This window comes from Thalassovita mediterranea (assembly GCF_001458435.1).
Taxonomy (GTDB): Bacteria; Pseudomonadota; Alphaproteobacteria; order Rhodobacterales; family Rhodobacteraceae; genus Thalassobius; species Thalassobius mediterraneus.
In genome coordinates, this window is the sequence record NZ_CYSF01000018.1 from 112,570 (window position 1) to 168,466 (window position 55,897).

The 55,897-nt window shown below is 58.8% G+C and carries 56 protein-coding genes (2 of these 56 running past the window's edge); 35 read left to right on the forward strand and 21 right to left on the reverse strand.

Annotated features, from left to right (window positions below):
• From TM5383_RS15575 to TM5383_RS15610, 8 genes are all read left to right on the forward strand, one after another.
• A protein-coding gene (locus tag TM5383_RS15575; protein ID WP_058319965.1) for an NAD(P)/FAD-dependent oxidoreductase crosses the window boundary here: on the forward strand, positions 1-998 show its 3' portion. It extends 322 nt beyond the left edge of the window; the window shows 998 of its 1,320 coding nt (coding positions 323-1,320); its start codon lies off the left edge, out of view; its stop codon occupies positions 996-998.
• Complete coding sequence (locus TM5383_RS15580) at positions 995-1,750, forward strand: DUF1365 domain-containing protein (protein WP_058319966.1); 756 nt, start codon at positions 995-997, stop codon at positions 1,748-1,750. The genes TM5383_RS15575 and TM5383_RS15580 overlap by 4 nt, the downstream gene beginning before the upstream one ends.
• The gene (locus TM5383_RS15585; RefSeq protein WP_058319967.1) at positions 1,750-2,907 is read left to right on the forward strand and encodes an SAM-dependent methyltransferase; all 1,158 of its coding nucleotides are present in this window, start codon (positions 1,750-1,752) and stop codon (positions 2,905-2,907) included. The genes TM5383_RS15580 and TM5383_RS15585 overlap by 1 nt, the downstream gene beginning before the upstream one ends.
• Positions 2,900-3,649 carry an SDR family NAD(P)-dependent oxidoreductase gene (locus TM5383_RS15590; protein WP_058319968.1) on the forward strand — a complete coding sequence of 250 codons (750 nt, stop codon included), beginning with the start codon at positions 2,900-2,902 and terminating at the stop codon, positions 3,647-3,649. Before TM5383_RS15585 ends, TM5383_RS15590 begins: the two co-directional genes overlap by 8 nt.
• A 43-nt stretch (positions 3,650-3,692) precedes the next feature.
• Entirely contained in the window at positions 3,693-4,091 is a 399-nt protein-coding gene (locus TM5383_RS15595; RefSeq protein WP_058319969.1) for a DUF2177 family protein, read from the forward strand.
• A 391-nt stretch (positions 4,092-4,482) separates the two neighbouring features.
• Positions 4,483-5,490, forward strand: a complete 1,008-nt coding sequence (locus tag TM5383_RS15600; protein ID WP_058319970.1) for a glycine betaine ABC transporter substrate-binding protein — start codon at positions 4,483-4,485, stop codon at positions 5,488-5,490.
• A gap of 142 nt (positions 5,491-5,632) precedes the next feature.
• Complete coding sequence (locus TM5383_RS15605; protein WP_058319971.1) at positions 5,633-6,523, forward strand: ABC transporter permease; 891 nt, start codon at positions 5,633-5,635, stop codon at positions 6,521-6,523.
• Positions 6,516-7,559 (forward strand): quaternary amine ABC transporter ATP-binding protein, encoded by a 1,044-nt coding sequence (locus TM5383_RS15610; RefSeq protein ID WP_231725185.1) that lies wholly within the window; start codon positions 6,516-6,518, stop codon positions 7,557-7,559. Before TM5383_RS15605 ends, TM5383_RS15610 begins: the two co-directional genes overlap by 8 nt.
• 89 nt (positions 7,560-7,648) lie before the next feature.
• Here TM5383_RS15610 and TM5383_RS15615 read toward each other — a convergent pair whose 3' ends face one another.
• A complete protein-coding gene (locus TM5383_RS15615) occupies positions 7,649-8,557 on the reverse strand; it encodes a GlxA family transcriptional regulator (protein WP_058319972.1) in 909 nt (302 codons plus the stop codon).
• A gap of 169 nt (positions 8,558-8,726) precedes the next feature.
• Here TM5383_RS15615 and TM5383_RS15620 point away from each other — a divergent pair, with 169 nt between their 5' ends.
• From TM5383_RS15620 to TM5383_RS15675, 12 genes are all read left to right on the forward strand, one after another.
• Entirely contained in the window at positions 8,727-9,887 is a 1,161-nt protein-coding gene (locus TM5383_RS15620; protein ID WP_058320036.1) for an acyl-CoA dehydrogenase family protein, read from the forward strand.
• Positions 9,888-11,936 (forward strand): acetate--CoA ligase family protein, encoded by a 2,049-nt coding sequence (locus TM5383_RS15625; protein WP_058319973.1) that lies wholly within the window; start codon positions 9,888-9,890, stop codon positions 11,934-11,936.
• Entirely contained in the window at positions 11,917-12,720 is an 804-nt protein-coding gene (locus TM5383_RS15630) for a carnitinyl-CoA dehydratase (protein WP_058319974.1), read from the forward strand. Before TM5383_RS15625 ends, TM5383_RS15630 begins: the two co-directional genes overlap by 20 nt.
• A 2-nt stretch (positions 12,721-12,722) precedes the next feature.
• Positions 12,723-13,640 (forward strand): 3-dehydrocarnitine:acetyl-CoA trimethylamine transferase BcoG, encoded by a 918-nt coding sequence (gene bcoG, locus TM5383_RS15635; protein WP_058319975.1) that lies wholly within the window; start codon positions 12,723-12,725, stop codon positions 13,638-13,640.
• Positions 13,641-13,768: 128 nt separating this feature from the next.
• Positions 13,769-14,179 carry a hypothetical protein gene (locus TM5383_RS15640; RefSeq protein WP_058319976.1) on the forward strand — a complete coding sequence of 137 codons (411 nt, stop codon included), beginning with the start codon at positions 13,769-13,771 and terminating at the stop codon, positions 14,177-14,179.
• Between the two features lie 17 nt (positions 14,180-14,196).
• Positions 14,197-15,618, forward strand: a complete 1,422-nt coding sequence (locus TM5383_RS15645) for a carnitine 3-dehydrogenase (protein ID WP_058319977.1) — start codon at positions 14,197-14,199, stop codon at positions 15,616-15,618.
• A gap of 92 nt (positions 15,619-15,710) precedes the next feature.
• Positions 15,711-16,955, forward strand: a complete 1,245-nt coding sequence (gene pepT, locus TM5383_RS15650) for a peptidase T (RefSeq protein WP_058319978.1) — start codon at positions 15,711-15,713, stop codon at positions 16,953-16,955.
• A 201-nt stretch (positions 16,956-17,156) separates the two neighbouring features.
• Positions 17,157-18,113, forward strand: a complete 957-nt coding sequence (locus TM5383_RS15655; protein ID WP_082645512.1) for a MotA/TolQ/ExbB proton channel family protein — start codon at positions 17,157-17,159, stop codon at positions 18,111-18,113.
• A gap of 5 nt (positions 18,114-18,118) precedes the next feature.
• A complete protein-coding gene (locus TM5383_RS15660) occupies positions 18,119-18,496 on the forward strand; it encodes an ExbD/TolR family protein (RefSeq protein WP_058319979.1) in 378 nt (125 codons plus the stop codon).
• Between the two features lie 6 nt (positions 18,497-18,502).
• The gene (locus TM5383_RS15665; protein ID WP_058319980.1) at positions 18,503-18,898 is read left to right on the forward strand and encodes an ExbD/TolR family protein; all 396 of its coding nucleotides are present in this window, start codon (positions 18,503-18,505) and stop codon (positions 18,896-18,898) included.
• Positions 18,895-19,746, forward strand: coding sequence for an energy transducer TonB (locus TM5383_RS15670; protein ID WP_058319981.1), 852 nt, complete (start codon positions 18,895-18,897; stop codon positions 19,744-19,746). Before TM5383_RS15665 ends, TM5383_RS15670 begins: the two co-directional genes overlap by 4 nt.
• 75 nt (positions 19,747-19,821) lie before the next feature.
• A complete protein-coding gene (locus TM5383_RS15675; protein WP_058319982.1) occupies positions 19,822-21,003 on the forward strand; it encodes an amidohydrolase in 1,182 nt (393 codons plus the stop codon).
• Here TM5383_RS15675 and TM5383_RS15680 read toward each other — a convergent pair.
• The 3 genes from TM5383_RS15680 to TM5383_RS15690 all read right to left on the reverse strand — a co-directional run bounded on the left by TM5383_RS15680 (position 20,982) and on the right by TM5383_RS15690 (position 25,110).
• Positions 20,982-21,917, reverse strand: coding sequence for a LysR substrate-binding domain-containing protein (locus TM5383_RS15680; protein ID WP_058319983.1), 936 nt, complete (start codon positions 21,915-21,917; stop codon positions 20,982-20,984). The genes TM5383_RS15675 and TM5383_RS15680 overlap by 22 nt on opposite strands.
• A 217-nt stretch (positions 21,918-22,134) precedes the next feature.
• Positions 22,135-23,388 carry a CoA transferase gene (locus tag TM5383_RS15685; RefSeq protein ID WP_231725187.1) on the reverse strand — a complete coding sequence of 418 codons (1,254 nt, stop codon included), beginning with the start codon at positions 23,386-23,388 and terminating at the stop codon, positions 22,135-22,137.
• A gap of 54 nt (positions 23,389-23,442) precedes the next feature.
• Positions 23,443-25,110, reverse strand: coding sequence for a GMC family oxidoreductase (locus TM5383_RS15690; protein ID WP_058319984.1), 1,668 nt, complete (start codon positions 25,108-25,110; stop codon positions 23,443-23,445).
• Between the two features lie 95 nt (positions 25,111-25,205).
• Between TM5383_RS15690 and TM5383_RS15695 the strand changes: the two genes are divergently transcribed.
• From TM5383_RS15695 to TM5383_RS15720, 6 genes are all read left to right on the forward strand, one after another.
• A complete protein-coding gene (locus TM5383_RS15695; RefSeq protein WP_058320037.1) occupies positions 25,206-26,117 on the forward strand; it encodes a LysR family transcriptional regulator in 912 nt (303 codons plus the stop codon).
• Between the two features lie 591 nt (positions 26,118-26,708).
• Positions 26,709-26,933: a glutaredoxin-like protein NrdH gene (gene nrdH / locus TM5383_RS15700; RefSeq protein ID WP_058319985.1), complete on the forward strand. Its 225-nt coding sequence runs from the start codon at positions 26,709-26,711 to the stop codon at positions 26,931-26,933.
• Between the two features lie 22 nt (positions 26,934-26,955).
• Positions 26,956-27,366, forward strand: coding sequence for a class Ib ribonucleoside-diphosphate reductase assembly flavoprotein NrdI (gene nrdI, locus TM5383_RS15705; protein ID WP_058319986.1), 411 nt, complete (start codon positions 26,956-26,958; stop codon positions 27,364-27,366).
• On the forward strand, positions 27,348-29,471 hold the full coding sequence (gene nrdE, locus TM5383_RS15710) for a class 1b ribonucleoside-diphosphate reductase subunit alpha (RefSeq protein ID WP_058319987.1): 2,124 nt from the start codon (positions 27,348-27,350) through the stop codon (positions 29,469-29,471). The genes nrdI and nrdE overlap by 19 nt, the downstream gene beginning before the upstream one ends.
• 15 nt (positions 29,472-29,486) lie before the next feature.
• Positions 29,487-30,458 (forward strand): class 1b ribonucleoside-diphosphate reductase subunit beta, encoded by a 972-nt coding sequence (nrdF, locus tag TM5383_RS15715; RefSeq protein ID WP_058319988.1) that lies wholly within the window; start codon positions 29,487-29,489, stop codon positions 30,456-30,458.
• 126 nt (positions 30,459-30,584) lie between these two features.
• Positions 30,585-31,067 (forward strand): DUF1284 domain-containing protein, encoded by a 483-nt coding sequence (locus tag TM5383_RS15720; protein WP_082645516.1) that lies wholly within the window; start codon positions 30,585-30,587, stop codon positions 31,065-31,067.
• A 72-nt stretch (positions 31,068-31,139) separates the two neighbouring features.
• Here TM5383_RS15720 and TM5383_RS15725 read toward each other — a convergent pair whose 3' ends face one another.
• Positions 31,140-31,814, reverse strand: coding sequence for a hypothetical protein (locus TM5383_RS15725; RefSeq protein ID WP_058319989.1), 675 nt, complete (start codon positions 31,812-31,814; stop codon positions 31,140-31,142).
• On the reverse strand, positions 31,811-33,766 hold the full coding sequence (parE, locus tag TM5383_RS15730) for a DNA topoisomerase IV subunit B (RefSeq protein WP_058319990.1): 1,956 nt from the start codon (positions 33,764-33,766) through the stop codon (positions 31,811-31,813). The genes TM5383_RS15725 and parE overlap by 4 nt, the downstream gene beginning before the upstream one ends.
• A 200-nt stretch (positions 33,767-33,966) precedes the next feature.
• On the opposite strand from parE, the gene ppk2 reads away from it, so the two are divergent.
• Positions 33,967-34,932 carry a polyphosphate kinase 2 gene (gene ppk2 / locus TM5383_RS15735; protein WP_058319991.1) on the forward strand — a complete coding sequence of 322 codons (966 nt, stop codon included), beginning with the start codon at positions 33,967-33,969 and terminating at the stop codon, positions 34,930-34,932.
• Positions 34,933-34,985: 53 nt separating this feature from the next.
• Here the strand turns inward: ppk2 and TM5383_RS15740 are convergent, their stop codons facing one another.
• Together TM5383_RS15740 and TM5383_RS15745 are read right to left on the reverse strand one after the other, a co-directional pair.
• Positions 34,986-35,891, reverse strand: a complete 906-nt coding sequence (locus TM5383_RS15740) for a hypothetical protein (RefSeq protein WP_058319992.1) — start codon at positions 35,889-35,891, stop codon at positions 34,986-34,988.
• 145 nt (positions 35,892-36,036) lie between these two features.
• The gene (locus tag TM5383_RS15745; RefSeq protein WP_082645513.1) at positions 36,037-38,619 is read right to left on the reverse strand and encodes an ATP-binding response regulator; all 2,583 of its coding nucleotides are present in this window, start codon (positions 38,617-38,619) and stop codon (positions 36,037-36,039) included.
• Positions 38,620-39,008: 389 nt separating this feature from the next.
• On the opposite strand from TM5383_RS15745, the gene TM5383_RS15750 reads away from it, so the two are divergent.
• On the forward strand, positions 39,009-40,388 hold the full coding sequence (locus TM5383_RS15750) for an MATE family efflux transporter (protein ID WP_058319994.1): 1,380 nt from the start codon (positions 39,009-39,011) through the stop codon (positions 40,386-40,388).
• A gap of 36 nt (positions 40,389-40,424) precedes the next feature.
• Here TM5383_RS15750 and TM5383_RS15755 read toward each other — a convergent pair whose 3' ends face one another.
• Positions 40,425-40,835, reverse strand: a complete 411-nt coding sequence (locus tag TM5383_RS15755; protein WP_058319995.1) for a hypothetical protein — start codon at positions 40,833-40,835, stop codon at positions 40,425-40,427.
• A 73-nt stretch (positions 40,836-40,908) separates the two neighbouring features.
• Positions 40,909-42,111, reverse strand: coding sequence for a pyridoxal phosphate-dependent aminotransferase (locus TM5383_RS15760; protein WP_058319996.1), 1,203 nt, complete (start codon positions 42,109-42,111; stop codon positions 40,909-40,911).
• Positions 42,112-42,283: 172 nt separating this feature from the next.
• Between TM5383_RS15760 and TM5383_RS15765 the strand changes: the two genes are divergently transcribed.
• The 3 genes from TM5383_RS15765 to TM5383_RS15775 all read left to right on the forward strand — a co-directional run bounded on the left by TM5383_RS15765 (position 42,284) and on the right by TM5383_RS15775 (position 43,575).
• Positions 42,284-42,676 carry a helix-turn-helix domain-containing protein gene (locus TM5383_RS15765; RefSeq protein ID WP_058320039.1) on the forward strand — a complete coding sequence of 131 codons (393 nt, stop codon included), beginning with the start codon at positions 42,284-42,286 and terminating at the stop codon, positions 42,674-42,676.
• Between the two features lie 5 nt (positions 42,677-42,681).
• Positions 42,682-42,942 carry a succinate dehydrogenase assembly factor 2 gene (locus TM5383_RS15770; RefSeq protein ID WP_058319997.1) on the forward strand — a complete coding sequence of 87 codons (261 nt, stop codon included), beginning with the start codon at positions 42,682-42,684 and terminating at the stop codon, positions 42,940-42,942.
• A 120-nt stretch (positions 42,943-43,062) separates the two neighbouring features.
• The gene (locus TM5383_RS15775; protein WP_058319998.1) at positions 43,063-43,575 is read left to right on the forward strand and encodes a MarR family winged helix-turn-helix transcriptional regulator; all 513 of its coding nucleotides are present in this window, start codon (positions 43,063-43,065) and stop codon (positions 43,573-43,575) included.
• Between the two features lie 62 nt (positions 43,576-43,637).
• Here the strand turns inward: TM5383_RS15775 and TM5383_RS15780 are convergent, their stop codons facing one another.
• The 3 genes from TM5383_RS15780 to TM5383_RS15790 all read right to left on the reverse strand — a co-directional run bounded on the left by TM5383_RS15780 (position 43,638) and on the right by TM5383_RS15790 (position 46,485).
• Positions 43,638-44,066, reverse strand: a complete 429-nt coding sequence (locus tag TM5383_RS15780) for a VOC family protein (protein WP_058319999.1) — start codon at positions 44,064-44,066, stop codon at positions 43,638-43,640.
• 78 nt (positions 44,067-44,144) lie between these two features.
• Entirely contained in the window at positions 44,145-45,488 is a 1,344-nt protein-coding gene (locus tag TM5383_RS15785) for a surface lipoprotein assembly modifier (protein WP_058320000.1), read from the reverse strand.
• Positions 45,489-45,549: 61 nt separating this feature from the next.
• Positions 45,550-46,485 carry a hypothetical protein gene (locus TM5383_RS15790; RefSeq protein ID WP_058320001.1) on the reverse strand — a complete coding sequence of 312 codons (936 nt, stop codon included), beginning with the start codon at positions 46,483-46,485 and terminating at the stop codon, positions 45,550-45,552.
• A gap of 225 nt (positions 46,486-46,710) precedes the next feature.
• Here TM5383_RS15790 and thyX point away from each other — a divergent pair, with 225 nt between their 5' ends.
• Positions 46,711-47,619 (forward strand): FAD-dependent thymidylate synthase, encoded by a 909-nt coding sequence (thyX, locus tag TM5383_RS15795; protein ID WP_058320002.1) that lies wholly within the window; start codon positions 46,711-46,713, stop codon positions 47,617-47,619.
• Between the two features lie 117 nt (positions 47,620-47,736).
• Here the strand turns inward: thyX and TM5383_RS15800 are convergent, their stop codons facing one another.
• On the reverse strand, positions 47,737-48,009 hold the full coding sequence (locus TM5383_RS15800; protein ID WP_058320003.1) for a hypothetical protein: 273 nt from the start codon (positions 48,007-48,009) through the stop codon (positions 47,737-47,739).
• Between the two features lie 179 nt (positions 48,010-48,188).
• On the opposite strand from TM5383_RS15800, the gene TM5383_RS15805 reads away from it, so the two are divergent.
• Both TM5383_RS15805 and TM5383_RS15810 read left to right on the forward strand, forming a co-directional pair.
• Positions 48,189-48,527, forward strand: coding sequence for an HPF/RaiA family ribosome-associated protein (locus TM5383_RS15805; RefSeq protein ID WP_231725189.1), 339 nt, complete (start codon positions 48,189-48,191; stop codon positions 48,525-48,527).
• Between the two features lie 220 nt (positions 48,528-48,747).
• Positions 48,748-49,077, forward strand: coding sequence for a hypothetical protein (locus TM5383_RS15810; protein WP_143570278.1), 330 nt, complete (start codon positions 48,748-48,750; stop codon positions 49,075-49,077).
• A gap of 222 nt (positions 49,078-49,299) precedes the next feature.
• Here TM5383_RS15810 and TM5383_RS15815 read toward each other — a convergent pair whose 3' ends face one another.
• Positions 49,300-49,506 (reverse strand): cold-shock protein, encoded by a 207-nt coding sequence (locus tag TM5383_RS15815; protein WP_058320006.1) that lies wholly within the window; start codon positions 49,504-49,506, stop codon positions 49,300-49,302.
• A gap of 231 nt (positions 49,507-49,737) precedes the next feature.
• On the opposite strand from TM5383_RS15815, the gene TM5383_RS15820 reads away from it, so the two are divergent.
• Positions 49,738-50,058, forward strand: a complete 321-nt coding sequence (locus tag TM5383_RS15820) for an arsenate reductase family protein (protein ID WP_058320007.1) — start codon at positions 49,738-49,740, stop codon at positions 50,056-50,058.
• An 80-nt stretch (positions 50,059-50,138) separates the two neighbouring features.
• Here the strand turns inward: TM5383_RS15820 and TM5383_RS15825 are convergent, their stop codons facing one another.
• The 6 genes from TM5383_RS15825 to TM5383_RS15850 all read right to left on the reverse strand — a co-directional run.
• On the reverse strand, positions 50,139-50,708 hold the full coding sequence (locus tag TM5383_RS15825; protein WP_058320008.1) for a DoxX family membrane protein: 570 nt from the start codon (positions 50,706-50,708) through the stop codon (positions 50,139-50,141).
• Positions 50,708-51,448 (reverse strand): HvfC/BufC N-terminal domain-containing protein, encoded by a 741-nt coding sequence (locus TM5383_RS15830; protein WP_058320009.1) that lies wholly within the window; start codon positions 51,446-51,448, stop codon positions 50,708-50,710. Before TM5383_RS15830 ends, TM5383_RS15825 begins: the two co-directional genes overlap by 1 nt.
• Complete coding sequence (gene bufB, locus TM5383_RS15835) at positions 51,445-52,305, reverse strand: MNIO family bufferin maturase (protein WP_058320010.1); 861 nt, start codon at positions 52,303-52,305, stop codon at positions 51,445-51,447. Before bufB ends, TM5383_RS15830 begins: the two co-directional genes overlap by 4 nt.
• Positions 52,306-52,556: 251 nt before the next feature.
• On the reverse strand, positions 52,557-52,865 hold the full coding sequence (locus TM5383_RS15840) for a BufA1 family periplasmic bufferin-type metallophore (RefSeq protein WP_058320011.1): 309 nt from the start codon (positions 52,863-52,865) through the stop codon (positions 52,557-52,559).
• A 218-nt stretch (positions 52,866-53,083) separates the two neighbouring features.
• Entirely contained in the window at positions 53,084-55,030 is a 1,947-nt protein-coding gene (thrS, locus tag TM5383_RS15845) for a threonine--tRNA ligase (RefSeq protein WP_058320012.1), read from the reverse strand.
• Between the two features lie 185 nt (positions 55,031-55,215).
• Positions 55,216-55,897: the 3' portion of a branched-chain amino acid aminotransferase gene (locus TM5383_RS15850; RefSeq protein WP_306345463.1), read on the reverse strand. It continues 260 nt past the right edge of the window; 682 of the gene's 942 nt are visible here — the last part of the coding sequence; its start codon lies beyond the right edge, outside the window; the stop codon is at positions 55,216-55,218.

Here is a 55,897-nt window from a genome sequence, read left to right on the forward strand (position 1 = left end):
GCAACCTGACCGCGCTGACGGCGCAGAAATCGAACCTCTTGCGCCCCGGTTTTCTGCGCATGATCCGCGACGTGTTGCGCTTCAATGCACGGGCCGAGGCGCTGGCCGATAATGACGACAGCACCATCGCCGATCTGATGGATGACCTCAATCTGGGCGAGTGGTTCCAGACCTACTACCTGTTGCCGCTTTGTGGGGCGATCTGGTCTACCCCGCCGCAGGAAATCCGCAGCTTCCCCGCCCGCGCGCTGGTGCAGTTTTTCCGCAACCACGCGCTTCTCTCTGCCAGCGGTCAGCACCAGTGGTGGACTGTCGATGGCGGTAGCATCGAATATGTGACCCGTCTGGCGGGCTATCTGCAAAGCCAAGGTGCTGATCTGCGTACCAATGCACCGGTGCAGTCGGTTGCTCGCGATGCGCTGGGCGTCACTGTGACCGCGAAGGGGGGCGAGCCGGAGCGCTATGATCAGGTGATCTTTGCCTGCCATTCGGATGATGCGTTGGCGATGATTGCTGATCCGTCTGCGCAGGAACAATCGGTTCTGGGCGACATGCGGTTTCAGGATAATGAGATGTTCCTGCACTGTGACGAAACCCAGATGCCGCAGCGCCGGTCGGTCTGGTCGTCCTGGGTTTACAAGGCCGACACCCGCCGTCCTGAACCCGCCATTGGCGTCACCTATTGGATGAACCGCCTGCAGGGCATCCCGGAGAGTGATCCGCTGTTTGTGTCGCTCAATCCCTCCGTTCCAGTGCGGGAAGAGGCGATTTATGATCAAACCTCCTTCCGCCATCCGGTGTTTGACCGCGCGGCGCTGCGGGCGCAGGTGGCGATGCGGACCATGCAGGGCGAAAACCGCAGCTGGTTTGCTGGTGCCTACACGCGGCACGGCTTCCACGAGGATGGATTTGCCAGCGCCGTGCGTATCGTGCGTGAGCTGGAGGCGCGGAGCGTGCTCGAATTGACCATGCCTGAGTTGGCGCGGCGCAGCGCATGAGCGACCGGGTGACATATATCCCCGGTGTGACCACCCATACCCGACGCGGCGCAATCAAAAACGCGTTTCGCTACAGTGTGGACTACGTGCTGCTGGATCCAGAGGCGCAGCTGCGCACGCCCACGCTGTTCGGGCGCAACCGTCGTGCCTTGGCTGCAGTGCATGATCGTGACCACGGTGGGGTGATCGGGCAGGGGCAGGGCGCGCCGTGGGCGCGTCAGGTTCTGGCGGATCATGGCTTACCTGCGGATGGTATCACCCTGCGCCTGCTGACCCAGCCGCGCTGGCTGCACTACGGGTTCAATCCGGTGAGTTTCTGGTTCGCTTACCGCGATGCGGATCTGGTGGCCGTGATCGCCGAGGTGTCGACGCCCTTCAATGACCGTCATTCCTATATCTGCCACGCAGAGGGATTTCTGCCGATCACGCGGGAAACGAAACTGAACAAAGCCAAGCAGTTACATGTTTCCCCGTTCCAAGAGATCGCCGGAGGCTATGATTTCCGCTATGATATCCGCGAAGATCAGATTGCCATCCAGATCCTGCATCGCAACGGCGAAGAGGGGCTGATGGCCACATTGTCAGGGCCCTGCCAGCCGCTGACCAACACCGCACTGATCCGCGCCAGCCTGCGTCGTCCCCTTGGCGGTCTGCGGACAATGGCGCTGATCCACTGGCAGGCCTTGGTGCTAAAACTAAAAGGGGCGCGCTATCGTACGCGGCCTACCCCACCCAAACAGGAGGTGTCGTAATGCTGTTCCTTAGCAAACGTGTGAAACAAGATTTTCTGGCCACATGTGAGCGCATGCGCCACGGCACGCTGCATCTGTCAACGCCCGAGGGTGAGCGTTACACCTTCGGCGCGGGGGACCCCGTCGCGGAAATGCGGCTGCACGATTGGTCGGTTGTGACCACGCTGGCCAGCCGTGGCGATATCGGTCTGGGCGAGGCTTATGTGGCCGGCCTGTGGGACACCCCGTCGATTGAGGCGCTGTCGCAGGTGGCGCTGTTGAACCTGGAAGAGTTCGCAGGCTACGCCTATGCCGGTTTCTGGGCGACGCTGAAATTCCGCGTGGTGGATCGGCTGATGCGCTCCAACTCCCGCCGTGGGGCGGCGCGCAACATCCGTGCGCATTATGATGTGGGCAACGAGTTTTACCAGCTGTGGCTGGATGACACGATGACCTATTCATCGGCCATCTATGCGGCGGGGGACAATGATCTGACCCGCGCGCAGAACCGCAAATATGACCGTATTCTGGACCGCCTCAGCGATGGTGAACAGGTGCTGGAAATTGGCTGCGGCTGGGGTGGCTTTGCCGAACGCGCCGCAGACCATGGGCGTCATGTCACCGGCGTCACCATTTCGCCTAGCCAAAAGGGCTACGCTGACGCCCGCCTTGATGGTCGTGCTGAAATCCGACTGCAAGATTACCGCGCCATCAAGGGTCAATTCGACAATATTGTCTCGATTGAGATGATCGAAGCGGTGGGCGAACGCTATTGGCCGATCTATTTCAATACCCTGAAACAGCGCCTGTCCCAAGGTGGTCGCGCGGTCATTCAGGCGATCACTGTGCCGGATGATTACTTCCCTATCTATCGCAAAGGGTCCGACTATATCCGCCAGTACACCTTCCCAGGTGGCATGCTGTTGAGCAGTCAGGTGATCCGCGATCAGGCGGCACAGGCGGGGCTGAAGGTGGTGGGTAGTCACGGGTTCGGCCCTGACTATGGCCGCACCTGCGCCACCTGGGATCTGCGGCTGGAGGAGCAATCCGACCGCGTGCGCAAACTGGGCTATGGCGAAGAGTTCATTCGCAACTGGCGCTTCTACCTCGGGATCTGCGCGGCCTCCTTCAATGTGGGTCAGACCGATGTGGTGCAGGTGGAGCTGGCCCATGCCTGACCCCCGCACCACTGAGCGTGTCTGGATTATCGGCGCCTCTGACGGGATCGGCGCGGCACTGGCTCGCGCTTATGCTGCGCGCGGGGATCGGGTGATCCTGTCCGCACGCTCGACCGACCGGCTTCAGGCTCTCGCCGGCGAGATGCCGAAGGGCGCGGCAGAGGTGGTGGGAATTGATATTGCGGACGCCGCCGACGTGGCGGACGCGGCCCTTCGGGTCAAAGCAGGCGGGCCAGTGGACCGTGTGATCAACATGGCCGCGCTGTATGATCCCGGTCAGGTCGAAGAGATTGACCTGACCCAAGCCGCCAACATTGTGCAGGTCAACCTGACCGGCAGCCTGCTGGTGGCGCGTGCCGCGCTGGACGTTCTGCGCCCACAGGGACAGATCGCGCTGTGCGGCAGTGTCGCGGGCTACTTTGGTCTGCCGCAGGGGCAGATCTATTCCGCGACCAAGGCGGGGGTCGCCAATCTGGCCGAAACGCTGCGAAATGAGGTGGCAGGCCGGTTTGACGTGCGGCTGATTTCGCCGGGGTTTGTCGATACACGGCTGACCCAGAAAAACGACTTCACTATGCCGGGCCTGCTGACCGCGGACCGCGCGGCGGCAGAGATCCTGCAAGGGCTGGATGCGCGCCGGTTCGAGGTGCATTTCCCCCGCCGCCTGACCATGCCGCTGAAGCTGCTCAGACGATTGCCATATGCGCTGTCGCTGCCCTTGACCCGCCGATTGGTGCGCTAGATCTCTTGCTGTCACCCCAATACGTACCCAGAAAGAAGACCCCATGAGTGTTGTTTACCTTTACCTCACCACCGCCGCCATCTTCCTGATCGTGGATATGATCGGGCTGCGGTTGCTGATTAAACCGGTGTTTGAACAACACGTAGGCCATCTCTTCGCAGAAGAGTTTCGCATGGGGGCGGCAGGTCTGTTTTACCTTGGCTATGTGGCGGGGATCCTGTGGTTTGTGTCGCTGCCTGCGCTGCGTGATGATGATGCGATGCAGGCGTTAGTGGGTGGTGTGGTGTTGGGCCTGATGGCTTATGGCACCTATGAGTTCACCAATTACGCCACATTGCGCGATTGGACGATGCAGCAGGTGGTGCTGGATACGCTGTGGGGTGGCGCGCTGACGGGCCTTTCTGCATGGGGTGGTGTGTCGGTGATGCGCAGTTTCGGCTGATCGCGCGGGTCGCTGAAAACCTGCTATTCTGGCTCAAAAACGACATTTGAAAAACACCCTGCGTCACTGCGGGGTGTTTTTGTTTTTGCAACTAAATTCAACGCGAAACGGTATTGTGTGAAATTTTTGCAACAAAATTGGGGTTGTGTAGATAATTAAAATTTCCCCAATGCCGTATTATTCCGGGAATGACTGTTTACATTGAATTTTTCCTGTGGTCTGTTTGCGACATGGGCTTGGCGAAAATAGACTTTCCCGACTGGCAAGACGCCATTGTGGCACGACCGGTAACGGGAGCGGGCGCTGGGCAAATCGCCTGTTACAGGCGGTGCCGGACCGCGCAATGCGCGTGGCGGACCACACTGAACAAGTCTTTGGGAGACTTCTTATCATGAAAAAACAAAATGCCTTCGGCGCGATCACTGTCGGTGCATCGCTGATGATTGGTACGGCTGCGATGGCCGATTGCGGTGATGTGACAATCGCTGAAATGAACTGGGCGTCTGCGGAACTGATGGCCAATGTAGACGCCATCATTCTGGAAGAGGGTTACGGCTGCAACGTGGAACTGGTGCCCGGCGCGACCACTACGACCTTTGCTTCGATGAACGAAAAGTCCGAACCTGATATTGCCGGTGAATTGTGGATCAACGCGGTGCGTGATCCGCTGGCGAAAGCCACCGCCGAAGGCCGCCTGCATTCTGTCATCGAAGGCCCGATTACCGGTCTGGGCGAAGGCTGGTGGGTGTCCCCCGCCTTTGTTGAAGCGCATCCTGAGCTGGACACCGTCGAAAAGGTTCTGGCGCGTCCTGATCTGTTCCCCGATGCCGAAGATCCCAGCAAGGGCGCCTTCCTCGGTTGTCCGGCGGGCTGGGGCTGTCAGCTGTCGAACGCCAACCTATTCCGCGCCTTTGACATGGAGGCGAAAGGCTGGACGCTGGTTGATCCCGGTTCAGCCGCAGGTCTGGACGGCTCTATCGCCAAAGCGGTGGAACGTGGCGAGAACTGGTTTGGCTACTACTGGGCCCCGACCGCGATTATCGGCAAGTATGAGCTGACCATGCTGGAATGGGAAACCCCGTGGGCTGGATCGGAAAACTGGGACGGCTGCATCGTGAAACCGGAACAGGAATGTCTGGACCCGCAGAAAAGTTCCTACACCGAGTCCGAGGTGCATTCCGTTGTCACTGACCGTTTCCTGAAAGAGGGCGGCGTTGCTGTGGACTACCTGAAAACCCGCGTCTTCCCTGGTGAGGTGATGAACGCCATGCTGGTTTACATGAACGACAATCAGGCAACCGGCGGCGATGCAGCATGGCATTTCCTGGAAACCTACCCGCAGATCTGGGAAGCCTGGGTCAACGAAGATGCGGCAACCGCAATCAAAAAAGAGCTGTAAGCAGCTGATGCACCATGAACAGGGGGCTGCGGCCCCCTGTTTTATGCGCACGACCATGTGCCCAGTTAGGCGTCCCGATGGGGTTTGATCCCGCCCCGCATCCGGCGCAACAAGAATACGGGACAGCAATGAAGGAGGAACCATGTGGGAGTTCCTGACCGAGTTTCCGTCGCTGGGGCGACGCGATCTCGCTGATTTCAAGAACACGATCGACGGTGCCTTTCGCAGCTTTTCGCGTGCCTATGGCGAGTCGTTGGAGATTTTCTTTTCACCGCTGCTGAAGTTTCTGGTGTGGTTCGAAAAACTGTTGCAGGCGACACCATGGCCGTTGATCATCGCGATTATTGCCGGGCTGGCATGGCTGGGCGCGCGCAGTTGGAAAATCACTGTTGGCACCATCGCGGCCTTCCTGCTGATCGGGTTTCTAGGCATGTGGGAAGATACGATGGCGACCTTGGCCATCATCTCTGTGGCGACCTTGATGTGTATCCTGATCGGCATTCCCATTGGCATTTTGATGGCGCGATCTGATCGAACACAGGCGGTGATCACGCCCATTCTGGATGTGATGCAGACGATCCCGTCGTTTGTGTATCTGATCCCGGTGGTGATGCTGTTGGGCATCGGCAAGGTGCCGGGGCTCTTGGCCGTGTTGATCTATGCAATCCCACCAATCGTGCGTCTGACCAACCTTGGCATTCGTCTGGTGGATAAGGATGTGCTGGAGGCGGCGGATGCCTTTGGCGCCTCACCTCGGCAGAAACTTTGGGGTGTGCAGGTTCCGCTGGCGCTGCCCAACATCTTTGCTGGTGTGAACCAGACGATCATGATGGCGCTGTCGATGGTGGTTATCGCCTCGATGATCGGGGTGAAGGGGCTGGGCGTGCCGGTATTGCGCGCGATTTCCAACCAGTACCTTGCGCTGGGTTTGATGAACGGTCTGGCCATCGTGGCGCTGGCGATCATTTTTGACCGTATTTCACAAAGCTACGGCCAACGTCTGCAGGCACATCGGGGGCAGGGACATGAGTGATCACAGCATGACCACAGAACCCAAGATCAAGATTGAAAACCTCTACAAGATCTTTGGCGCAAACCCGAAAAAACACCTGCCCAAGGTGCAGCATGGCATGTCCAAGGATGAGCTGCTGGAACAGCACAATCATGTTCTGGGGGTGCATAATGTGTCGCTCGACATCATGCCGCGCCAGATACAGGTGGTGATGGGGCTGTCGGGGTCGGGCAAATCCACCCTGATCCGCCACATCAACCGGCTGATCGAACCTACGGGCGGAGAGATTTTCATCGATGGCGAAGATGTGCTGGCGATGAATGACGATCAGCTGCGGGATTTGCGACGGCATAAAATGTCGATGGTGTTTCAGAAGTTTGGCCTGCTGCCACACCGTACCGTGCGTGAAAACGTAGCCTATGGTCTGGAAGTGCAGGGCGTCGATGAGGCCGAGAGGAACAAGCGCAGCGCCCATTGGATCGACCGCGTTGGCCTGTCGGGCTATGAGGATCGCTATCCCGGGCAACTCTCAGGCGGTATGCAGCAGCGCGTGGGGCTGGCCCGTGGTCTTGCGACAGATGCGGATATCCTGCTGATGGACGAAGCGTTTTCCGCGCTGGACCCGCTGATCCGTTATGACATGCAGTCGATCCTGCTGGAACTGCAGGAAGAGTTGCATAAAACCATCGTCTTTATCACCCACGACCTTGATGAGGCCCTGCGTCTTGGCGACAAAATCGCCATCCTGCGTGACGGCGCTATGGTGCAGGAGGGCGACGCGCAGCAGATCGTGTTGAACCCTGCTGATGACTACATCCGCGACTTTATCAAGGACATCAACCGCGGTCGGGTGATCCAACTGCGTGCGATTGCATCGGCCGACGCGCTGGCCGCAGCACCAGCTGATGCGCCCCAGCTGGCGGGCAACACAGTGTTGGAGGATGCGCTGTCCACCATGGCAGAGGCGGAAGGTCAGACCATCAAGGTCACAGGCCCTGACGGCAGCATTGCTGGTGCGGTGTCGTTGACCAGTGCCATTCAGGCGCTGCACAGCTAAGACCAAGTGGGGATTTGAACAGCCAAGAGGCCGCCTGTTTTGGGCGGCCTTTTTCGTGTGTTTTATCATTGTTGCTTTGGTTGGGGGGCTTAGGTCGCGTTAATCATCTGGCGGACCTGTCTGGGGGTGACCCCAAATTCCGCGCGAAAGGCGCGTGTCAGGGCTGTCGGGTCATGATAACCGCAGCGCAGCGCCACCTCTGTGACGCTGGCTTGGGTCTGTTCCAGACGACGGCGGGCTTCGGCCAGCCGGATCTTGCGATAGATCTGGGCTGGGGTCTGACCGGTTTCCGCCCGTGCGATCTGTTCCAAACGTCGGGCACTGATGCCGATGCGCTGCGCCAGTGCGGGGATGGGCAGTGGCGCCTCGATGTGGCGGCGCATCAGGGCGGCAGCAGCGCGCAGCAGTTGATCTTCGGGCCAGCGCCGAAGCGGGTTCATTTGCGGATCGCGTTCCCCGAACATGAACAGCGATGAAACCTCAAGGGCCAGCGTGGCACCGTGATGGCGTTCTATCATTTCAAGTAGCAGTTCCAGCGTTGTCGTCGCGCCGCCGCAACTGGCGCGGTTGCCGTCGATGACCCAGCGGGTATCAACCACATCAATGGTTGGAAAGGCCTCGGCCAGATCGCCCAGCACATCCCAATGTGCGGTGGCGCGGTGCCCGTCCAGCAGCCCCGCCGATGCCAGCAGCCACGCGCCAGTATCCAATCCCGCCAGCACATCAAACCGCCCCGCCGCCGCCCGCAGGCTGCGGCGCAATTCCGGGGTGTCCAGTGTTTCGTAGCCGTAGCTGGGCATGACCAGCAATGCGGCGCCGCCGGTGTCGGCGCTCAACGCTTTGGGGTGTACGGGCAGCGCAGAAGAGGACAGAAGAACCTCACCCCGCTGGCTATAATACCCCCAGTCATAAAGCCTGCGCCGAGACAGCGAATTTGCAGCGCGTAGCGGTTCCACCGCGTTGGCAAGGCAGAGGTTTGAAAAACCGTCAAACAGCATCAACCCGATATGTCGGGGTGTATCTGATTGCGCTTTATGCACGTTTTTTATCCAATTCTGCAAGGTCAGGTGGCTAACCCTGCGTTAGCGTCCGGCAAAAGGCAATCTTAAACCACTGTCGTGAGGGGAGGGCATCATGCCACAAGACGCAGATACAGCCGCTTCGGGTCTGAACTTTGGCCTGAGCGCGGAGCAGGAGATGATCGCCTCCACCGTGCGCAGTTTTGTCGAACAAGAGATCTACCCGCACGAGGCCGAGGTTGAGCGCACCGGTCATGTGCCGCCTGAACTGGGCAACGCGATCAAGCAGAAGTGCATCGATCTGGGATTTTACGCCTGCAACTTCCCCGAAGAGGTCGGCGGCGCGGGGCTGAGCCACATGGATTTCACTCTGGTGGAACGGGAACTGGGCCGTGGCAGTATGGCCTTGACCCATTTCTTTGGCCGGCCGCAAAACATCCTGATGGCCTGCGAAGGGGATCAGCGCGACAAATACCTGTTGCCTGCAGTGCGCGGGGACAAGATGGATGCGCTGGCGATGACCGAACCGGATGCCGGATCTGACGTGCGCGGCATGAAATGTCAGGCGCGTCGCGACGGAGGGGATTGGGTGATCAACGGCTCCAAGCATTTCATTTCAGGGGCAGAGCATGCGGATTTCTTCATCGTGTTTGTCGCCACAGGCGAAGATGACACACCGCGCGGGCCGAAGAAGCGGATTACCTGTTTTCTGGTCGATCGTGGTCATCCCGGTTTTGAGGTCCGCGAGGGATACAATTCGGTCAGTCACAAGGGATACAAAAACTACATCCTTACCTTCGATGATTGCCGCCTGCCGGATGCGCAGGTTTTGGGCGCCGTTGATGGCGGATTTGATGTGATGAACGAATGGCTTTACGCCACACGTCTGACCGTGGCGGCGTTTTGTGTCGGACGGGCGCGGCGCTGTTTTGACCATGCGCTGCACTACGCGGCGGAACGCAAACAGTTCGGCCAACAGATTGCCAAGTTTCAGGGGATCAGTTTCCAGATCGCTGATATGATTACCGAAATTGACGCCGCCGACTGGATGACTCTGTCTGGCGCCTGGCGGCTGGATCAGGGGCTGCCTGCCAACCGCGAAATTGCCAGCGCCAAGCTGTACGCCAGTGAAATGCTGGCTCGGGTGACGGACACCACGTTGCAGATTTTTGGTGGTATGGGGCTGATGGATGATTTCCCCATCGAACGGTTCTGGCGCGATGCGCGGGTGGAACGGATCTGGGACGGAACCAGCGAAATTCAGCGCCACATCATCAGCCGGGATCTGTTCCGGCCCTTGGGTGCCTAAGTGGGCGCTCGCGATCTTACCCGCCTGCTGACACCACGGTCCATTGCGGTGATCGGCGGCGGCACATGGGCGGGCAATGTCATTGCTGAATGCCGCAAAATCGGGTTTTCCGGTCCTCTTTACGCTGTGCATCCCAGTCGCGATGAGGTGGCAGGCGTGCGTGCCGTCCCCTCCGTCAATGATCTGCCAGAGGCGGTGGATGCGGCCTTTGTCGGGGTGAACCGCAATGCCACGGTGGATGTGGTGCGCGATCTGGCTGCGCGCGGTGCGGGCGGCGCGGTGTGCTTTGCCTCTGGTTTTCTGGAGGCGGACGCCGAAACAGGTGATGGCGCGGATCTGCAGGCGGCACTTCTGTCTGCGGCGGGGGATATGCCTATTCTGGGGCCCAATTGCTATGGGTTCATCAACTATTTGGATGGGGTTGCGCTGTGGCCGGATCAGCACGGTGGTCGCCCAGTTGATCGGGGTGTCGCCATCCTGACCCAAAGTTCCAATATCGCGATCAACCTGTCGATGCAGCGTCGTGGCCTGCCATTGGCCTATCTGGTGACGCTGGGCAATCAGGCGCAGACGGGCCTTTCGGAGGTGGCGCAGGCGCTGCTGGCCGATCCGCGCGTCACCGCGCTGGGCCTGCATATTGAGGGGATCGATGATCTGCGCGGCTTCGAGGCGCTGGCGCATGCCGCATATGACGCGGGCAAAGCGATCGTCGCGCTAAAGGTTGGCGCATCGGAACAGGCGCAGGCCGCCACGATTTCCCACACCGCGTCATTGGCGGGATCTGCTGCGGGGGCGACCGCGTTGTTGCGGCGTTTGGGCATCGCGCAGGTCGGCAGTCTGGACACCATGCTGGAGGCGTTGAAAATCCTGCACGTGGCGGGACCTTTGCCGCATGCTGGGATAGTCTCGGCCTCTTGCTCGGGCGGCGAAGCCAGCCTGATGGCCGATATCGGCGCCGCCGCTGGCGTGACCTATCCGCCGCTGTCAGAGGCGCAGCAAACAGGGTTGCGTGCCGCGCTTGGCCCCCATGTGGCATTGGCCAATCCGCTGGATTATCATACCTACATTTGGGGGGATGAGGCGGCGATGCAGGCTTGCTTTGGCGCCATGATGACAGCGGATGTTGCACTGGGCGTGTTGGTTCTGGATCTGCCGCGTGCGGATCGGTGTGCGCCCGATGACTGGATGCCGACCGTGCGCGCCCTTTGTGCCGCGCGCGCTGCGCAATCCCGTCCGATGGCGGTTTTAACCTCGCTGCCCGAAGGATTGCCAGAGGAGGTATCGCAGGATCTATTGGCGGCGGGGATTATTCCAATGCACGGAATGGACCCCGCGTTACAGGCCATTGCCGCTGTGGCAGACATGCGCACGCCTGATCCCCAGCAATTGTTGTTGCCGCCGGGCGACTTAGAGGAGGGCGTGGTTCTGCATGAGGCCGAGGCCAAGGCCGCATTAGTGCACTATGGCCTAACCGTTCCCCGCCGGTTGGAGGTGACGCGCGATCAGCTGGCCCAAGCTGCGCAAGAGTTGGGGTATCCGCTGGTGCTGAAAACCGCTGGGCTGGCCCATAAATCCGAGGCAGGTGGTGTCGCCTTGAACCTGACAACCGTGGAAGCGGTTGAGCAAGCGGCGCAGGCGATGGGCGGGCAGGCGTTTTTGCTGGAACAGATGGTGACAGGCGCGGTGGCCGAACTGTTGATCGGCGTCACCTGTGACGCGGCGCATGGCTACGTTCTGACGCTGGCCGCAGGTGGGGTGACCACCGAGCTGTTGCAGGACAGCACGCAGTTGCTGATCCCCGCCGCCCGTGCCGATGTGGCGACCGCGCTCGACCGGCTGAGGATTGCGCCGCTATTGTATGGGTTCCGTGGCAAACCCGCTGCTGACTTAAACAGCATTCTGGACGCGGTGATGGCGGTGCAGGACTATGTCATCGCAAAACGCCCCAGTGAGATTGACATCAACCCATTGATCTGCGCGCCGCATATGGCTGTGGCCGCAGATGCCTTGATCAAGACAGGAGGTCACGATGACAGAAGTGACAGCTGAGACCCTAAACCCGATTGAAACCCGCCGAGACGGTCATGTGTTGGAGGTGACACTGAACCGTGGCAAGGCCAATGCCATTGATCTGGCTACCAGCCGTATCATGGGCAAGGTGTTCCAGGATTTCCGCGATGATCCAGAATTGCGCGTTGCGATCATCACCGCCGCGGGAGAGAAGTTTTTCTGCCCCGGCTGGGATCTGAAGGCTGCCGCCGATGGCGATGCAGTGGATGGAGACTATGGCGTCGGCGGCTTTGGCGGCCTGCAGGAATTGCGCGGGCTCAACAAACCGGTGATCGCGGCGGTGAATGGCATCTGCTGCGGTGGCGGTCTGGAACTGGCGCTGTCTGCCGATATCATCATGGCGGCGGATCACGCGACCTTTGCCCTGCCGGAAATCCGATCCGGCACAGTGGCCGATGCGGCATCAATCAAGCTGCCCAAACGTATCCCGTATCATATCGCGATGGAGATGCTGTTCACGGGCCGTTGGCTGGATGCGGAAGAGGCGGCGCGTTGGGGGATGATCAATCAGGTGCATCCTGCGGATCAGCTGCTGGCGCGAGCACGGGAGATGGCGCAGCTCATCGCCTCTGGTCCGCCGCTGGTCAATGCCGCGATCAAAGAGATCGTGCGCGAGGCTGAGGATATGAAATTTCAGGACGCGATGAATCGCATCACCAAAAGCCAGTTCGCGACTGTCGAAACACTCTACACATCTGAGGATCAGCTAGAAGGCGCGCGCGCCTTTGCGGAAAAACGCGATCCCGTCTGGAAAGGAAAATAATCATGCCACTGACTATGAACCGCGATGTTTTCATCACCTGCGCTGTCACCGGATCAGGCGGTACACAGGATCGCAGCCCGCATGTGCCACGCAGTCCCGAACAGATCGCCAATTCCGCCATTGATGCGGCCAAGGCTGGCGCCGCCGTGGTGCATTGCCATGTGCGCGATCCTGAAACCGGTGCGCCCAGCCGTGACCTTGGGCTGTACCGTGAGGTGACAGATCGTGTGCGCGATGCTGATGTGGATGTTGTTTTGAACCTGACCGCAGGCATGGGCGGCGATATGGTCTTTGGCTCGACCGAGGCGCCGCTGCCGGTGAACGCGGCGGGAACGGACATGGTGGGCGCCACCGAACGGATGGCGCACATCGCCGAATGCCTGCCCGAGATTTGCACGCTGGATTGCGGCACCATGAACTTTGCCGAAGCCGACTATGTGATGACCAACACCCCCGGCATGTTGCGCGCGATGGGGCAGATGATGACGGATCTGGGCGTAAAGCCCGAGATCGAGGCCTTTGATACCGGTCATCTTTGGTTCGCCAAGGAATTGGTGAAAGAGGGTATCTTGGAACCCAACGCGCTGGTGCAGCTGTGTATGGGCGTGCCGTGGGGCGCACCGAATGATCTGAACACCTTTATGGCGATGGTGAATAACGTGCCCGATGACTGGAACTGGTCTGCGTTCTCATTGGGGCGCGATCAGATGGCCTATGTGGCGGCGGCTGTTCTGGCAGGCGGCAACGTGCGCGTCGGGCTAGAGGATAACCTGTGGCTCGATAAGGGCGTGCTGGCGACCAACGCACAATTGGTCGAACGCGCGGTCACCATCATTGAAAACATGGGCGCGCGGGTTATTGGCCCAGAGGCTGTGCGCGAACGGTTGGGATTGGTCAAACGGGCGCCTGTGTCATCGTGATGACGGCTGGTGTCTGCGCACTGCGGCGGCTGTTATCCGCCGTCGCGGGCGCGGGGGCCGGATCACCGGCCTGACCTCAGGCCGCGCACTATGATAGCGTGAGGGAAAGAGCATAACGGAGTGGTGATATGCCCAGATTCAGCGCCCTTTCCCGATCGTTGACCATCGCAGCAGCACTGGCGGTTTCCGCCTGCCAGACAGAGGCCGACGCCCCAAAACAAACATCGGCTGAAAAACAGCCCGCACCACAGGTGCAAAGTGCCCGCCCGCTGATTGACCTGTCCGTCCCTGCCAAACCTGATCCGGCAGCACGGGCGACGTGTCAGGCGCAGGGCGGCACATATCAAATCGGCGGTTTGGCGCGCCAATATGTCTGTTTCCGGCCCCAGCCGGATGCAGGGCAGGCGTGCCGCACTGAAAACGACTGCACAGGCTTTTGTCTGGCAGAAACCAAGCAATGCAGCGCACAGACGCCGATCTTTGGGTGTTTTGACCTCTTGGACGCGGATGGACGCCAGCAAACCATTTGTATCGACTAAGGAAATACGGGGAACGCATGACAAAAAAGGCAGCAATCATTGGCGGCGGCGTAATTGGTGGCGGTTGGGCCGCACGGTTTTTGCTCAATGGCTGGGATGTGGCGGTCTTTGACCCCGATCCAGAGGCCGAGCGCAAAATTGGTGAGGTACTGGACAACGCCCGCCGCGCGCTGCCTGCGCTTTATGACAAACCCCTGCCGTCTGAAGGGACACTGACCTTTCATGATGATCTGGGTGCGGCGCTGGAGGGTGCGGCATGGGTTCAGGAAAGCGTACCGGAACGGTTGGATCTGAAACACCGTATCCATGCGGACCTGACCCGACTGGCGCCAGCGGATGCCATCATCGGGTCGTCAACTTCGGGCTTCAAACCGTCTGAATTGAATGAACAAGGCGCACGCGCCATCGTCGCCCATCCATTCAATCCGGTCTATCTGCTGCCGCTGATCGAACTGGTGGGCGACAGCGAAACCTGTGCCCGTGCCGCCGAGGTGTTGCGCAGTGTGGGGCTTTACCCGTTGACAGTGCGCAAAGAGATCGACGCCCATATCGCAGACCGTTTCCTCGAAGCGGTTTGGCGCGAGGCGCTGTGGCTGGTCAAAGATGGTATTGCCACAACAGAAGAGATTGATGAGGCGATCCGCATGGGCTTTGGCCTGCGCTGGGCGCAGATGGGGCTGTTCGAAACCTACCGCATCGCTGGCGGTGAGGCAGGCATGAAACACTTTATGGCGCAGTTCGGCCCCGCGTTGCAGTGGCCTTGGACCAAGCTGATGGATGTGCCGGAGTTTACCGATGAACTGGTCGATCTGATCGCCGGCCAGTCCGATGAACAATCGGGGCATCTGTCGATCCGACAGCTGGAACGTCTGCGCGATGACAACCTGGTGGGTATGATGCGCAGCCTGAAGCAATCCGGTAGCGGGGCAGGCGGGGTGATCCGCGCCCACGAGGCACTGTTGGCGATCCCACAGGTCGGCGATCTGCCGGTGACGTTGGACATTCAGGTGCCGCAAACCTGGACCGATTACAACGGCCATATGAACGAAACCCACTACCTAGAGGCAGGCGCCAAAGCCAGCGACTGCTTTATGGAAATGATCGGCGCAGATGCTGATTACATCGCGGGCGGCCTGAGCTATTTCACCGCCGAAAGTCATGTGCGCTATCTGGATGAAACCCATCAAGGCGCGCGTTTGCAGGTGCAGACGCAGGTGTTGTCGGGGCAGGGGAAGAAACTGCATCTGTTCCATACGCTGCTGTCTGGTGAGCGCACGGTGGCGACGGTGGAAACACTACTGTTGCATGTTGACCTTGGCACCCGCCGGTCCTGTCCGCCTGCCGATCACGTGGCCGCCGCGCTAGAGAGTTACGCCAGCCGCCACGCCGCCCTGCCACAGCCCGAAGGAGTCGGGCGTGCGGTGGGTCAGCGGCCTTAACCATCTTCGATAACCTTGTGCGGGGCACTGCGCTTGACATTGCCCCGCACCAGCGCTTCCCTGCGGCCAACATTTGACCAAGTGAGGCTGAGATGAGCGACAGATTTACCGATGAACTGGAGGACCGACTGGTCCGCTACGCCGCGATCGACAGCCAGAGCGACGCCGCCAGCCCCAGCGCCCCCAGCACGGACATCCAATACGACATGCTGCGCCTGTTGCAGCAGGAACTGACCGACATGGGCGCCGCCGATGTGGAACTGACCGACTACGGCGTGGTGCTGGCCACCGTTCCGGGGACGGTCGCGGGGCCGACTGTTGGTTTTCTGGCGCATGTGGACACCGCACCGCAGTTTAACGCAACGGATGTGAAACCGCGGGTGATCAAGGGGTATAACGGCGGTGATATCACCTTCCCTGATGATCCCGCGCTGGTGCTGTCGCCCAGTGATTACCCCTATCTCGCCGGTAAACGGGGCGAAGATATTATCACCGCCTCTGGTCTGACGCTTTTGGGTGCGGATGACAAAGCCGGGGTGTCGATCATCATGACCATGGCGCGTCACCTGCTGCAAAACCCAGAGATTGAACGCCCGACGCTGCGGATCGCCTTCACCCCCGATGAAGAGATCGGGCGCGGCGTTGGTACTGAGCTGCCCCAAGATATGAAGGCGGATTTTGCTTACACGCTGGATGGTGGTGCTGTGGGTGAGATCGAGTATGAAAGTTTCTCTGCCGATGGCGCGGTGGTGCGGGTGCGCGGGGTGTCCATCCACCCCGGTCTGGCCAAGGATCAATTGGTGAACGCGACCCATCTGGCATCAAAAATTGTGCAAACCCTGCCACAGGCGACGATGACGCCGGAAGCCACCGATGACCGCGACGGGTTCATTATGGTTACGGATATGGCGGGGGACGCCTATGAAATGGTGCTGCACCTGATCCTGCGCGATTTTGAACTGGACGGTCTGGCCGCCAAAGGCGAGCTGCTGCAAAAGGTCTGCGAGGCCGTACAGCTCAGCGAGCCACGGGCGGAAATCACCTGCGAGATCAAACCGCAGTACCGCAACATGCGCTACTGGCTGGAAAACGATATGACGCCGGTGGAACTGGCCCGCGATGCCAGCCGTGCGCATGGGATTGAACCGGTGTCGGTGCCCATTCGCGGCGGCACGGACGGGTCGCGCCTGACGGAATTTGGGGTGCCGACGCCCAACATCTTTACCGGCATGCAGAACATTCACGGCCCGTTGGAATGGGTGTCGGTTCAGGACATGGCAAAAGCGACCGAAGTTTGCCTGACGCTGGCGCAAAAGGCGGCCGCGCCCAAGGTCTAAACACGCGGCGACAGGGCGGTAGGATTGCTTATTCTTGACAGAAAGAATAGGTTAATGCTACCCAGCCCTTAGCCGCCCATGTCCTGTTTGTTGATATTGGGGTAAGCCAACAACTCAGCCGCGACGCCTAACGCCCGCCTGTTTGTTGGTCAAAGGGGCATTCCGGCGCCGTGAAAATGGGGGCCGGGCCTCATGTCTACTATGTCTATTCGATTGGGTCTGGCGGTTGCTGGTGTGTTCATGCTGGCCGCGTCTGCCTTTGCGCAGGATGTTGCACAGCCTCAAATGCCACCGCTGCCGCAGATGCAGGCGCCGCAGGTTGAGGCGGCCCCAGCCGACCCTGTATCGGTAGCGTTGCCGCAGGGCGTAACACCGCAACCTGATGAATTGACCGCACCGGATGTTGCCACCAGTGCATCTGATGCGGCAATGACGTTTCTGCGCGATGGTGGTCCGTCGATCTGGGCGATTGCGGCGCTGTCGGTGCTGACGCTGGCGTTGATCCTGTGGAAATTGTGGCGTTTCGTGATCCTTGGCGCTTGGGGGCGCGGGCGCGCCTACAAGGCAGTCGCTGCGTTCGAGCAGGGCGATATCGCGAGCGCACAGCAGATCGTGCGGGACCGCAGTGGTCTGCGCAGCCGTATGGTTGCGGTGGCGATAGACGCAAGGCTGTCCCGCGACGATGCCGCCGCACGCGAAGAAACCGCGCGGGTTGCCAAACAGCGTCTGGTCGAGGCGGCCAGCGGCCTACGGGCGCTGGAACTGATCGCGACGATCGCCCCGTTGTTGGGTCTGTTGGGTACTGTGATGGGGATGATCGCCGCTTTTCAGGCCTTGCAGGAAAGCGGCAGCCGCGCTGATCCGTCAATGCTGGCGGGCGGCATCTGGGAGGCATTGCTGACCACCGCCGCCGGTATGGCCGTGGCGATTCCGGCCTCTGCTGCCCTGACGTGGTTTGAGGCCATTGTTGATCGTCTGCGCTGCGACAGCGAAGACATGTGCGCGCGCATTTTTGTTGTTCCGTTGACCGAAATCACGCCAACCACCGCGCAGACAAAGCTACAGGCCGATCGCAGCAGGAAAACAACGGTCGCGGCGTCAAAAGCTGCGGTTGCTCAGGGGATGGTTCCGGCCGATCTGGCATTGGCGGCGGAGTGATCACAATGGATCTGGGGATCATGCAGCGGCCACGGCGCAAACCTTCGCTGACGCCGATGATTGATGTGGTGTTCTTGCTGCTGGTCTTTTTCATGCTGGCGTCACGCTTTGGTCTGGATCAGGTTGTGGAAATGCCTATGGCCTCTGGCGGTGGGGAATTGGGAGGCGCATCAAAACTGGTGGACATCCTGCCGGATGCAATACGCCTGAATGGGGTGTCCATGACATTGGAACAGGTGGTCAGCGGGTTGGCTGACTTGGTCCAATCGCCGCAGGATGTGATCGTTTTGCGTGCGCAACAGGCTGCAAATATCCAGCGGGTTGTTTTCGTGTCCGACGCGCTGATTGCGGCGGGATTTCAAGCGCTGGTTCTGGTGGAGTAATCATCTATGCAGTTTGATGCGCCCATCAGGCCGCCCAAAGCGGAATCCATTGTTCCGATGATCAATGTGGTGTTCTTGTTGCTGATCTTCTTCCTGATGACCGCACAGATCGCGCCACCCGATCCGTTTGAGGTCACCCCGCCAGAAGCCACCGCTGCGGCAGAACCTCAGGCGGAACTGATGTTGTATCTGAATGCTGATGGCGTGCTGGCGTTTGAGGACCATCGCGGCGCCGCCGTTTTGGCGGCCCTCTCCACACAGGTTATGGCTGCAGACGGGCATGCGCCGCACGTTGTGCTGCGGGCGGACGCGGCAGGGCAGGGTGCGCGTCTGGCCGAAGTGATGGCGCAATTGCGCGGTATTGGCGTGGGGGCGGTAGAATTGGTGGTGACCGCACCATGAAACGCTGGGCTGAGTTTACGGGTTTCTTGGCGCTGGCAGCGGGCGCGCATCTGCTGATCTTTGCCGAGTTTCCAGCGGTCGAGGATGGGCAGGACGCGGGCGGAATCGGTGGGCAGGCGGTGGTCACACTGCGTGGCGCACCTGCCAGTATGGCAGAGGTGATCGAGGACTGGACGCGCCCCCCAGAAGTTACGCTGATCGACCAGATGGTTCCTCTGCATGTGGCAGAAGCGCCCAATGCGAAATTCCGTGTTGCAGCGACGATCACTGTGCCCCCCAAGGTGGAGCAGCCGCCTCGGATGCACGATCCACTGGCCGAAGCTACCCCTCAGGTCGAAACCGCGCCACCGCCCAAACCGGTGCCCAAACCGGTCGTCAAAAAGCCCCCAGAGCCGAAGCCAAAGCCGAAACCCAAAGCAAAGCCGAAACCACAGGAGAAGGCCAAACCGTCCACCCGCAACACAGCGGCCAGTTCGGGGCAGGATGTGCAAAAGGCCGCGGGTGCGGGCGGTAGCGCTCAGGCTGGTGCCAGCGGTAAGGTGGATGTAAAAACGCTGAGCAAAGGCAAAGAAGCCAAGCTGCGCAGTATCTGGGGCGCCAAGATACGCACTCGTGTTGAACGGCGGAAACGATCTGTGAGTGGCAAGGCCAAAGGGCGCGTGGCCAAAGTGAGCATCACGGTGTCAAACTCAGGGCAGCTGTTGGGGGTTTCGCTGGCAAAATCCTCAGGTATGGACAAGGTCGATCAAGAGGCGTTGGCAGCGGTCAAACGTGCGGGCACATTTCCAAAGGCGCCCAAGGGTATGAATCGTCCCAGCTACACATTGCAATTGCCGATCCGTTTCTGACGGTTTTTCCGGTCTTGTCTCTGGGGTCGATTTGCGGCCTTCTGCGGTGATGTTTTGTGCCTTGGAAAGATGATCATGCCTGACACCCGCCTTCCTGTTGTCTCCTTGCCCGATGATCTGATCGCTGCGCTGACCGACCTGCGCCATGCGTTACACCGTGCCCCGGAAATCTCGGGGCAAGAGGAACGTACAGCTGCACGGATCGCATCGGAGTTGCGGGATTTGGGGGCGGATCAGTTGTGGACCGGTCTGGGGGGCCACGGTGTCGCCGCAGCGTTCGACGGCGCTGGGGCTGGTCCTACCATCATGATCCGCTGCGAACTGGATGGGCTGCCAATTCCAGAAGTGTCAAATTTGCCGTATCGTTCCGAGGTTCCTGAAAACAGTCATGTGTGTGGTCATGATGGCCACATGAGTATGGTGATTGGCGTGGCCCATGCGCTGTCACAGCGACGCCCTGTGCGCGGGCGCGTGGTGCTGCTGTTTCAACCGGCTGAGGAAACAGGCATGGTGGCACCTGCGGTGGTGGCTGATCCCCGCTGGGCAGAGATGCGGCCTGATTTCGCTTTTGCCATCCACAACCTGCCGGGGCTGGAACTGGGCGCGATTGAGCTGTGCCAGCGCACGGCCTGTTGTGCGTCGCGCGGGATGCAGGTGCAACTTACTGGCAAGAGCTCTCATGCGGCGCAGCCACAAGATGGGCTGTCCCCTGCGGTAGCGATGGCGCAACTGATGCAAAGCCTGCCCGCACTGAGCGAAGGGGATGCGCTGGATGATGATTTCAAATTGGCGACGCTGACCCATTGCCGTCTGGGCGAGGCGACGTTCGGTATCGCGCCGGGGCATGGTGAGGTGCGGGCCACCCTACGCGCGGTCACCGACGCGGGCATGCACAGCCTGATCGAAGCTGCGGTCGGCGAGGTGCAGGCGGTGGCTGCCGCGCAGGGCCTTGATGTGGATATCAGCTGGCATGATGTGTTTTCGGCAACGGTCAACACCGCCGCAGCCAATGAGCATGTCATCCGCGCGGCCAATCGTCAGGGGATCCCATTGGCGGAGGTGGCAACGCCACAGCGCTTTTCCGAGGATTTCGCCTGCTACGGCCTAGACGGGGCCGAGGCAGCGATGATTTTTGTTGGCTCCGGCGTGGACCAGCCGCAGTTGCACAATCCTGATTTCGATTTCCCTGATGCGTTGTTGCCGGTGGGCACGGGGCTGTTTCTGGCGTTGGTTGATCAGCTGCTGAATGGAAACTGAATGCCGCTAGGACGGGGAACCACCCGCGCCAGCAGATAATCGCGCAGCAAGGCACCGGTGGGGTGGCTTTTGCGGCCAGAGGGGGCGGTCAGATAGAAGGCTTCTTTCAGCGGGACAGGCGGCAGATCTGCACGCCCCTCAAAGGCGCGAACCAGGCGGCCCGCTGCCAGAATGGGGGATGACATGGACGACCGACCCAAAACCACTCCGCCGCCATTGGCCGCAAATTCAAACGCGGTCAGGGAATTGTCAAACTGCATGCCAAGGCCCGGATTGACCTCTTCGACGCCAAGGTGCTGGCACCATGTAGACCAACCCTCTTCATAGCCCAGAACATGCAGCAAACGGTGATCCGTCAGATCCTTTGCATCAGCCAGCGGTGTGTCAGAGGCCAATAGCGAGGGTGCACACAGGGGTTCAAACACCTCCCACGTCAGGCGGTCGGCAGTGTGGCCCGGCCAGATGCCGCGCCCATAGCGGATTTCCATATCAACGCGCGCTGCGTTGCTGCTGTCATCCCAGACGCTGCTGATCAGATGCACGGGGCGATCAGGGTAGGCGTCGGTAAAGGCGTTCAGATGCGGCATCAGCCACGTGGCAGCGAACCCGACCGGCGCGCGCAGCGTCAGGGCGTCGGTCAGGCGTCCGCCAAACACCTCTTCGGTTCCGGCCATAATGCGAGCAAAGCCATCGCGCACCTTGGGCAGATAGGCGGCACCGGTCTTGGTCAGCACCAGCGACCGCGCCCGGCGTTCAAACAGAGGTTCGCCCAGATGGTGTTCCAGAAGCTTCACCTGTTTGCTGATCGCAGCCTGCGTCAGGTTCAGCTCGCTCGCTGCCTGCGTAAAGCTGAGATGTCGCGCCGCGGCCTCAAAGGCGCGCAGCCACAACAGGTGTGGCAGACGTTGACCCATGCTCTCCTCCATTTGGGGCAGACCCTATCCTGAGGGCGCGCGCGGTTAAGGAAAGGTTCAAAAGCGGCAAAATGTGACGCAAAAAGAGTGTGATAGTCACATTCATGGCATTTTGCATAACTCCTGTAGGGGCTGACCCCATAGATTCGTCATTTGAATGCGACCGCGTGGCTGCCGAAAGTTTAGGCAGAAAAAGAACAGGATCGCTCAGATGTTTTCAATCACTCCGACTGCACGGTTGCGCACGACGCCCTTCCTCGAAATGGCCCGCAAAGAAGGGCTGACCAATGCCATGGTGTATAACCGCATGGTGTTGCCGACCTTCTATGGCAACCCAGAGGAAGAGTATTGGCGACTGATCAACGGCGTGTCGATGTGGGACGTATCGGTGGAGCGTCAGGTGCAGGTCACCGGCAAGGATGCCGCCACGGCCGAACATCTTCTTCCACTCGTGCGAGGTGCGGGTCATGAACACCTCTTTCATGCGGGCGGCGATGCGATCGGCCCAGTCTTTGGGCATCGGATAAACGCCCAGCGAGGTTTCGTGTTCCCATTCCGACCAGGGTTTATAGGTGTTCTCTTCTGAGGTCAGGCCTTCTTCGACCAGTTCGTCGTAGATGCCCAGCACCTCAAGGCAGCGGCGGGCGTGGTTTTTGTGGCTGGGGCAGACCACATAGAACATGCGGCCATCTTTACACATGTAGCTGCGGAAAAACGGATCCAGCAGTTCCTGCAGATCTTCGTAGGCCACGTTCATCGGCAGGCCTTCGACGCGGCGCCGTTCGATTTCGACCTCGCGCTGGGTCAGATACCGTTCGGGCATGTCTGCCACGTGGATCGAGTTATAGCACAGGCCCTCCATCACAGCGGCGGCCAACGGTACTTCGATCTGATCGCCTTCGCCGGTGACCTGACGCGATTGCAATGCCAGCACCGTCGCGGATGCCGCAATTTGCGAAGCATAGGCCGACGACAACGGCAGAGGTGAGAAGGACGGGTTCAGACCCATCAGAACACGGTTCAGCCCCATGTCGGTGAACACGCCGGAGCTGGCGGCGACGATGCTTTCAAACGCTCGCATTTCACGGCGTTCCTCATCGTCAGAGGCAAAACCGGGAATGCTGAGGGTGATCAGCTCTGGGCGTGCAGCACGCAGCGCAGTGAAGTCCACACCCAGTGCAGCCAGTTTGCCGGGGCGGAAGTTTTCGATGATGACATCCGCCTCGGCGCAGAGCGCCAGCGCCTGTTCCAGACCTTCGTCGGTTTTGAGGTCAAGGTTCACGATGACCTTGTTGCGGTTCAGCATGGCATTGGCCGGGTTGTCCCACATCGCGCCCTCGGGTGGGTCAATATGAACCACCGTCGCGCCCAGATCACCCAGCAGCATCGCCACTGCAGGTCCAGCGATATACTGGCCGAAATCGACCACTTTGACGCCCGTGAGGGGCAGCTTGGAAAACGGTTCACGCATCTTATTTGTCCGTTGCTAAGTGCGAATACTGAATGCAGAGGGGAAACGGCAGGATCAGTTGTCCTGCAGAATCCAACCCGCAGCCTTTTCGGCGATCATGATGGTCGGCGAGTTGGTGTTGCCGCTGGTGATTTCCGGCATGACCGACGCATCGACCACACGCAGGCCAGATACACCGCGCATCCGCAGTTGCGGATCCAGAACCGCAGTCGGATCATCATCGCGACCCATTTTGACCGTACCAACAGGGTGGAAGATCGTGCTGGCAATGTCGCCGGCCAAACGGGCCAGTTCATCGTCGGTTTGATACTGCAGGCCGGGTTTGTATTCTTCGGGCTCGTATTTCGCCATCGAAGACTGGGCCATGATTTCACGGACCTGGCGCAGACTGTCGGCGGCAACCTTACGGTCGTCTTCGGTGTCCAGATAGTTGGGCGTGATTTCCGGCGCATCGCGGAAATCGGCGCTGGCGATACGGACGTGGCCACGGCTGGTCGGGTTCAAGTTACAGACACTCACCGTCATCGCCGGAAACTCGTGCAGATCCTCACCAAAGGCTTCGAGGCTAAGCGGCTGCACATGGTATTCTAGGTTCGCATGGGTGCGGCTGGCGTCAGAGCGGGTAAAGGCGCCCAGCTGGCTGGGGGACATGCTCATCGGGCCGGAGCGTTTGAAGAAGTATTCCAGACCAATCTTGGCTTTGCCGACCAGCGAATTCGCCAGTGTGTTCAGTGTGCTGGTGCCTTTGACCTTGAATACGGCGCGAATTTGCAGGTGATCCTGCAGGTTTTCGCCCACATAGGGTTGGTCCATCACCACGTCGATTCCATGCTTTTGCAGCAGCTCCGCCGGGCCGATGCCCGACAGTTGCAGGATCTGCGGCGAGTTGATGGCGCCTGCGGACAGAACCACCTCTTTGTTGGCCTGCACTTCGACGGTTTGGCCCGCGCGGTGGACGCGCACACCGCTACACTGCAGTTCGCCCATCAGTGCTTCGCTGAACAGCAGCTTTTCTGCCTGTGCTTCGGTCCAGATGGTCAGGTTCGGACGCGATTTTGCCGGACGCAGGAAGGCCTTGGAGGTGTTCCAACGCCAGCCAGAACGCTGGTTCACGTCAAAATAGCCAACGCCAGCGTTGTCACCGCTGTTGAAGTCGTCGGTTTTTTCCACGCCGGTTTCGACCGCGGCGTCGGCAAAGCTGTCCAACACTTCCCAGTTCAGACGCTGCTTTTCGATACGCCACTCACCGCCCGAACCGTGCAGATCAGAGAAACGGCTGTTGTCGCCGGTTTTGGGGTCTGCGCCGCCGTCCAGTTTGTAGTGGTCTTCATGCGCCATGAAGTCCTTGAGCGAGTTTTCCCAGTTCCACGCTGCTTCGCCCGTCAGTTCAGCCCAGTTGTCATAATCGCGCGCTTGGCCACGCATGTAGATCATGCCGTTGATCGAGGAACATCCGCCCAATGTCTTGCCGCGCGGGTACAGCAGGCTGCGTCCGTTCAGGCCTTTGTCGGGTTGGGTTTTGTACATCCAGTCAGCGCGCGGGTTGCCGATGCAATAGAGGTAGCCGACCGGGATGTGGATCCAGGGGTAGGTGTCGGGCTTGCCCGCTTCCAGCAGCAGTACTTTGTTTTTGGGGTCCGCGCTCAGGCGATTGGCCAATAGACAGCCCGCCGATCCGGCACCCACAACGATATAATCAAATTTTTCTACGCTGCCAGTCATCGGTATCCTCCCACAGAATGATTTCGCCTTTGGTAAATGTGAAACTGTCTGGGGGCTAATGACAAATCCCACAGGTCTGTATTATGAAATTTTATATGGACAGGTTTTCTAATCTCAACAATCTCTTGGCCTTTGTCACAGTGGCCCGCGAAGGCAGCGTTTCACGCGCCGCCGAAGTGCTGAGTCTGACGCAGCCGGCAATCAGTCACCAGATCAAGCGTTTGGCTGACGATACGGGCCTCATCCTGTTTGAGCGCAGCCCCAGTGGTTTGCAGATTGCCGCGGACGGCACTGCGGTATTGGCCAAGGCCGAACGGGTGCTGGATGCAATGGCTGAATTTCAGCGCAGCGCGCGCCGTCAGGCGGGGCAGGTGGGGGGCCTGTTGCGGTTGGGAACGATTGTGGATCCGGAATTTATCCGTCTGGGTCGGCTCTTGGCCGGATTGCGGCGGGAACATCCGCTGGTGGAAACGCGCCTGCGTCACGGTGTTAGCGGTGATATCATGACGTGGCTGAAACGCGGGCAGATTGATGCGGGCTTTTACCTTAGCGCACCGGATGAGTTGCCCCTGCGCACACCGGACGGCGAACATGAATTGCATACCGTGTCATTGGCGCAATTCAGTTACCGCGTGATTGCGCCAGCCGGGTGGCAGGATCAGGTTGACGGAGCCGATTGGCCCGCGCTGGCCTGCCTGCCGTGGATTGGCACGCCGAATCTATCGGTGCATCACCGTTTGCTGTCGCGCATTTTTGCGCAACACGGCTGTCAGCCTGATGTCGTTGCGCAGGTGGACCAAGAGGCGTCGATGTTGGAAATGGTACGATCTGGCATCGGGTTGAGCTTGTGCCGAGAATCCGTGGCGCTGCATCACCAGCACGCATCAGGTCTGGCGGTGTGTCCCTCTGTCGCGGTTCCGGCGAGTTTGAGTTTCACAATGTTGGCGCGGGAACAAAAACGTCCGATCCTTATCGAAACGCTGCGCGTGTTGTCCCAGTGCTGGTAGAATGCGGCAAGGCACGGCCGTGTGGCGGATTGGCGTATGGTGAACACAAAATGCCTGTTTTTTTGGCGCGTTGCGTCACGCGCACAACGGCTATGACCGCGGCGCTTTTTCTGTGAACAGCGGACCCTGTTATCGAATCTGTGGACAATTGGTGGGTATTTTCCCTTGCCGTTTTGATTTTTCATCACATTTTCGAGGGTAGGGCGCGGCGAACTCTCGCGTGCAAATCACCAAGGCGAAGGGCGCTTACACGGATGCGGCTCTGATGCAAGTAAACTCTGTATGTTGACAGAAAGCAGGGTTCAGACCCAATATGATGTTGTGACGCGCGCGTCGATTCAGGGTGATCGTAGGTAAATTTTTGGGCCTTTTCTGTGACGGCCCCTCGATTTTAGGTGGTGCTTCAGGGGCTTAATCGCCTCTAAGTGTATGTCCGGTAACAGCAATGTTAGATCGACCACCCTGTTACAGCGTCAGTCGCACATCGCGGGTTTCCCGCATCAAAGATTACGAACCAAAGAGTTCGGGGTGGTTCATACGGTAAGTTGCCGCTGTGTTGAGGCCCCGAATAGAGACAGAGAAAGAGAACAGATGAGCAGCATCATCGTGTATTCCAAACCCGCATGTGTTCAATGCACCGCCACCACTCGTGCGCTGGATGCCAAAGGTATTTCTTACGATGTCATCGACCTGACCCAGGATGATGCAGCAATGTCGCGCGTCTTCGACCTGGGCTACCGTCAGGCCCCCGTTGTCGTGGCTGGCAGCGATCACTGGTCGGGTTTCCGTCCCGACATGATCGCGCGCCTGTCCTGATAAGGTGACAGCGCAGTCACTAATGCTGGTGTATTATTCATCGGCGTCGGGTAACACGCAGCGCTTTGTGGAACGACTGGGAGGGGAGGCACTGCGCATCCCTATTTCCCCTTCGGACCCCTTGCCAGAGGTCACCGGGCCCTATGTACTGGTCTGCCCGACCTATGCCGATGGCGAAGGACGCGGCGCGGTGCCAAAACAGGTGATCCGCTTCCTCAATGATCCTGACCGTCGTGCCCAGATCCAAGGCGTGATTGGCACAGGCAATAGAAACTTTGGTGCGACCTACGCTCTGTCGGGTCGCATTATCGCTGAAAAATGTAACGTGCCGCTGCTATACTCGTTCGAGCTGGCAGGTACGGAAACCGATATTTCCCGCGTGCGCGCGGGGCTTACCACCCTGGGGGGAACACTATGCTCGACAGCGACCTGACGACGCTGGATTATCACGCGCTCAACGCGATGCTGAACCTGTATGACAGCGACGGCAACATTCGCTTTGACGCCGACCGTATGGCAGCGCGCCAGTATTTCTTGCAGCATGTGAACCAGAACACAGTGTTCTTTCACTCGCTCGACGAAAAGCTGCGGTATCTGGTCGAACAGGGCTATTACGAAGAAGCGGTTCTGGACCAATACTCCAAGAACTTCATGCGCGAGATCTGGGATGCGGCCTATGCGCATAAGTTCCGTTTCCCGACCTTTCTTGGCGCCTTCAAATACTATACCTCCTACACGCTGAAGACCCGTGACGGTCAGCGCTATCTGGAACGCTATGAGGACCGCGTGGTGATGACCGCCCTGTGTCTGGCGCGTGGCGATGAAAAGCTGGCGATGTCCTTCATGGACGAAATTCTGGGTGGCCGTTTCCAACCTGCAACCCCGACCTTCCTGAACGCGGGCAAGGCGTCGCGTGGTGAGTTGATTTCCTGCTTCCTGCTGCGTCTGGAAGACAACATGGAAAGCATCGGTCGCGGTATCAACTCGGCCCTGCAACTGTCCAAGCGTGGCGGTGGTGTTGCGCTGTTGTTGACCAACATCCGTGAGCATGGCGCGCCGATCAAAGGGATTGAAAACCAGTCGTCTGGTGTCATTCCGGTGATGAAACTGCTCGAAGACAGCTTCTCCTACGCCAACCAGCTGGGCGCACGTCAGGGCGCTGGCGCGGTCTATCTGAACGCCCACCACCCCGACATTATGCGGTTCCTGGATACCAAACGCGAAAACGCGGATGAGAAAATTCGTATCAAAACCCTGTCGCTTGGCGTGGTGATCCCTGACATCACCTTTGAACTGGCCAAGCGTAATGCGGATATGTACCTCTTCTCGCCGCATGACGTGGAGAAGGTCTATGGCGTGCCGTTCTCGGAAATCTCGGTCACCGAGAAATACGACGAAATGGTCGAGGATAAGCGCATTCGCAAATCCAAAGTGAACGCGCGCGAGTTCTTCCAGACCATCGCAGAGATTCAGTTTGAATCGGGCTATCCTTACGTGATGTTCGAAGACACGGTAAACCGGATGAACCCGATCGAGGGCCGGATCAACATGTCGAACCTGTGTTCCGAGATCCTGCAGGTGAATACCGCCTCCAGCTTCAACGATGACCTCAGCTATGACCACATGGGCACCGATATTTCGTGTAACCTTGGTTCGCTGAACATCGCCAAGACGATGGACGGCAAGGATCTGGGCGCCACCGTTGGCGCGGCGATCCGTGCGCTGACCGCTGTTTCGGAAATGTCTGCGATCGACTCGGTTCCTTCGGTACGTCTGGGCAACGACGAAAGCCACGCCATTGGTCTGGGGCAGATGAACCTGCACGGCTTCCTCGCGCGTGAACGCATTCACTACGGCAGTGAGGATGGGGTGGAATTCACCTCCGTCTACTTCGCCGCAGTGGCCTATCACGCGATCCGCACCTCCTGCGAATTGGCGAAAGAGCGCGGTGAGGCCTTCAAAGGCTTTGAAGCGTCTGATTACGCATCCGGCGTGTTCTTTGATAAATATACCGACCGGGATTGGCTGCCCGAAAGCGATGCCGTCAAGGCACTGTTTGCCGATATCGAGGTGCCGACCCGCGACGACTGGGCCGCGCTGAAGGCGGATGTGATGAAGCACGGCTTGTATAACCGCAACCTGCAGGCGGTGCCGCCGACCGGGTCGATCAGCTACATCAACAACTCGACCTCGTCGATCCACCCGATCGTGTCCAAGATCGAGATCCGCAAAGAAGGCAAAATCGGGCGTGTCTATTACCCCGCCGCCTTCATGGATAACGATAATCTGGAATATTACCGCGACGCCTATGAAATCGGCCCCGAAGCGCTAATTGATACCTACGCCGCCGCGACCGAACACGTGGATCAGGGCCTGTCGCTGACCCTGTTCTTCCCGGCTGAGGCAACGACCCGTGACATCAACCGCGCGCAGATCTACGCGTGGAAGAAGGGCATCAAAACCATCTACTACGTGCGCCTGCGCCAAGAGGCACTGGAAGGCACCGAGGTTCAGGGCTGCGTGTCCTGTAGCCTGTGATCGGAGAGTAAAGTGATGAAAGATACCGCACCCACCGTGATCCCGCGCGCGATCAACTGGAACCGTCTGGACGATGAAAAGGACCTGGAGGTCTGGAACCGTCTGACCGTCAACTTCTGGCTGCCGGAAAAGGTGCCGCTCAGCAACGATATTCCCAGCTGGGCGACCCTGACGGACCACGAAAAACAGCTGACCATCCGCGTGTTCACCGGCCTGACCCTGCTGGACACCATCCAGAACACCGTCGGCGCGCCTGCGCTGATGCCCGATGCGATCACCCCGCATGAAGAGGCCGTGCTGACCAACGTCGCCTTTATGGAGGCGGTGCATGCACGCAGCTATTCGTCGATCTTCTCGACCCTGTGTTCGACCAAAGAGATTGACGAGGCCTTCCGCTGGTCCGAAGAAAACCCGCATTTGCAGGCCAAGGCCAAGGCAATTCTGGATACCTACGCACCGGGCAATGACCCGTTGAAACGCAAAATCGCGTCGGTGTTCCTGGAAAGCTTCCTGTTCTATTCGGGCTTCTATCTGCCGATGTACTGGTCCTCGCGCGCCAAGCTGACCAACACCGCCGACCTGATCCGCCTGATCATCCGTGATGAAGCGGTGCATGGCTATTACGTAGGCTACAAATTCCAGCGCGGTTATGAGCAGTTGGACGAAGAGCGTCAGCAGGAACTGAAAGACTACGCCTTCAGCCTGATGTTCGAGCTGTACGGTATTGAAAACCAATACACCGAAGAGCTCTATGACGAGATTGGCCTGACCGAGGATGTGAAGGTCTTCCTGCACTACAACGCCAACAAGGCGCTGCAGAACCTCGGGTTTGAGGCGCTGTTCCCACCAGAGGTGTCCGAGGTGAACCCTGCGATCCTCGCAGCCCTCAGCCCCGACAGTGAAAACCACGACTTCTTCTCCGGCTCCGGTTCGTCCTATGTGATCGGCAAGGCCGTCGCGACCGAGGATGACGACTGGGACTTCTGATCTGGTCAGATGTAAGTAAGAAAGGCCGCCCCAGTTGGGGCGGCCTTTTTGTTTGGCGGTCTTTCTTGTGCGGTCTGCGTATTTTCTGGGATCGTCAGCGCGGGGCAGGGCGGTTATGGTGCGGCCATGAAGACGCGCGCGCCAGACCTTACCCTAGCCGACAGTGCAGAACCCGCTTTGGACAAAGCGGATGTTGTCCGCTTTCGTCCGCATCATTTCCTCTGTGCCATCGGGTTCGAGGGGAAGGGGTATTCCGGTGAGTTCACCGAAAACATGACCGCCATCGTGCTGGACCGCCTGCGTGCCGAGGGGGGAGAGGCGACGCAAATGCGCGTTGTTGGTCAGACCGACGACATCTGCGCCCCCTGTCCCAAACGACGGGGGCGGCTGTGTACGCACCAACAGGGCATTTCCCGCCTAGACCGCGCCCATGCACTGGCGCTGAAGTTTGAACCGCATGAAGAGCTGACATGGGGCGACGCGCTGGAGAGGATCCGCGAAAACGTCATGCCGGGGGATTTGTCAAAGCTATGTGGTAGCTGCCGTTGGCTGGACTACGGCATGTGCGAAGCCGCGCTGCAGCGGCTGCATGATGGGGTATTGGACTAAAGACCCAATGTCAGAAGCAAAGCTTCTGACCGCGCCCGATCTGTAGCCTTATTTTGATGGCTAGTGCTATAATTAAACCAGCGCTCTGAGTACTGCCTGCAGAATATCGAGGGTAGGCAATACAAGCATTGCGAAGCCTGACACTGCAAAACTTAGACAAGTATATCTGAGAGCTCGAGAGTTATGCATTTGGCCAGCCCACCATTCGCGAGAAATAGACCGGATGTAGTCCGACGGGTTAGACCGCATATTTGGCCTCCCGATGAGAAATTCCTTCTTAAACCGGTAGCCTAGCGTGAGTCCGTTTTTGGCGTTCCTTCTTTCTACGTAGTAGTCATCATGTAAGGCGTTGGGGGTGCGCTGGACCCATGCTTCGGACATAACGACTCGATCTATTTCTTGGATTTCGCTAAGTGAATAACTTTCAATTACTTGTTCGGCGAATTGAATATCCGAACTGGCAGTATTCAGTACTTTAGGTGCGCCTATGATTGAGCCTAAATTCGCAATGAGCAAGGCGCAGGAACCGACAAAGGACAACCGTAGTTTCTGACTGCTGGAGAGCATGAAGGTGTCTACACCTCCAGCAAGGGCAGAAAACTCCAGAGCGTCAGCGATTTGATCGTTATAAAGCAACAAGTAGCCGATCACTGGGATCATCGCGGCTACCCGACTGACGTGGTTATTCGATAGTGCGGAAACGGATTGCCATTGTAGAAAGGTTGGTTCTGAGATGGCCTCACTCAAACATCCAACTCCTCCACAAACCGCGCGTTCTCTTGGATGTATTGGAAGCGCAGCTCGGGCTTTTTACCCATCAGACGTTCCACCAGATCGCCGGTTTCGCCCGGTTCGTCCTCGTCAATCGTGACGCGGATCAGGGTGCGTGAAGCGGGGTCCATGGTGGTTTCTTTCAGGTCTTTGGCGTCCATTTCACCCAGACCCTTGAAGCGGCTGACGTCAATCTTGCCTTTGCCGCCCAGACCTTTCTTCAGCCATTCGTCACGCTCTGCCTCATCAACGCAGTAAACGCGTTTCGCGCCTTGGCTCAGACGGTAAAGCGGCGGGCAGGCCAGGTAGAGGTGGCCCGCGTCAATCATCGGCCGCATCTGGGTGAAGAAGAACGTCATCAACAGCGCCGCGATGTGGGCGCCGTCGACGTCCGCATCGGTCATGATGATGATCTTGTCATAGCGCAGGTCATCAACGTTGAACTTGGTGCCCAGACCCACACCCAGCGCTTGGGTCAGGTCATTAATCTCTTGGTTCGAGCCGAGTTTCGAGGACGCCGCGCCCAGCACGTTCAGGATCTTACCGCGCAGGGGCAGCAGCGCCTGTGTTTTACGGTTCCGCGCCATCTTGGCCGATCCACCGGCCGAGTCGCCTTCGACGATGAACAGTTCAGTGCCTTCGCGGTTGGTGGCCGAACAATCGGTCAGCTTGCCGGGCAGACGCAGGCGTTTGGTGGCCGATTTCCGCTGTGTCTCTTTTTCCTGCCGACGGCGCAGCCGCTCTTCGGCGCGCAGGACAAGGAAATCAAGGATCGCGCCCGCGGATTTGGTATCTGCCGCCAGCCAGTTGTCAAAGTGGTCGCGCACCGCGTTTTCCACCAGACGCTGCGCTTCAACCGTGGCAAGGCGGTCTTTGGTCTGGCCGACAAATTCCGGTTCGCGGATGAAACAGCTGACCAGTGCGCAGCCGCCAGTGATCAGGTCATCGCGAGTGATTTGCGCGGCCTTTTTGTTATGGACCAACTCGCCGTAGGCCTTGATGCCTTTCAGCACCGCGGCCCAGAACCCGGCAACGTGTGTGCCGCCTTCGGGGGTGGGGACGGTGTTACAGTAGGATTGGATGAAGCCATCGCGCGACGGTGTCCAGTTGATTGCCCATTCCACCTTGCCCGGCACGTTGAAGCGTTCCTGAAAATCCACCGTGCCTGCAAACGGCTGATCCGCGTAGGTGGAGGCAGAGGCCATCGTTTCCTTCAGATAATCGGCCAGACCACCCGGGAAGTGGAACGTCGCCTCCGTCGGGGTTTCGCCATCATCAATGTGGGTTTTCCAGCGGATTTCGACGCCGGAGAACAGATAGGCCTTGGAGCGGATGGATTTGAACAGGCGGGCCGGTTTGAACCGGTGCTTGCCAAAGATCTCTTCATCCGCGTGGAAGGTCACAGTGGTGCCGCGCCGATTGGGGGCTGCGCCGACCTTTTCCACCCCGCCCAGCGGGATGCCACGGGAAAATCGCTGTTCAAACAGTTCCTTGTTGCGCGCCACCTGCACCACCATCGAATCCGACAGGGCGTTAACCACCGACGCACCAACGCCGTGCAGACCGCCAGAGGTCTGGTAAGCCTTGCCCGAAAATTTGCCGCCCGCGTGCAGGGTACACAGGATCACCTCTAGTGCGGATTTGTCGGGGAACTTGGGGTGGGGATCGATTGGAATGCCGCGTCCGTTGTCGCGCACGGTCAGCGAATAATCGGCGTTCAGTTCCACCTCGATCCGGTTGGCGTGGCCTGCCACCGCTTCATCCATCGAGTTGTCGAGGATTTCCGCCACCATATGGTGCAGCGCCCGTTCATCGGTGCCACCGATATACATGCCGGGGCGTTTGCGCACCGGTTCCAGCCCTTCGAGCACCTCAATAGAGGAGGCGTTATAGTCATCTTGCTGCGCGGACAGGAGGTCGTTGGCCATAATGTGGGCTGCTCTTATTCTGCTTGGTTTGGGGCATTATGGCAGGGGAACGGGGCAGGGGGAAGGGCTGTCTGCTGCTGCACTCCGCAGGGCGGAAAAGATGCACGTGTTACAGAATTGTCGTTTTTTTTGACGTGCATCAAGGCGGGGTGGTGCGACCAAGGGTAAGGTGCCCGCGAACACATAAAAAGGAGACGCCGATGACCGCACCTGCTGCGCCCAAACCCGCTGTGACTGCTGCACAGGACACCCCCCAAGCTGCCAATGGGCTGGCAAATGGTGCCACCCCGCCGCAGGCTGAGGTGACCAAAAATCCTTCTGTGGAAGAGGTGCGTCAAGCGTTCGAGTCGGGTGAATATCCTTACAAGAAAAAGATGTCGCGTTCCGCCTATGAGGCGCAGAAAGCGCATCTGCAGGCCGAATTGCTGAAGGTGCAGCACTGGGCGCAGGAAACTGGCCAGAAGTTTGTGCTGTTGTTTGAAGGCCGCGATGCAGCCGGTAAGGGCGGCACGATCAAACGTTTCACCGAACACCTGAACCCGCGTCAGGCCCGTGTTGTGGCGCTGAACAAACCCACTGATGAGGAGCGCGGCCAATGGTACTTCCAACGCTATATCGATCACCTGCCGACCTCTGGCGAAATGGTTTTGTATGACCGCAGCTGGTACAACCGCGCCGGTGTTGAGCGGGTCATGGGCTTCTGCGAGCCGGGTGAATATCTGGAGTTCATGCGCCAGACCCCCGATCTGGAACAGATGCTGGTGCGTTCGGGCATCCGTCTTTACAAATACTGGTTCTCGGTCACCCAAGAGGAACAGCGCCGCCGTTTCAAATCCCGCGAAACCGATCCACTGAAACAGTGGAAGCTGTCGCCCATTGATAAGGCATCGCTGGACAAGTGGGATGACTACACCGAGGCGAAAGAGGCGATGTTCTTCTACACCGACACCGCCGATGCGCCGTGGACGGTGATCAAATCCAACGACAAGAAGCGCGCGCGCCTGAACTGCATGCTGCACTTCCTCAACTCCATTGATTACCCGGGCAAGGATCTGGACATCGCAACCGCACCCGATCCGCTGATCGTGTCGACCGCCAGCCATGTGATCCATCGCTCCGACCACATCCTCGGCACCGCGCTGCACCCCGACAGCCGCAAGAAGTAAGCTGAGGTTTTGTGAGAGAATTGAAAGCGCGTCCCACGGGGCGCGCTTTTGGTTTAGCTATCTATGCCGCTTGGGCAGTCTGCCGCTGTGATCGTATAATCGCGGATGGGCACGTTGGCGCCGCCTGTGTATTCATAGTGCACTGTGCCGCCCTGCATCAGGGCGCTGCGGAACATATCTGCGGCGCAGGCATCGTCACTCAGATTCAGACCGTGATAGTCACTCAGATCCTCTGCGTAGCCCTTGTAGCGGTAGGTGAGGTAGAGGTGATCGTCGGCTGCACGAATGGCGATCAGGGTTGTTTGGCTGTCTAGCGTAAAGGGCAATAACGGTCGGGTGCCTGCCACTTCCAGCTTAAATTGGGAGGAGGGTGAGAGGGTGTTTGTGACCTCCGCCCACATCTGTTCCACTTCTGCTGAATACGCCAAAGGGGAGTCCTCGGTCGTCTCTATGACCACGCGGCTAGTCATGAAGGCTGCGAGGCTGAGCAACACCAGCGCGCAGTCGCGTAACACACGTAGTGTGGCGCGACCTGTGGAGTAGGGCGCATCCTGCGCAGCGGCCGCTTTCTCGCCGGGTTTGAAGACGAAGACAATAACCCCGAACGGCACAAGGGCGATCCAGTCTTTGCCAGAGCTGCCCCACATGTCAGCCGCACGCGCGGAACTGATTTGTTGCAGCGCCGCGCCATGAAACGCGGGTAGCAGAAATAGCGTGAGTATCATGCCTTCCAGCATGCCGTAGCGGTGTCCGACCGTCAGATACAGCCAGCCCCCGTCCAGCACCGCAAAGAGCAGCGCGAAGAGGCTTAGACCAAGCAGAAAGGTAATCCGTCCAATCGGTTTGCGTGCTGGCAGCACAGCCTTGGCTAGCAGGAACCCAATGACCACCAAGGCATAATTCAGGGCCAAAAACTGTGCTTCGGACCACTGCGCAGTTTGTAAAAATAATTCAACCATCGGGACTACATTCAATCGGGTGGAGGGTTGGTTTTGAATACCATTTTGGGTTGATTATTCAATCAGATTGGCAAATGGCGTGGCCATAAAAGAAAAACGCGCCCGAGTAGGGCGCGCTTAGATTTTCCGCTGATAGGGAGTTAGGTCAAACCGTGACCTTCTGCTCTAGCAATCCGGCCAGTCGTTTCACATCCAGCGGTTTTGGCAGGACGGCGGTGGCGCCGACGTCTTCGAAGCGTTTGATGTCGTCGCCCACCACAGCGGCGGTCAGGCCGACGACGGGGATGTTGAACCCTTCGTCCTTCAGCGCGCGCACCAGTTCATCCCCGGACATTTCCGGCATGAACAGGTCGGTGATCAGCAGATCCGGCGGGTTCTCTTTCACCTTTTCCAGCGCCTTGCGGCCATTTTCGGCCAGCTCGATGCTGCCAAAGATACGGTCCAGTTGTTTCGACGTTACCTGCGCCACCAGCGCGTTGTCTTCGGCTAGAATAACGCGCAGTTCGCTCAGCTTCTTGCTTTCAACGGGGGCGCCTTTGGGTTTGTGGGACTGGATGTCTTGTTCACTGGCGGCCTTGTCGGCCAGATCCAGACGGTAGCCTGCGCCACCTTCGGGGGCATCGAAATACTGCAGCGCACCGCCCAAAAGCTCGACCGCCTGTTTCGCGATGTAAAGACCCAGACCCGACCCTTCGGCCTGGTTGCGCGCATCTGCCGAGCCGCGTTCAAACGGTTGGAACAGGCGTTCAATCTCGGACTGGGGAATGCCGACGCCATCATCGGTCACCGACCAGAAGGCGGTGCCCGAGGTGGGGCTGGGCGGCAGACCCGCCATCGAGGGCTGATAGCAGATGCGAATTTCGGTGCCTTCGGAGTGGATGATCGCGTTGCGCACCAGATTGCCGAGGATCTGCTTCAACCGGTTGCTGTCGCCCATCATCGGACGCACGGAATCGGCACCCAGATCTAGCGAGATACGGATCGACTTGCCCTTGGCCAGCAGCTGGTAGGTGTTGCGTACACGCTCGGCCACATCGGCAGGCACGTAGGGTTTGATCGACAGCGGCTGGTTCTTTTCAGGGTTCACCGCCTGACGCATGTCGTCCAGCACGCTCAACAACTGGGTCGAGGCCTCGCGCATTTGCGGGATCACGTCCTGACTGTCATGGCCGTTCTCCATCTCTTCGATCAGCATCGACAGAACAGAGGCGGGGGTGCGGATTTCATGGCTGACGATGGAAAACAGCTGTTTCTGTTTATCCTGACGCAGTGACAGTTCATTCAGGGCATTGGTCAGCGCGCGTTCCTGCAGGTGCTCTTCTGTTACCTCGACCATCAGGCCATAGACCACGCGTTCATTGCGCACGGTGGTTTCCGCCCACAGATGCAGACGCATAACGCGGTTGTCGCCACTGTCCAGACGATCGGCCAGACGCAGAAGCAGGGTGATCGAAGCGTGGCTGTCACTCTCGATTGCGTGGCGCAGCAGGTATTGTTCATCCGCACGGAACCGGCCGATCAGATCGTCCAGGCACGCTTCGGCGGGCAGGCCCACCAGGCGTTGACCTGCAGGGTCCAGGCGCATGGTGTCGGTGGGGACGTTCACGGTAAAGAGGCCCACGCCGGCAAAACCGCGCACGGTGGACAGGCGCCGGATCGATGCAACGCGCTGTTCGCGCTCATGGCGCCCGCGTCCGCGCAGGGCCAGGATGAGAACGATCAGAACCATCATCCCCAGCGAATACTGGCGCAGCAGGGCGTCGATTTCATTGACCACGGGGCTGTCGACCAGAAACGCGCCGGTTACAGCGGCAAACAGCGTCAGCCCCAGCAGCACCACAATGGGGGCTGCACTGACGGGCAGCGCCAACGCCAGCAGGGCACCAAGCGCTGCCGCATCCAGCGGCTCATAGCCGCCGATACCCATGTTGTGCAGGGCGATCAGCCCGGGAAACAGCAAAACAAACGGCAGCGAAAAGCGCAGTTCGTCTGCTTTGGGTGTTTGTTGGATGGCGATTAGGATCACTGCACATACGGTAGCCGCACGCACAATGCGCATCATCGAGAAATCAAAGAAGTGTTCGTTGTATCCCAATGCGGGCAGGTCGGCAGCTGGCATCGTTTGCAAGAACGCCGATACCGTAGAGATTGCGCCGTAACCAACCACAAGGAACACACCGAAAGTGACCGCCGCTACCAGCAGATCCGCCTCGAACGGTTGCATCTGTTGGGCGGTCCGTCGGTAAAGTGTACGCACGGACCAGCCGATCAGGCCGCCCGCGATCATGTTGACCATCAACAGGAAAAACACCAGCCGGAACGACATTTCCGGCATGGCTAGCCAGTTCAGTCCAGCCGCGTTGGTAAAGACGAAGGGAACAAAGAACAGCACCACCTGCGCCGCGATAGGAATCCACAGCAGGGTGCGTGGATAGATCAGGATGCCGATGATGATGACAAAAAGGGACACATGCGGGCTGAGCGATGGGGCCAGGGCAAAATCGCCGCTGCTCATGGCGCTGTAGGACAGGCAAAGCGTCCAGATCAACGCGATCGCCATAAAGATCGCCGAATTGCGCGCAGGATTTCTGCGCAGCGCTTCGGTTATGTGTTGCACGCGTGAGACTTCGAAGTCGCGAAAAACAAACCCCTGATCGGAGTTCGACTTCTCGTTCACTTCATCCTCTTCGTCGACAACAAGGCGTCTCAGGGTGTCATGGCGTCGCATAAAAAAGCTCACTACCGAAGGTTAAACATGGGAGGGCGATGACCTGCCCCTGACAAAATCTGGTGGTCGTATAAAAAAGAACGACACTCCCTGCTCTATATTCACGGACTTTTGGAGAATAGTTAAAGCCTGATTTGGCTAAACTAATCCCAAAGTATGTATCCCTTGGCCGAAAGAGATGGGGGCAAAATGACTGCATGCGCAGCTTTCGCTGTCCGTTTGCGTGCTGGCAGCTGTGAGGCGGTTTTGCCGCTCGCCTATAAAGCAGATTCGTCCCTTGTTTGCTGCGTTTGGCGACTCACCTTTCAGGGGATGGTGAACAGATGTGCCGCGCTCTTTGAAATAAAAGAGGGATTGCCAGCGTCTGTGCCGCGTTCTACGGCTGTAGAATGACGACAAAAATAAATACAAATCTGACCTCGGCGCAGCATCTGCGCAACATCATGACACTGGGTTTGCCATTGATTGGCAGCCATGTGGCACAGTTTTCTATCAACATGACCGATACGGTTATGTTGGGCTGGTATGATGTCGAGGTGCTGGCCGCGCAGGTTATTGCTAGCACGGCATTTTTCGTGCTGTTCATTCTGGGATCCGGTTTCGCAGGAGCCGTGATGCCGATGGTCGCAGAGGCCGAGGCCGCAGGCGAAGGCACACAGGTGCGACGGGTCACGCGCATGGCGATTTGGGCGTCCGCCTTTTATTCGGTGGTGGCGATCCCGGTTATGCTATTTTCCGAACCGATCCTGTTGCTGGCAGGACAAACCCCAGAAGTGGCGCGCCTGTCGCAAGAGTATCTGGTAATCAACGGCTGGTCGATCTTGCCGGCGCTCTTGGTCATGGTGTTCAAATCCTATCTCTCGGCGCTGGAACGGGCGGGGATTGTCTTGTGGGTTACTTTGGCTGCCGTGGCGATTAATATCGTGGTCAACTATGCGTTGATTTTCGGCAATTGGGGCTTCCCAGAAATGGGCATTCAGGGGGCGGCAGTTGCGTCTCTGGTGGTCAACGTGGCCTCTATGGTGCTGTTGGCGATCTACCTGCATGTGGTGACCGCAGAGCATGAGATTTTTGCCCGTTTCTGGCGCCCCGACTGGGAAGCATTTCGCGCTGTGACACGTTTGGGCTGGCCGATGGGTCTGACCAGTCTGGCAGAGGTGGGGCTGTTTGCTGCCGCTTCGGTGATGATGGGGTGGCTAGGTACTTTGCCGCTGGCGGCACATGGTATCGCGCTACAAATCACGGCGCTGACATTCATGGTTCACCTTGGCCTCAGCAATGCGGCAACTGTGCGGGCGGGGCGTGCCGTCGGTCGGCGCAATATTGCGGACCTGCGATTGGGCGCGCATTTGATCACCGTGATTTCAGCGACGTTTGCAGCACTGACGCTGGCGGCCTTCCTGCTGATCCCTGAACCACTGATTGCGCTGTTCCTGTCGCCAGATGATCCGCAACGGGATGCGGTGATTGCGCTGGGTGTGCCGTTGTTGGCGGCGGCGGGCCTGTTTCAGTTCGCAGATGCGGCGCAGGCGATGGCGCTGGGCATGTTGCGCGGTGTGCAGGACACACGGGTGCCGATGATTATGGCGGCGATTTCTTATTGGGTGATCGGGGTGCCGGTCAGCTATGTGATGGGGTTTGTTCTGGGATGGGACGGCGTCGGCGTCTGGTCGGGCCTTGCAGTTGGGCTTGCCTGTGCTGGGGTCTTGTTGATGACCCGTTTCTGGGGGCCGGTGATGCGGGCCACAGACCATCGGATAAACGGATAAGAAAAGGCGCCCTGCGGGGCGCCTTTTTCGATCAGATCAGCTGGATTTGGATTTCATCAGCCGATCCGCCTTTTTGCGTACCAAGACGGATCGCAGATCGTGCATGGTCAGCAACAGCTGGTCGGTGACCGCCTCTAACTGATCATCGCTGGCGCGGGACTGGGCCCAGTGCGTGGTCAGGTTCAGATGATCGACCGTGCGCAGGATGTCATCGATGTCACGCTCTGCCAGCAGGGCGCGTCGGTCATCCATCCAGTGGCGGATCGCGGTCAGATCTTCATCCGACAGTTTGCGATCGCCATGGGGTTTGATCTCGCCGTTCTTGATGTTGACGTTGGCGATCTGGTCCAGCTCGATCCGGCGCTGGCGGTTTTCAGTGTCCACACGGAACACAAAGGCGCCGTTTTCGCGCACCCGGAAGTAATATTCTGGCAGGTCAACGGACATGGGATCGCTCTTTCAATGTTCCAAAAATACTTTGATATCCCCGCCCCACGGCATCGCAGAACGGGGAGGGGGCTTAGCTGAGCTTGGCGCAGAAGGCCTGAATGCGGCTGCAGGCCTCTTTCAACAGCGCGTCAGAGGTCGCATAGCTGATGCGGAAGTTGGGCGACAGGCCAAAGGCCGCACCAAAGACCACTGCAACACCGCAGTCGTTCAGCAGTTCAGTGGCGAAAACTTCATCATTGGTGATCTCTACACCTGCAGGGGTCTTTTTGCCGATCAGCCCAGCAATCGACGGATAGACGTAAAACGCCCCATCCGGAACCGGACAGGTGATGCCGTCAACCGCGCTCAGCATATCAACCACCAGATTGCGGCGGCGCACGAACATTTCGTTATTCGGGGCCAGGAAATCCTGCGGCCCGTTCAGGGCGGCCACCGCTGCCTTTTGGCTGACCGAACATGGGTTCGAGGTGGATTGCGACTGCACCTTGCGGATTGCAGCGATCAGCGGTTCGGGGCCAGCAGCATAACCAATGCGCCAGCCGGTCATGGCGTAGGCCTTGGACACGCCATTGACGGTCAGGGTACGATCATAAAGCTGCGGCTCAACCTCAGCAGGGGTGCAGAACTGGAACCCGTCGTAGGCAAGGTGTTCATACATGTCATCGCTCAGTACCCAGACATGGGGATGGCGCAGCAGCACATCGGTCAGCGCCTTCAACTCGTCGCGGCTGTAGCCTGCACCTGTGGGGTTCGAGGGAGAGTTGAACAGGAACCATTTGGTGTTGCGGGTGATCGCGGCCTCTAGCTGGTCGGGCGTGATCTTGAAATCATTTTCCAGCTGCGCCTCGATGAACACCGGTGTGCCACCGGCCAACAGCACCATATCAGGGTAGCTGACCCAGTAGGGGGCAGGGATGATCACCTCATCCTCTTTGTTCAGTGTGGCCATCAGCGCGTTATACAGCACCTGTTTGCCGCCGGTGCCGACAGTCACCTGTTTCGGTGTGTAATCCAACCCGTTGTCGCGCTTGAACTTGGCGCAGATCGCCTCTTTCAGATCGGGGATGCCATCCACGGCGGTGTAGCGTGTATGCCCTTCGTTGATCGCGGCAATGCCGGCTGCGCGGATATGTTCCGGCGTGTCGAAGTCCGGTTCGCCTGCAGATAGGCCAATAACGTCACGTCCTGCCGCCTTTAGCTCAGCCGCAAGGTTCGATACGGCTATAGTAGGCGACGGTTTTACGCGGGCGAGTGTCTCGGACAGGAAAGACATTATATATCCTTAGTGCGACAGTTGAATGGTTGTTATTTTATCACGTCCTGTCTTAGGTTGTGCGCAAAAGCCGATCAAGAGAGCTTCGGCAGAAAGGGTGCCCATGCACGAGAATGAAGGCCAGAATGCCACAGCAGAACAGACCGATCTGCAACCCGATGAGCTGGGCGCAATGGAAGCCCCCGATTTCGACTGGTACGGCCCCGATATGGCCACCTTCGGTGACCGTTTAGCGGCGGCGCGTGAACAGTCGGGCATGGAACAAAAACAGCTAGCACGCCGGTTGGGCGTAAAGGTGAAGACCTTGCAGGGCTGGGAATACGATTTGTCCGAACCCCGCGCCAATAAACTGCGGATGCTGTCGGGTTTGCTGAACGTTTCGATCCGCTGGCTGTTGACGGGCGAGGGTGACGGCGTTAGCGAACCGAGCGACCCCAACGAACTAGACCCCGATGTGGCGGACATCCTGTCCGATATCCGGGAGCTGAAGCTGGAAATGACGGCTTCCATTGATCGACTGGGACGGTTGGAAAAGCAGCTGCGGCTGAAACTGAAAGGATCCTGAGGATCATGTCCGAGACCCGTGAAAATCGCCTGAAACGTTTGCAGATGCGCTCTATGCGGCGCGGCATCAAAGAGATGGACATCATTTTGATGCGCTATGCCGCCGCCCGACTAGACGACATGGATGACGCAGCGCTTGATGCCTATGAGTTGCTGCTGAACGAAAACGATCAGGACCTTTATCAGTGGGTTTCGGGCCAGCAAGAGGCACCCGCCGATTTGCAAGCGCAGATCGCGGATGTGCGCGCGGTGGCGACGGGGCAGTAATCCCTTCGCCATAGGGGGCGCAGGATCGTTCGAATTTTAGCGATATAGCGGCGCGACTTAACCCATTGTTGGGGTTTTATCGCCACTCTCCGCCTGACACGACGTCAGAAGGAGATCGCGATGAGCGTTCACACCCCATTATCCTCCGGCGGTTTGAAAACCGGCGATCGCACCGGTTTCATGAGCAGCTATTTGGACACGCTAGCGCTGGTGGAACGGCTTCATCGGCTGCTGCTTGATGTGATCAAGGATGAATTTGAACGCGTTGGTGTGTTGGAAATCAACGCGGTGCAGGCCCTGCTGCTGTTCAACATCGGCGACCATGAGGTGACGGCGGGTGAATTGAAGTCGCGCGGTTATTATCAGGGCAGCAATGTCAGCTATAACCTGAAAAAGCTGGTAGAAACCGGCTATATGCACCACCAGCGCTGCGCCATTGATCGCCGGTCTGTGCGGGTGCGGCTGACGTCCAAGGGATCGGAAATCCGCAATCTGGTTGCGGCGTTGTTCGAACGCCATGCAGATGGTCTGCAGTCCAAGGGCGTTTTGGGACCGGACGGAATTGTCGAAATTACAAATTCCCTTCGCCGCGTTGAACGGTACTGGACCGATCAAATCCGCTATATCTACTGAAAACGCCGCCCGTTTCGGGGCGGCGTTTCCTGTGGTTCGGGACCCGATCAACGGGGGGCAAATCACCAATGTCCGATGTTTTCCATGCTGACCCACGGTTCAGCTGGTTCGACCGCACCGCCTGCCTGCAACAATTCGATCGAGATGTTATCGGGTGACCGCACAAAGGCCATACGCCCATCGCGCGGCGGACGATTGATGGTCACGCCATTGTCCATCAGGTGCTGGCACATGGCGTAGATATCTTCGACCTCATAGGCCAGGTGACCAAAATGGCGGCTGTCCGATGGCAGACCGTCGTCGCCATCCCAGTTGTAGGTCAGCTCAACAGGGCATTCTTCCTGACCTTCGGCGGCCATGAAGACCAGTGTGAAACGCCCACCTTCGTGGTCGATACGGCGGGTTTCTTTCAGACCCAAGAGGGCAAAGAACGCCTGAGATTTTTCCAGATCCTTCACGCGGACCATCGTGTGTAGATATTTAACTTGCATGGGTAATCCCCCTGTCATGCCCAAATACGATATGTGACGGCCCCGAACCTGCCGGGGCATGGCATCGACGTCACTGTTTCAGAAAGTCGATCTGAACCCAAGGGAAACGGTGGTTTCGCGGGTATCAAAGCGGCTGACATTCGACGTGCTGCGTTTGCTGCGCAGGTTGAGAGATGGGGCAAATCCCCCATAGTCAAGGGCCTTGAGTGTCACCTCCACCTGACCGAACACCGTTTCGTCACGCCGTCCGCCGGGGACCATCAGGCCGGCATTGTAGCTGTCATATCGTTGCGTGCTGGCGCCGAGGGTAAAAACAGGTGCCATATTGGCCAGCGCGGGGCGCGCGCTCAGATCCGGTGCCCATGATAGGCGCGCGGCCAGCTGATCGCGGTCTGCATTGATGTTGTCGCTGTTTTCACGCTTGGCCGACAGGTTAAGCGTCCAGTCGCCCCAATCCTCGGTGCGGTGAGAGAAATGCCCGCTGAGGGTCACACCATGCACATCAGGCCGCGACCCTTCATGCCGCAGGCGTTCCAGCTGGGTGCTGAGGCTGAGCCCCGTTCGCGCGCCAATCGGCAAAGAGCGCGACAGATTGATCCGCGCGCTGCGCTGGAATTTTTCACCGCCTGACCAACTCTGCCCTACAGAGAGGCCATAGCGCCAGCTGCCGGTGGTCGCCTTGCGCACTTCATTCAGGCCAATCTCGGCGTAGTCAAAGGCCAGATCGCTATCTTGTACATTGGGCGCCAGATCGCGCGCAGCGTCAGACAGGCGCACACGTTTGCCAAAATAGCGCAGGCCGATGTGACGGCTGTGGGTTTTTGAGTGTGCCAAGCGATAGCGCACAGATAGATCGGCCTGACCTGCAACACCTGACAACGCCTGTGCCGACCCGCTGAGAAGTCCCACAACTGGAACGCCGTCGATCAGCGAATAGGGGCTGTCAGCGCCATTGTTAAGGTTGTCGCTGGGGGCGAACGACAGGTTCAGGCGATACTCCCAAGGCGATAGGCGGCGCAGGATCTGGTAGTCCTTGGCGACACGGTCGCGCATGGCGGGATCGGGCAAATTGATCAGCGATCGACGCAGCCAAAATTGCGCAGCCCCTGGGCGGTCCGCCTCGACCGCCAGTTTGGCCGCCAGTTGCGCGGCGTGAAATTTGTCATTTTTCTCAGTCGCATGACGATAGGCCAGCCGCGCAGCGCGACGACCTTTTTGAGGTTGGCGCATTTGGCTGTGGGCACGAGCAATGATGAAATGGGCGCCGCCGTCATGGGGATTGCGCTGCAACAGGCCCAGAGCCAGATCATATGCCAATTGCGGATTGCCCTGTACCAGCGCTTGTCGCGCCACCTGATGCGCTTGCTCTGGGGACAGCCGCACCTGCTCTGCGCCCTGCACCGTGAGGGGCAGGGCCAGCAAGAGGGCTGTTACACAAAGCGCGTGGCGCGCGCGCCGCCTTGTGCGGGCGTAACGCGTCACGTCACAGGCCGGAACAGGCCGCCGCTGCCCCTGGGGCACCACAGCGGGTCAGGACAAACACGCCATATTCTTCTTCGCCGGGGATTGTACCGTTGGGACCGTCAAATTCCTGCAGGTAAACCGTGCCCGCAACCGAGGTTGCACCGTTGCCGCCAAAGATGCCGCCAAAGGATCCGATCTGTGCATCGGGGCGGGTTTCATAGGCGGCAATGCCGGTGAATGTACCTTCGGCGGTAATCTGGGCTTCGGTCAGGACAATGTCCTGAAGAGCAAGGTCACCGTTGATCCCGCGAACGTCATCGACCAGTTGGCGGTTCGAAATCTCGGCATCTACCGCGCCGTTGGCGAAATCGGCATTCAACAAAATAATGCCGGTGATCCGATCCGCTTGACCCGGTGCGGTCAGCGTTGCGGGAATGCCCGAGGCATCCAGCAGATCATCACCGTTGCCATCCAGGTTGGTGACCGCGGCATAGGTGCCATAATACTGCGCTTCGCCACCGCTGCTGTCAGTGTAGGGCGAATAGATCTCTGCCCCCTGGCGACCGTAGTAGGAGCCGCCATAATAGCGACCGTTGTTGCCGCCGTCGGCAACCACACCTGCGATCAGGCGGTTGTCGTTACTTTCAGCGAATAGCGCGGTGTAGTGGCGATCTGCAGCGGTGCCTTGCTGCATGAAAACCTGATACCCCGGCACAGTCGCATCTAGATCTGCGCGCCGTGTATAAGTGACGTTTTCCTGATTTCCGTGGATGCCATTGATGGCCAAAACCAGTTGCCCTGCATCCGCGTCATAGCTGACACTGCGGAGAGATCCGGCCACTTCTTCGGCGGCGGGGTTCGTGACACTGGGGGTGCCTGGCACGTCACCACTTGGGTCAGCGCTACACGCCGCCAGTGCAAGTGGCAGCATCAAAAGGGTGCTGTAACGGATCATCTGCTCAATCCTCAATATGTCGGTTCTGTTGACCGTTGGCCTTCAAAGTCCGGGCCAACGGGGTAAATGTCAAGAATTGATGCCCGTCGAAGGCGAAAAACCCGCCGTTTGTGGTTTTCGCGAAAGCTGCTTGGCGCGGTGCTGCGATAGCGCTAATTGGGTGCCTTTCTCGGAACCACTAGATATAGTGGGCGCGACTCAAGAATTGGTGCTTTGGAGGACAAGATGCCCATCACCCCGGAACAACAGGCCGAAATTGACGCGCAGCGCGCCACGCCGCGCCAGACCTTGCGCGCTGTCTCTGAGGGGATGGAAGCGCATCTTTATAACGCCTATCCGGTGTTGGATCACGGTTTCGTCCGCGTTATCGATTATATGGGCGATGACAGCGCGATCTGTCAGGCGGCCCGGGTGTCCTATGGTAAGGGCACCAAGTCGGTGCAAAACGACGAAGGCCTGATCCGCTATCTGATGCGCCACTGGCATTCGACACCGTTTGAAATGTGCGAGCTGAAGCTGCACGTCAAATTGCCTGTTTTCGTGGCCCGTCAGTGGATCCGTCACCGCACCGCGAATGTGAACGAGTATTCCGCGCGCTATTCGATTCTGGACCGCGAATTTTACATCCCTCAGCCCGATCAACTGGCCGCACAGTCGGTGATCAACAATCAGGGCCGTGGTGAGGCGCTGACCGGCGCCGAGGCAGAGCGTGTGCTGGAAATCCTCAAAGGCGATGCGGCCCGCAGCTATGATCACTACGAAGAGATGATTTCCGATGATGGCAAACAGGGGCTGGCGCGCGAATTGGCGCGGATGAACCTGCCTGCCAACATCTATACGCAATGGTACTGGAAGGTAGACCTGCACAACCTGCTACACTTCCTGCGCCTGCGTGCGGACAGCCACGCCCAGTACGAAATCCGCGTCTATGCGGATGAGATCTGCAAGCTGGTCGCTGACTGGGTGCCCTTTGCCTACAAGGCGTTTGAGGATTACCGCATGGGCGGCGCCGCGCTGAGCGCCGGTGCGCTGGATTGCGTGCGTCGGATGCTGAAAGGCGAAGAAGTCACCGCCGAAAACTGCGGCATGAGCGCCCGCGAATGGCGCGAGCTGCAAGAGGTTCTGGAGGGTTAATCCCCCTGATCCTCACGCCAAATCTGCGATTTGGCTGCGCCCGACCCGACCAACAGGGTGGGCGCATCCTGCGCCACCCTTCGGGTCAGGCGCTACGCTTTCTGAATGACCAATGGGCTACAGCCCACCCTCAACCCCGCGTTTGCATTGGCGCGGGGCTTTGCCTGTGCGGCTGAACGCCTCCACCCCGCAGGTGGTGCAGCGGTACTGGGTGAAACTGGCGTTTTTTGTGCCCTCAGACACCCAGGCACAGCTGTTGCCGCGCAGTCGGGGGAGGGGATTGAAACGGGGGGCTTTGACGCTTTCGGCAGCGCGGGGCTTGGTGCGTGGGCTAGACCCGATAACGGTCAGTTCCGGCGCGGATCGTTTGCCCGTCAGTTTCCGAAACATATTCCATATCATTGGGTTAACCCCCGTTCTGTTGCGTGTCTGTTTATAATATCTTGGCCCTCGCCGCGCTGATTTCAAGGCCGCTCACCTCTCTGGCATAATTGCGCGCATGGCTGTCAGAAAATCGCGAACAATCTTGTTCCAGATCAAAATCCCCCCAAATGAATCACCATAAGCTGATGAAGAACAAGAAGGAGGCTCTGATGCATATTCAGATCAACACCGACCACAACATTCACGGCGATGAACGTCTTGCCGAGGTTTGTGAAGAACTGGTCACATCCACCCTAGCGCCGATTGCCTCTCGGTTGACGCGGGTGGAGGTCCACGTGAAGGACATGCGTGGACCCAAAGGCGGAGAAGATATCCGCGCCACTGTTGAGGCCCGCCCCGAAGGCATGCGCCCCTACGCGGTGCATCATGACGCAACAGATATTACCCACGCGGTTAAGGCGGCCAGTAAAAAACTGCGCCAGCGGCTAGAAGGTGAGTTCGGCAAGCGTTCGCTGCACCACTAACGTGGCGATCCTGCCCAGACCGGCCCGCTGCTCCACCAGCGGGCCGTTGTTGTTTTGGCAAAGGTTAATGTGGCGGCGGTGGATTGGTGGCACTTGCGAAACAGTGAGCCGTCATTTCCTGCATGGTTGCAGTTTCTATTTGGCCTCGCGCGGGGGCTTGGTTAGGTTGGGGATAAGTGCATTAACCATTCGTTTTCACGGATATTTCAGGGGACCGACCATGATCATTTCTCGTCTAGTGAAGGTGTCGACGCCTAGCCTAATGGCTGCCGCGCTGTTCGCCACCATGACCGCCGTACCGCAAACTGCCGCGGCTGCGCCGAGCGTTTATCCATACGAAGGTGTCGCCAACCATTGCCCCGCAGGCCAGCAGCCGGTGTCGATGGATGGGGTGATCTGTTGCGGTGTACCGAACCAAAGCATCAGTTATCAGGCGATGATGCGTCACGGCGGTAGCAAACGCAGCTACAGCGCCAGCAAACCTATGTCGCAGCCGGTGTCGTCCGGCGTGATCTGCCCCGAAGGGCAGAAAGGGTGCTACACAAACTAATCTGTGGTCATGCCACAGCGTGTATTGGGACCAAAATAAGGGTGACGGCGGACCGTCACCCTTTTGTTTTAAAATATAGTTCTGATTGCCGGCCCTAAGTTTGTGTCTGATTTGGATCGCGCAAAATCAGCACTAGCCTTGCCGCTAATGCGCAAGGGATGAAGGCATTTCAATGCCTCAATAACCGGCCATTGATCGTGGTGGTGATCAGGGGCTGTGGGATCAGACCAGGCTGAGACTACCCGCCATTTGGCGGCCGTCGCGGCCATCAATCAGCTCGAAGCTGACTTTCTGTTCGTCAGCCAGACCTGTAAGGCCAGACCGTTCCACAGCTGAGATATGTACAAAAATGTCTTTGCCGCCATCATCGGGTGCGATGAAGCCGTAACCTTTGGTGGTGTTGAACCATTTCACGGTGCCTGTTGGCATCTTCCGTGTCTCCTTCTATCCGTTCCTTCCCCAGAGAATGCGGGGTCCATGTCACATCGGCGGGAAAGGATTCCAAACTTATCTAAACTATTCTAACTAAAGATCTGGGATCCTGTGTGCCAAAGTCACAGATTGATGATTACATCACTGGTGTAAAAATCAAGCAAAACAGGGCGAAAACTACGGTGTTTGGGGCGATTTACTGCCCAAAGCCTAGAAACGAGGGGAAAAATGAAAATTTACGGTCTGAAAAATTGTGACACCTGCCGAAAAGCGGTGAAGGCATTGTCGGGTGCGGAACTGGTCGATATTCGCAATCAACCTATGGATGATTCTATTCGATCTCAGGCGTATGAAAAGTTTGGGGATGCTTTGTTGAACACCCGTTCGACCACCTGGCGTGGGTTGGATGAAGCGGCCCGCGCAGAGGCGCCATTGGCTTTGTTGGCGCAACATCCCGCCTTGATGAAGCGGCCGTTGATCGTGTCTGACGCGGGCGAGATGTTTTTGGGTTGGACCAAAGACACACAGGCGGCTTTGGGCATCGGCTAAACCCATAACATCGCAAAGGCACACATGAAAAAGGGCAGCGGCGAATGCGCGCTGCCCTTTTTGATTGGTAAGCGGGGCGCTTAGGCCGGGTTGGCCAGCGGCGCTGCACGGCCCGACAGAATACGGTCGATCGACAGCGGGCCACCGCCCTTGATCACCAGCGTCAGCAGCAACAGGAACCAGAACCCGCGTTGATCCAGGATCACGCCATCGGGCAGACGGTCAAACCACGCACCAAGTGTTTCGACATGTTCAATGCCACCGTGGCCGTAAAGGTCGGTCAGCGATTGCACCAGTACAAAACCGATCATGCCCAGTGCCGAAAGGCGGGTGAACAGGCCCAGAACCACCAACAGCGGCAAGACAAATTCAGCGTAAGTGCCCGCCATAACAACGGCCCAATGGAAAATGCTAAGCTGCGAAGCGTCATACCCGACCGCCTCAAACACTTTGGGAAAGATTTGCGCATAAGCGCCAATCGACGGGGTGAACAGGCCAAAGAACCCGTCGCCCAGTTTGGTCAAGGCCGAAGCCCAGAAGTAACCCAACAGCGAAGCGGCGAAAACAAAGCGGGCAACAGTCGGCAGCACCCAGTCGGCGCGGTTCAACCCGTCAGCGACACGGGAATAAAGGGTCAAAAGGGCGTGCATTATGTGTCCTCCACATGGATGTCTGTTAGGGCCATGCTGGCAAGAAGTGTCCCCAGCAGCTGTCCTAGATCGGCGCCGGGATGTAGGGTGCTGGCCTCGGCCAGGGTTTTATCGCGCATCAGGTCAGCCAATAGGGCGGCTTGGTCTGCGGGCAGCGGGGTCAGGATCGGATCGAATTCCGGCCTGGTGACCAGCGTGGGTTGGGCCACGCCGGGCGGGTTTTCATCTGTTTCGCCCAACGCTTTGGCGCGGATGGCGTGGATTGGCCATTCGGTCAGCACCAGTTGCGTTGCGGGGGCAAAGGTTAAACGCGCATTGTTCAATTTTTCTGGCGCCATCGTGGCCAGTTTCGCGGGGTCTAGCGCAGGCGCATCTTCCGCGTGGTAGCTTTGGCGCAGCGCATACTCCAAACGCGCCACATCGCGCAGGTAGGCCAGTTTTGCCAGCGCTGGGATCGCTGCGATGTAGCGCGGAAACCCACCCCCATAGAGCATCATCAACGGCGAAGACGGTGGGTTGGCGCGCAGGTAACCTGTTGCGATTGCGTTGAAATTCTGCTCGCCCAGCAGGCGCGCCGTGGCAGGAAAGCCGGTTTCCAGTGCTTCGCGCAGCGATACCGTCACGTTGTTACGGTAAACATCGAACCGCTTGCCCGCGGGGCGACCTTGGGAATCCGACAGGCCCACGGGGCGATCCGCGGTAGGATCCAAAAGGGCAGCGTTGAAGGCGGTCTGACTCATGCGGGCACCTGTGCGTGCAATTTGTTCAGCGCAGCTTGGGCGCGGCGTGCCTCTTCGGCCAGAACGGGCCATTCTGGCACATCGGTATCCCATTCGATCAATGTGGGCAGCGGGCCGGAGCGATCCAGCACATAATCCAACAGCGTCCAGACAGGATCGGCCACTTCGCGGCCGTGGCTGTCGATCAGCAGGGGTGCGCCATGCTCATCCTCATCCTCATCGTGGCCACCAAGGTGAATTTCACCCACTTTGGCCAGATCAAAGGCATCGACATAGGCCTGCGGGCTGTAGTTCAGGTTCGTGGCCGAAACGAAAATGTTGTTCACATCCAGCAGCAGGCCGCAGCCGGTACGCTTGCTCACTTCGGAGAGGAAGGCGGGCTCTTCATAGGTGGATTCGTCGAAGGCCAGATAAGATGACGGGTTTTCCAGCAGCATCCGACGACCGATGGTGTCCTGCAACTGGTTTACGTGATCGCAGACACGCTGCAGCGTCGCCTCGGTATAGGGCAGGGGCAACAGGTCATTCATGAACGCGCTTTCATGAGTAGACCATGCCAGATGTTCAGAGAAACTGGCCGGGTTCAGCCAATCGCACAGATGTTTCAGGCGCGACAGGTGATCAGGGTCCAGCGATCCTTCGCCGCCGATGGACAGGCCTACGCCATGCACCGAGATGGGGAAGCGTTCAGACAGCTGTTTCAGCTGGGCGATTGGGCGGCCACCAGCCCCCATGTAGTTTTCCGCGTGAATTTCTAGCCAGCCTACGGGTGCAGGATCAGCGACCAGATCGCTATAGTGCTGCGGTTTGTAGCCAACGCCGGGCAGGGCGGGCAGGTGGTTGGACTGGTCGAACATGCGATCGCTCCGATAGCTGGACGTAAGTTTGACGTGCGCAGCGGCGGGTCGCACCGCAGCAGGTCTTTATAGGATGGTCGCTTTGTGGCGACCTGAAAAGGAAAAACTGCCCCACCACGAGGGGTATATGGGGCAGCTTATCCGAACACTCTTAACAAGTTCCCACCCGGGCGGGCGTCGGTGAGTGGCGTTAACCAAGGTGGGGGTGACAAGGGGCGTGTGCCCCTTGTCGGCAGAACACGGGCTGCGGCTTATGCCGGCAGGTCGCGGTCCAGTGCTTCCAGCGAACCTTTGCGCGCTTTGCCGTCGGCCATTGCGGGCAGTTCGATGTCCATGCAGGAACCTGCGTCAACGAAGGTCCAGGCGTTACCCTGGTAGTCTACGGTCGAGGAACCTGCGCAGGTGGTGCCGGGGCCGGCTGCACAGTCGTTTTTACCTGCCAGCGAAACGCCGTAGCACTTCTCTTTGTCCATCGCGTGGGCGACGGTGGAGGTGGTTGCGGTCAGGGCTGCTGCAACTGCGCCAGCGACGGCCAGGGTCTTGATGGTTTTATCGGACATTAATCTCTTCCCTTACTAGGTTTGTAACTCAGGTCATCCTGATGTGGTGACACCCAAACACTAGCCCGAGGATCTTCTGACAAGCTACTCACGAGGCCGTGCATCATGGGCGCGTGTGCTGTCGTGAGGATTCGCCCCCTAAAATGGGAAAATTTTGCAATGAAAAAGGCCCGCAGCGGGGATTCCGCTACGGGCCGTAGGATTCCGGTGTTGAAATGTTACAGAAGGTCCGGCGGAGTCGCTTCTTTCGTGAGCTGTGTAACGATCTCGTCCAAGGTCTGGACCTTGGTCTGTTTCTCGCCAAGGCGGCGGGTCGATACGGTACGCTCTTCCACTTCTTTCAGGCCACAGGCCAGAATGACCGGCACTTTGCCCAGTGAATGTTCACGGACCTTATAGTTGATCTTTTCGTTGCGCAGGTCCGCTTCGGCCCGCACACCTGCGGCGCGCAGGGCTTCGACCACCTCAAGGCAGTAGTCATCTGCATCCGAAACAATCGCCGCCACAACCACCTGACGCGGGGCCAACCAGAACGGCAGTTTGCCTGCGTGTTCTTCGATCAGAATGCCGATGAAACGTTCAAACGATCCCAGGCAGGCCCGGTGCAACATAACGGGGCGGTGTTTGTCACCATCCGCACCGATAAAGCTGGCCTCCAGCCGTTCGGGCAGGTTGGCGTCCACCTGCAGCGTGCCGCACTGCCAGTTCCGACCAATGGCGTCGGTCAGGGTGAACTCCAGCTTCGGACCGTAGAAGGCGCCTTCGCCCTCCAAAATTTCGAAATCATAACCAGCGGCCTTACAGGCGTCGCCTAGCGCGGCCTCCATATTGTCCCAGGTTTCATCGCTGCCGATCCGCTTTTCAGGGCGGGTGGACAGTTTGATGGTCCAGTTGTGGAAGCCAAGGTCGGCGTAGACCTTGGACAGGAAGGCGATGAATTTCGCGGTTTCAGATGTGATCTGATCCTCAGCACAGAAGATGTGGCCATCGTCCTGCGTAAAACCACGCACCCGCATGATACCATGCAGTGCGCCCGAAGGTTCATAACGCGCACAAGAGCCGAACTCGGCCATGCGCAGCGGCAGATCGCGGTAGGATTTCAGACCTTGGTTGAACACCTGAACGTGGCAGGGACAGTTCATCGGTTTCAACGCGTTCACTGCCTTTTCGCGGGCGTGATCTTCGTCCACCTCAACGATGAACATGTTCTCCTGATACTTGTCCCAGTGGCCGGATTTTTCCCACAGCTTGCGGTCAACGACCTGCGGGGTGTTCACCTCGACATAACCATCCTTGTCCTGCATGCGGCGCATGTAGTCTTGCAGGGTGGTGTAAATGCGCCAGCCGTTCGGGTGCCAGAAGACCTGACCGGGCGCCTCTTCCTGCATGTGGAACAGACCCATTTCTTTGCCCAGCTTGCGGTGGTCGCGTTTTGCGGCCTCTTCCAGCATGGTCATATGGGCCTTCAGATCCTTGCGGTTTTTGAACGCCACGCCATAGATCCGCTGCAGCATCGGGCGGTCGCTGTCACCCAGCCAGTAGGCACCAGCCACATGGGTCAGCTTGAAGCCATCCGCAGGCACCTGACCGGTGTTTTGCAGGTGCGGACCACGGCACAGATCCTGCCAATCGCCATGCCAGTACATGCGCAGGTCTTCGCCTTCGGGGATGCGGTTGATCAGCTCGACCTTGAAGGGTTCGTTGTTGTCTTCGTAATGTTTGATCGCGCGAGCGCGGTCCCAGACTTCGGTTTTCACCGCGTCGCGGGCGTTGATGATGTCCTTCATCCGCGCTTCAATGGTGCCGAGGTCTTCGGGCGTGAACGGCTCTTCGCGGTCGAAATCGTAGAACCAGCCGTGATCGCGCACCGGGCCGATGGTCACTTTGACGTCGGGCCAGATTTCCTGAACCGCGCGGGCCATGATGTGGGCCAGATCGTGACGGATCAGCTCCAGCGCCTGTTCATCGTCCTGCAGGGTGTGAATGGCGATTTGCGCATCTTCGTTGATCGGCCATTGCAGATCCCAATGTGCGCTATTGATGCTGGCAGAAATTGCCTTTTTGCCCAGCGATTTAGAGATGTCGGCTGCGACCTCTGCGGCGGTTACGCCTGCGTCATAGGAACGTGCATTGCCATCGGGGAAAGTAAGAGAGACTTGAGCCATTTATTCGGCCTCCTCGTCAGTTTGGCGCCCACGGAACGCCCGGTTGCGGGTTATATGTGTGCGCCCCTTTTGATCCTGCGCACGGGGCAAGTCAAGCGAGGTGCAGCGATTGAACATAGAAAAGCCCCACCTGTGACGGGCGGGGCTGTTTAATTGCGGGATTTACGGGGCGGGATTAACGGGGGTTAGGCCGCGCTGCTATGCGCAAATTCCCAATACAGCGCGCGTGCGCGCAGGCTGATCGGGCCAATGCCCAATTCACGATCGTCGAGTTTTGAGACAGGCATCACCTTGGCGATGTTGCCGGTTGCAAAAATCTCATTCGCGTCGCGGAAATCCTCTACCGTCAGGGTGGTTTCCTGCACTTCGATCCCGTCGGCGCGCAACAGGCCGATCACCCGCTGGCGTGTCAGACCGTTGAGGAAACAGCCGGTGGGCGCAGGTGTGAACACCACGCCATCGCGCACCAGAAACACGTTGGTGGATGCGGTTTCGGCGACATTGCCGTCGATATCCAGCGACAGCGCGTTGGAAAATCCGCGCGCGCGGGCATAGGCCATGATGCGACCGTTGTTGGCGTAAAGCGAACCGGCCTTCGCCTCGGTCAGGGCCATGTCCTGACGCGGGCGGCGATAGGGGGCCACGGTCAGCGAAAAGCCCTCGGTGCCCGGCATCGCCATCTCCTCGATGCAGATGGCGAAAGCGCTGCTGGTCGGGTCCAGATCAATCACCCCCGCGCCGCTTTCGGTCGCCCACATCATCGGGCGAATATACAGCTGCGCCTGCGGATCCATCTGCGCCACCTTTTCACGCACCAGTCCTGCCACCTCGTCGCCGGTGGTGCAGGGCGTCATGCCCATCGCCTCG

What these genes read in the sequence shown, in the direction of transcription:
- TM5383_RS15680 (WP_058319983.1), bottom strand. Translation starts at nt 21,917, where the DNA reads ATGGGTCAACGTCTGCCACACCTGTTGTGGCTGCGCGCCTTTGAGGCC.
- TM5383_RS15745 (WP_082645513.1), bottom strand. Translation starts at nt 38,619, where the DNA reads ATGCGACGCCATGACACCCTGAGACGCCTTGTTGTCGACGAAGAGGAT.
- TM5383_RS15665 (WP_058319980.1), top strand. Translation starts at nt 18,503, where the DNA reads ATGCAGTTTGATGCGCCCATCAGGCCGCCCAAAGCGGAATCCATTGTT.
- TM5383_RS15815 (WP_058320006.1), bottom strand. Translation starts at nt 49,506, where the DNA reads ATGCCAACAGGCACCGTGAAATGGTTCAACACCACCAAAGGTTACGGC.
- TM5383_RS15820 (WP_058320007.1), top strand. Translation starts at nt 49,738, where the DNA reads ATGAAAATTTACGGTCTGAAAAATTGTGACACCTGCCGAAAAGCGGTG.
- bcoG (WP_058319975.1), top strand. Translation starts at nt 12,723, where the DNA reads ATGCCACTGACTATGAACCGCGATGTTTTCATCACCTGCGCTGTCACC.
- TM5383_RS15755 (WP_058319995.1), bottom strand. Translation starts at nt 40,835, where the DNA reads ATGTCCGTTGACCTGCCAGAATATTACTTCCGGGTGCGCGAAAACGGC.
- TM5383_RS15600 (WP_058319970.1), top strand. Translation starts at nt 4,483, where the DNA reads ATGAAAAAACAAAATGCCTTCGGCGCGATCACTGTCGGTGCATCGCTG.
- TM5383_RS15805 (WP_231725189.1), top strand. Translation starts at nt 48,189, where the DNA reads ATGAAGAACAAGAAGGAGGCTCTGATGCATATTCAGATCAACACCGAC.
- pepT (WP_058319978.1), top strand. Translation starts at nt 15,711, where the DNA reads ATGAGCGACAGATTTACCGATGAACTGGAGGACCGACTGGTCCGCTAC.
- TM5383_RS15810 (WP_143570278.1), top strand. Translation starts at nt 48,748, where the DNA reads ATGATCATTTCTCGTCTAGTGAAGGTGTCGACGCCTAGCCTAATGGCT.
- TM5383_RS15790 (WP_058320001.1), bottom strand. Translation starts at nt 46,485, where the DNA reads ATGATCCGTTACAGCACCCTTTTGATGCTGCCACTTGCACTGGCGGCG.
- TM5383_RS15695 (WP_058320037.1), top strand. Translation starts at nt 25,206, where the DNA reads ATGGACAGGTTTTCTAATCTCAACAATCTCTTGGCCTTTGTCACAGTG.
- TM5383_RS15720 (WP_082645516.1), top strand. Translation starts at nt 30,585, where the DNA reads ATGAAGACGCGCGCGCCAGACCTTACCCTAGCCGACAGTGCAGAACCC.
- TM5383_RS15590 (WP_058319968.1), top strand. Translation starts at nt 2,900, where the DNA reads ATGCCTGACCCCCGCACCACTGAGCGTGTCTGGATTATCGGCGCCTCT.
- TM5383_RS15740 (WP_058319992.1), bottom strand. Translation starts at nt 35,891, where the DNA reads ATGGTTGAATTATTTTTACAAACTGCGCAGTGGTCCGAAGCACAGTTT.
- TM5383_RS15760 (WP_058319996.1), bottom strand. Translation starts at nt 42,111, where the DNA reads ATGTCTTTCCTGTCCGAGACACTCGCCCGCGTAAAACCGTCGCCTACT.
- nrdF (WP_058319988.1), top strand. Translation starts at nt 29,487, where the DNA reads ATGAAAGATACCGCACCCACCGTGATCCCGCGCGCGATCAACTGGAAC.
- TM5383_RS15825 (WP_058320008.1), bottom strand. Translation starts at nt 50,708, where the DNA reads ATGCACGCCCTTTTGACCCTTTATTCCCGTGTCGCTGACGGGTTGAAC.
- TM5383_RS15630 (WP_058319974.1), top strand. Translation starts at nt 11,917, where the DNA reads ATGACAGAAGTGACAGCTGAGACCCTAAACCCGATTGAAACCCGCCGA.
- TM5383_RS15640 (WP_058319976.1), top strand. Translation starts at nt 13,769, where the DNA reads ATGCCCAGATTCAGCGCCCTTTCCCGATCGTTGACCATCGCAGCAGCA.
- thrS (WP_058320012.1), bottom strand. Translation starts at nt 55,030, where the DNA reads ATGGCTCAAGTCTCTCTTACTTTCCCCGATGGCAATGCACGTTCCTAT.
- TM5383_RS15690 (WP_058319984.1), bottom strand. Translation starts at nt 25,110, where the DNA reads ATGACTGGCAGCGTAGAAAAATTTGATTATATCGTTGTGGGTGCCGGA.
- TM5383_RS15645 (WP_058319977.1), top strand. Translation starts at nt 14,197, where the DNA reads ATGACAAAAAAGGCAGCAATCATTGGCGGCGGCGTAATTGGTGGCGGT.
- nrdI (WP_058319986.1), top strand. Translation starts at nt 26,956, where the DNA reads ATGCTGGTGTATTATTCATCGGCGTCGGGTAACACGCAGCGCTTTGTG.
- TM5383_RS15765 (WP_058320039.1), top strand. Translation starts at nt 42,284, where the DNA reads ATGGAAGCCCCCGATTTCGACTGGTACGGCCCCGATATGGCCACCTTC.
- TM5383_RS15595 (WP_058319969.1), top strand. Translation starts at nt 3,693, where the DNA reads ATGAGTGTTGTTTACCTTTACCTCACCACCGCCGCCATCTTCCTGATC.
- TM5383_RS15660 (WP_058319979.1), top strand. Translation starts at nt 18,119, where the DNA reads ATGGATCTGGGGATCATGCAGCGGCCACGGCGCAAACCTTCGCTGACG.
- TM5383_RS15775 (WP_058319998.1), top strand. Translation starts at nt 43,063, where the DNA reads ATGAGCGTTCACACCCCATTATCCTCCGGCGGTTTGAAAACCGGCGAT.
- TM5383_RS15675 (WP_058319982.1), top strand. Translation starts at nt 19,822, where the DNA reads ATGCCTGACACCCGCCTTCCTGTTGTCTCCTTGCCCGATGATCTGATC.
- ppk2 (WP_058319991.1), top strand. Translation starts at nt 33,967, where the DNA reads ATGACCGCACCTGCTGCGCCCAAACCCGCTGTGACTGCTGCACAGGAC.
- TM5383_RS15800 (WP_058320003.1), bottom strand. Translation starts at nt 48,009, where the DNA reads ATGTTTCGGAAACTGACGGGCAAACGATCCGCGCCGGAACTGACCGTT.
- TM5383_RS15655 (WP_082645512.1), top strand. Translation starts at nt 17,157, where the DNA reads ATGTCTATTCGATTGGGTCTGGCGGTTGCTGGTGTGTTCATGCTGGCC.
- thyX (WP_058320002.1), top strand. Translation starts at nt 46,711, where the DNA reads ATGCCCATCACCCCGGAACAACAGGCCGAAATTGACGCGCAGCGCGCC.
- TM5383_RS15585 (WP_058319967.1), top strand. Translation starts at nt 1,750, where the DNA reads ATGCTGTTCCTTAGCAAACGTGTGAAACAAGATTTTCTGGCCACATGT.
- parE (WP_058319990.1), bottom strand. Translation starts at nt 33,766, where the DNA reads ATGGCCAACGACCTCCTGTCCGCGCAGCAAGATGACTATAACGCCTCC.
- TM5383_RS15610 (WP_231725185.1), top strand. Translation starts at nt 6,516, where the DNA reads ATGAGTGATCACAGCATGACCACAGAACCCAAGATCAAGATTGAAAAC.
- TM5383_RS15750 (WP_058319994.1), top strand. Translation starts at nt 39,009, where the DNA reads ATGACGACAAAAATAAATACAAATCTGACCTCGGCGCAGCATCTGCGC.
- TM5383_RS15770 (WP_058319997.1), top strand. Translation starts at nt 42,682, where the DNA reads ATGTCCGAGACCCGTGAAAATCGCCTGAAACGTTTGCAGATGCGCTCT.
- TM5383_RS15840 (WP_058320011.1), bottom strand. Translation starts at nt 52,865, where the DNA reads ATGTCCGATAAAACCATCAAGACCCTGGCCGTCGCTGGCGCAGTTGCA.
- bufB (WP_058320010.1), bottom strand. Translation starts at nt 52,305, where the DNA reads ATGTTCGACCAGTCCAACCACCTGCCCGCCCTGCCCGGCGTTGGCTAC.
- TM5383_RS15830 (WP_058320009.1), bottom strand. Translation starts at nt 51,448, where the DNA reads ATGAGTCAGACCGCCTTCAACGCTGCCCTTTTGGATCCTACCGCGGAT.
- TM5383_RS15670 (WP_058319981.1), top strand. Translation starts at nt 18,895, where the DNA reads ATGAAACGCTGGGCTGAGTTTACGGGTTTCTTGGCGCTGGCAGCGGGC.
- TM5383_RS15580 (WP_058319966.1), top strand. Translation starts at nt 995, where the DNA reads ATGAGCGACCGGGTGACATATATCCCCGGTGTGACCACCCATACCCGA.
- TM5383_RS15615 (WP_058319972.1), bottom strand. Translation starts at nt 8,557, where the DNA reads ATGCTGTTTGACGGTTTTTCAAACCTCTGCCTTGCCAACGCGGTGGAA.
- nrdE (WP_058319987.1), top strand. Translation starts at nt 27,348, where the DNA reads ATGCTCGACAGCGACCTGACGACGCTGGATTATCACGCGCTCAACGCG.
- TM5383_RS15780 (WP_058319999.1), bottom strand. Translation starts at nt 44,066, where the DNA reads ATGCAAGTTAAATATCTACACACGATGGTCCGCGTGAAGGATCTGGAA.
- TM5383_RS15685 (WP_231725187.1), bottom strand. Translation starts at nt 23,388, where the DNA reads ATGCGTGAACCGTTTTCCAAGCTGCCCCTCACGGGCGTCAAAGTGGTC.
- nrdH (WP_058319985.1), top strand. Translation starts at nt 26,709, where the DNA reads ATGAGCAGCATCATCGTGTATTCCAAACCCGCATGTGTTCAATGCACC.
- TM5383_RS15605 (WP_058319971.1), top strand. Translation starts at nt 5,633, where the DNA reads ATGTGGGAGTTCCTGACCGAGTTTCCGTCGCTGGGGCGACGCGATCTC.